This is a genomic window from Trinickia sp. HAY1-2D (assembly GCF_056754935.1).
Window position 1 is genome coordinate 2785669 of sequence record NZ_JBPGWX010000002.1, and the last position, 56585, is coordinate 2842253.

The following is a 56585-nucleotide window of genomic DNA, read 5'->3' on the forward strand; positions in this document are numbered from 1 at the left end:
CATACCGCCGGCTTGGCTGTTCGCTACCGCATCGATGGCGTCTTGGTCCCATCCGCCACATTCGCTGGTGCGGAGCTGGCGGAGCAGGCAATTTCGCGTCTAAAGGTACTGGCCGAGTTGGACATCGCGGAGCGTAGGGTCCCTCAAGATGGAAGCTTTCGCGTCACTGCTCAAGGTCGGGAAATCGATCTGCGTGTTTCGATCATGCCCAGTGTCCACGGCGAAGACGCCGTCATCCGGATTTTGGACAAGCGCGCCATGATCGAGGCGCATGGCACGCTGAGCCTTCGCGCGCTTGGTTTCGACGATCCAACCTTGGAAACACTGCGGTTACTTGCCGATGCACCCCACGGCATGCTGCTGGTGACGGGCCCCACCGGATCTGGCAAAACCACCACGCTTTACGCCGTTATCTCGGAGACACACACCGGTCAGGACAAAATCATCACCGTCGAAGATCCTGTCGAGTATCAATTGCCAGGCGTCCTTCAAATCCCAGTCAACGATAAAAAAGGACTCACCTTCGCCCGTGGCCTGCGGTCTATTCTCAGACACGATCCAGATAGGATCATGGTCGGCGAGATTCGCGATCCGGAGACTGCTGAAATCGCGGTGCAAGCCGCGCTCACCGGCCACCTTGTTCTCACAACGGTACATGCCAACAATGTATTCGACGTGTTTGGACGGTTCACGCACATGCGAATCGATCCCTACGCATTCGTGTCCGCTCTCAACGGCATCTGTGCACAGCGCCTCGTTCGGCTGAATTGCCCGCGCTGCTCGCATCCCGTGACGCCCGATGCTGATCAGTTGAAACGTGTAGGGCTTCGCGCAAGCGACACTAGCCAATATAACTTCCTGGCCGGCGCGGGTTGCGGCGATTGCCGAGGTACCGGCTACCGCGGGCGGAAGGCCATCGCCGAGGTTCTGGTGCTCAACGATGAACTCCGAGAAATGATCGTCGAAAAGGCACCCATCAGAAAGATCAAGGAAGCAGCGTGCGAGCAAGGGATGCGTTCGCTTCACCAAATCAGCCTTGAACTCGCAAAGCGCGGGTCGACAACGATCGAGGAGGTCAGACGTGTGGCACTGGTCGCGTAAGCCAACGCACGTAGCAATCGATCGGGATTGCGTGACGGTCTTCGAGACTAATGGAAAAGCGTCGTCTGCCCAGGCTATCCGATCGTATGCCGTCTGCGGCCTTCCGTCCGTGGCGGACGCAATTCATAGCTGCCTGAGCAGCATAAAGCCCGCAGCATCGTCTGTTCGCATCTTAGTCAGCGATTACTACGCTCGCTTCTGGATAGCTCAACCACCCGCGGAAGCGACCACAAAGTCAGACCTGTCGGCAAGTGCCAGGTGGCGTTTCGAAGACCTCTTTGGCGAGCCCCCACTCGTTTGGAACATCGAAGCTGATTGGAACGCCAGACGCCCGTTCATGGCTTGCGCACTGCCCAATTTACTTACAGATGCGATAGCTACGACGAGCGCGGCATGTCGCATCGGAGTTACCAGCTGCCTACCGCGTTTCATTGCTGAATGGAACACTCATCATCGACGACTTCGCAAATACGACAGTGTCTGGCTTGCTGTACTAGCCGATTCGACGGTAACCATCGCACTTGTGCGCGGGAAAGAAATCGCTCAGATTCAACAGGTTCGATGCCTCCCGACCAATGGCGTCGATCTCGATGCGCTGACAGCCTCGCTTCGCGGGATGGCCCTTCAGGCTGAGCATGCCTGCCCAAGTACCGTCATGCTGTGCGGCGACGTGCCCGAACAATGGCACGAAGCGCAGAACAAGGAATACCGGTTCGAACTTGCCGTTCATACCGCACTGGCATCGCGAATCGGCGGACTTGCCATCATCGAACAGTTCCGCGAGCAGGCGCAATGAGACCAATGACCATCGAATTCTCTTCCTCAATGGTTCGATGGAGCCGAAGGTTGCGCCCTTGGGCGATATGCCTTGCTGTGTTTGGTGTGGCGCTCGGATCGTGGGCCGTAACGAAAGTCGAGCGGATTCAACAGCAAATCACGGCCATTCAAGCTCGAACCAATGCACTCGACACAGCGACGTCATCTCATAGGGAAGCCCATCGTCCCCTGCCCGCGCCGCCAGATGCACAGGTGCAAGCCGTCAATCGCGCGATCCGCCGGCTAAACCTTCCTTGGTGGGCTCTGTTCGCCTCGCTGCAGCGATCCACAACTCCGAAGGTTGCGCTATTGGCGCTCGAACCGGATGCCTCCACGTCCACTCTGAAAGGCGAAGCTGAGGCGGCCGATCCCACCGCGATGCTCAACTACATCGAAACGCTGCGGCATGACAGTTTTTTTTCCACCGTCACGCTCACGCACCACGAAGTAGATACCAACGATCCGAATACTCCGCTTCGCTTCAAATTCGAGGCCGCATGGAGGGCTGCGCAATGAAGCGGTTCTATTTGAGCTGCGTCCTCTGGGCCAGCGTCTTATCGATAGGTGAGTGGATCGCATGCGCGGTCTTCCTTATAGGCCTGTCGCTTGCAGCCATTGCGCTTCCGTGGGTATATCGAGAGCGAGGCCTACAGGAAAATCGGTTGGTGGCGGCTCACAATGCTTACCGGTTGGCAGCAGCGCCACCCTCTCGAAACATCGATTCGCAAAAAGACCGATTAGATCAGTTCTATGCGACGCTCACGCCGTCCGAGCGATTGGAGCAGTCCGTGGCACAGTTGTTCGATGTTGCAAGCCGTAGCGGCGTCGCTCTTCAAAAAGCGGACTACCGACTCATCGTCGAGACGGACGGAAAGTACCAAGCCTATCAAATCGATCTACCCGTCAAAGCGAGCTATGCGTCGATCGTCACCTTCAGCCGACAGACGCTCGCGGCATTGCCATTTGCCTCGCTTGACGCTATCCGGTTCCGGCGCGACAAGGTTAGCAACGGTCAGCTAGAGGCTTCGTTGCGTCTGACTCTTTTCGTTACCGCATCCGGGTCGACGGCACGTTCAAATGGGTCCGCGGATGCGGCAATACGTGACGTCGCGTGGAGGCCACAATGAAGCTCCGGCACTTGCTTCTGGCTGGTGGGCTCGTTGGTTCGACACTCATCGCCGCATTTGGGAATCGGGACCGCACAGGGGAAGTGGTCTCGCCATCGCGCACGGACGCCGCTTCATTGGCGCCTGCATCGCACCACGAGACGCAGTCTCCGAGCGCCTCAATCGATGGCCTGACCCATACCGACGTTGCGCGAATAAAGAGTCGAGCCGATTTAGCAACCGGAGATAAGCACGATGCGGACCGTGAAAAGGTGCTCTTTGCGGTCCACTCGTGGGCACCGCCTGCACCGGCCTCATCCGTACAACAACAGCCCACCGCACCTCCTCTTCCGTTTTTGTATTTGGGCAAGGAGTTCGATGGGCGCGAGTGGCGGGTGTTCTTGGCTCGCCAGAGCGCCGTTTTCATCGTTAAGGCCGACGATGTGATCGAAGACACCTATCGGATCGCGAAGATATCGCCTCCGATCATGACCGTCCTCTACATACCGCTGAACGAATCTCAGCAGTTAAGCATCCAATGATGAAGCCGGCCATGATGTCGTTAAAGACCACACTACTTCACATCGTCATCGTGACAGTGCTCGCGGGATGCGCAGGCGATGGAGCCATGAGAAGCGCACATGAGCTGTTCGACGCCGGTAAAGTAGAGGAAAGTCTTGCAACGCTGGAGTCGGCGCAAAAAAAGCACCCGTCCGATCCGGTGTTGCGAATGACATACCTGCAATTCCGGGACCGGGCCATTGCGTCATGGCTGGTGTCTGCAAATGAAGCATTTCGCAAGGGCGACGAGACCCGCGCGCGCGAGTACTATCGTCGCATACTGAAGGTGGACCCAGAAAACGACCGGGCGAAAGCCGATCTCACTCGTCTCGAAGTGGAAGAGACTCACGCCGAATGGCTGGCCGAAGCCACCGGACTGGTCAAAAAGAATGACACCAACGGAGCCATTGCAGCCCTTAAAAGAATCCTCATCGAAGATCCGACAAACGTACAGGCTCGCGCCCTTCTGAAGTCGATCGGGGAGAAGATCGAGCAACCGGCCGTCAACACCCAACTCGACACAGCGCTGCGCAAGATGCTATCCATTGGCTTCAAAGATGCATCGTTGAGCCAAGTCTTCGAGGTCCTTTCGCGTACGTCCGGGGTCAACTTCGTCTTCGACAAGGATGTGCGAACGGATCAAAAGACCTCCGTTTTTCTCAACAACACGACCGTCAAAGAGGCCATCGATGTTGTGTTGATGACCAATCAGCTGGATAAACGCACACTTGATCGGAACACGATTCTTATCTATCCGAACACACCGGCGAAGCTCAAGGACTATAAATCGCTGACCGTGCGAACGTTCTTTCTCGCCCATGCCGATCCTGAGCTTGTCGCGAACACCTTGAAGACCATCGTGAAGACTCGCGACCTGATCGTCGACAAAAAAGAAAATGCCGTCATCATGCGCGACTCTCCCGAGGCCGTCTCGATAGCGGAGAAGCTGGTCCAACTTCAGGATTTGCCCGACCCCGAGGTCATGCTTGAGGTTGAAATCCTCGAGGTTTCCAGGGACCGTTTGTCGAGTCTCGGCATCAAATACCCCGATCAACTTACCCTCACTCCCTTGGGCAGCGGAAGCAGCAACACGGTGACGCTTGCTGATTTGGGCCGTCTGACGACGGCGGGCGTAAGCGCCACCGTGACGCCTCTTACGGCCAATGCGAGCTTGACGACGACCGACGCAAACGTGCTGGCCAATCCACGCATTCGCGTTCGCAGTAGAGAGGTTGCAAAGATTTTGATTGGAGACAAGGTTCCGAACATCACGTCCACTTCGACTGCGACCGGGTTCGTGTCGTCGAACGTCCAGTATCTCGATGTAGGTCTCAAGCTAGAGGTAACCCCGGTCATAACGGCAGATGCGGAAGTCGAGATCAAGATTAATCTGGAGGTGAGTAACATCACGAACCAGATTACGACGTCTCAGGGCACCATCGCCTATCAAATCGGTACGCGATCCGCGTCAACCGTTTTGCGCCTGAAGGACGGGGAGAACCAGGTTCTTGCAGGACTTATCAACGACAGCGATACGAATACTGCTAACAAGGTTCCCGGGTTGGGCCAGCTTCCGCTCCTTGGGCGTCTGTTCTCCAATCATCAGAGCGACTCGAAGAAGTCCGAAATCGTTCTTTCTATAACGCCTCATCTGATCCGCAACATCCCGAGCCCAGAGGCACGATTGCTCGCGTTCGACTCCGGCACGGAGTCGAACTCACGGACGCTCGATCGCAGCAATGCTGGCTCGACTACCGAGGCCGCGCCTGTACCTCCTGCAAGTGCGCCGCAGGCGGCGTCGGCGCCGCCTGCGGCTTACCCTGCCGCTCCGAACGGTTCGTCGACTCCCCAAGGCAGCGTGCCCGGCGGTAGCAACTCGGCTGCCAGCGGCACCTCGGCAAGCGACGCGACATCTCCTGCGACAGGATCAGCGCAAGCAACATGGCTTGCCCCAGGTCAAGCGAAAGTTGGCGAATCGTTCACCGTCCAATTGACGGTCAATTCGCCGCAACCTGTAGCGAGCCTTCCGTTGGCGATCGGATATGACTCAAAGAAACTGGAGGTGGTGAACGTAACAGAGGGCGACTTCCTTAAACAGTCCAACGTGCCCACAAAGTTTGAAGTCCGCCCGGATCCCGCGGCCGGCCAGATCTATGTGACCGACACGCTGGTCGGAACCGATCAGTCCGGTGGCACGGGGCCGACCGGCCAAGGCTCAATTCTGACTGCGACCTTCAAAACGCTCGCTCCGGCCAATCCTTCGTCCCTTTCGATCGTCTCCATGGCACCCGTTGGCCTCAACGGAACCACGATTCCGATCGTGCTGCCCCCGCCGCAAGCCATCGTTCTTGCGCCATGAAGAGATCACCCATGCAAAGAGGGCAAACAGGATTCACATTGATCGAGTTACTCGTGACACTCGCCGTACTTGCAGTCCTGGCAGGGATCGCCATGCCGGTGGCACAGGTCTCCTCCCAACGTGTGAAGGAAGGTGACCTGCGCACTGCACTGCGTGAGTTGCGAACTGCGATCGACGCTTATAAGCTTGCCGCCGAGCGCGGGCGTATCGCGAAAGCCGCCGATAGCACGGGATATCCGAAGAATCTCGGCATCCTTGTGGATGGAGTCGACGATGCGAAAGATCCCAAGAGAACGAAGATCTATTTCCTACGACGCATTCCACGGGACCCGTTTTGCACTGACGCGACTATTCCGGACGCGGACACATGGGGCAAACGAAGCTACGCGAGCGATGCGGCAGATCCGCAGGAGGGTGATGATGTCTACGACGTCTATTCGCGATCGCCGCGAATCGGGCTCAATGGAATCCCGTATCGCAGGTGGTAGCGGCCTGCGGAAGCTGCGCTCGGCGGTCCGACGAACCGGCGCATTCGAACGCGCCTTCACGTTGATCGAGCTGCTCGTCGTCATGGCGATCATAGCTACATTGTTGATGCTTTCAGCGCCGACCTACGTCAAAAGCATCGAGACGTCAAAGGAGGCTGCGCTTCACGAAAACTTGCGGATCATGCGAGGAACCATCGACAAGTTCTATGCCGACACCGGACGTTATCCGGACAGCTTGACCGAACTCGTCGACAAGAAATACCTTCGCGCGATTCCGAGCGACCCCGTGACAGAGTCGGCCACTGGGTGGGTTATCTTGCCCCCCGACAATCCCGATGACGGAAAGGTGTATGACGTGCGTAGCAGCGCATCCGGAAACGACAGGAATGGAACGAAATTCACGGACTACTAGCGGACGCCGCATACGGCGATCGGCGGGCTTCGCGTACCTTGCGTTGATGATCTCGGTTGCCATAATAAGTATGGCTTCTGCTGCCGTAGCCGCTTTCGGATCCGTTGCTCAGCGTCGATCAGCAGAAGATGAACTGCTGTTTGTCGGCGCACAATTTCGGGCGGCATTAAAAAGCTACTACGAGATGACGCCTGCCGGTGGCAACCCCTATCCGATCTCACTGCAAGCGTTACTGCGAGATCCACGCTATCCGAACGTGGTTCGTCATCTCCGAAAGATCTACACGGATCCGATTACGGGCCGGGCGGATTGGTTGCTGCTCGTCGCGCCTGGGGGAGAGATCATGGGTATAAGCAGTCGCTCGACTCGCCATCCAGTCAAGATCGCCCAATTTCCAGAGCCATTCGAAACGTTCACCGACAAAAAAAGCTACGCGGACTGGGTCTTTTATTACAGGATGCGCCCTATCGCGGCGCCACTCGCCGCTTCAGCAGCATCCGCTAGGTAGATACGCAGCTTCAGGGGCTTTCGCCAGAACGAGCGCCGCTCAGCCACTCGCCTCCCGCCTCACCCGTGCAACTTAAACTGCCCAACAAGCCGCTTGAGCGCCTTCGCTTGATCGTCGAGTGAGCGAGCCGCCGCGGTGGCCTCTTCCACGAGCGCCGCATTCTGCTGCGTGCCGGCATCCATCTGCGTGACCGCGCGGTTGATTTCCTCGATGCCCGAACTCTGCTCCGTGGACGCCGCGGAGATTTCGCCCATGATGTCGGTGACTCGCTTGACCGCCTTCACCACCTCATTCATCGTGCGACCGGCATCCTCGGCCAGCGTCGAACCGTTCTCCACGCGCTCGAGCGAGGTGTTGATCAGCGTCTTGATTTCCTTCGCCGCGGCGGCGCTGCGCTGCGCGAGCGAGCGCACCTCGCCCGCCACAACGGCAAACCCGCGCCCCTGCTCGCCCGCGCGCGCCGCTTCGACGGCTGCATTCAAAGCAAGGATGTTGGTCTGGAACGCGATGCCGTCGATCACGCCGGTGATGTCGCCGATATTTTTTGCGCTCGCATTGATCTCGCCCATCGTCGTGACGACGCGCGAAACGACCGACCCGCACGTCGACGCAATCTCCGAAGCGTTATTCGCCAGCGAGCTCGCCTGCTTTGCGTTATCGGCGTTTTGGCGCACGGTTGAAGTCAGCTGCTCCATGCTCGATGCGGTGCGCTCGAGCGAGACGGCCTGTTGCTCGGTGCGCTGCGACAGATCGAGATTACCCATCGAAATCTCGCCTGCCGCCGATGAAATAGCCTCGGCACTCGCCGCAATCTCGCCCACCGTCCCAGCAAGCCCGGTGCGCATTTCCGAGAGCGCGTAGAGCATGCTCGACGTGTCCTTCTTGCCGAGCGCGATCGGGTGCGAAAGATCGCCCGATGCGATCCGGCTCGCGATGTCCTTGGCATAGACCGGCTCACCGCCCAGCTGGCGCGTCAGGCGCCGCACGACCCACTCGCTGACGACGATGGCGACCCCGATCAGCGCGGCCGTCATCGCGGCCATCATGACGAAGGACGATTTGAAGATGAATGCCGACGCGTCGATCGTCGCTTTCGCCTGGGCGCCGCGCGCGGCGACGAGTGCATCGACGAGCTTTTCGAGCTTGCCCGTTTCCACGAGCAGCGAGACATCCTGCATGCCGACTTGCCAATTCATTTGCGACAGGTCGAGCGGCTGCGCCTTCATGAGCGTGACGAAATCGCGTAGATGCCCGGCCCAGGCCGATACCGCCGCTGCCAGCTTCGTTTGCTGCTCGAGCGCGGCCTTGTCACCGACATCGGTGTATTGCTTGAGCGTGCCGAGCTCGCCGTTGATCGCGACAAGGCCCCTGTCGATTTCGGCTCCGAGTTCGTCGCGTTCCTTGGCCGTCGTCGCCGTAAGCAGCATCTTTTGCGCGCGGCTCGAGCGCAGCATGTTGCCCCGCACCTCTTCCGCGGCCCGGCTGGCCACATGTCCCTGTTCGTAGATCGACCGGGAGGAGTCGTTCAAGCGGCTGATCTGCGCGAGGGCGAATATGCCGATCGCCAGCGTACCGGCGAGCAACACCGCGAATGCCAGTCGCAACAACATCTTGACCGACAGTCCGCTCAGACGCCCCTTTACGCCGACGCCGCGCGATCGGCCGTCCGCCACCGCATCATCGGGCACGAACTTCGCGCTCGCACGCAATCCCCGCGAAACCACCTTCATGCAACCCCCCTTCTGGATAACGCCCCACCTTGTGGGCGGGTTGGACGGCACATGCGGCCGCTACCGTTGGTCAACGGCATATTCGGCGGCCTTCTTGAGGCGGGAAGCACGAGTGAAAACCCGCATTCCGCACGCATTTTTTGCATGCGTCTCCCGCATGCCGGTGGGGTTATAACGTGTCAAAAAGCGCCGGAACAGGAAACCCGGCATGCTTTACGGGTAAGCCGACCACTGTCGCGGCGGATCATCGATATTCCGGCGCATCCGACGATGATGTCTCCTTGGCGACAAACAATGTCCGAGTTGTCTTTTTAAGACAACCTACACTTACGAAATCGGACCGGCACTGCTCGGCCCTCGTCCGGGTCGTGCTCGCGCCCGCGTCGCTCGACGAAGCGACGAATGCTTAACTCTTCTCAGGATGCCTGGCATGCAAAAAAACGCTCTCGCGGCGAATGCCGCGCCTAACATACCCGCCCCCACGGCTGCCGCCGGCGGTATACAGCGCACCGTTTATTCCGTTCTGGGGGCAATCAGCTTCTCGCACCTGCTGAACGACATGATTCAGTCGCTCGTTCTGGCGATTTATCCGATGCTCAAAGCGAACTTTTCGCTGTCGTTCGCGCAAGTCGGCCTCATCACGCTGACCTATCAGATCACGGCATCGCTGCTGCAACCGCTCGTCGGGATCTATACCGACAAGCGTCCGCAGCCGTACTCGCTGCCGGTCGGCATGGGGTTCACGTTGAGCGGGCTGCTCTTGATGTCCGTTGCCCCGAGCTTCGGTGTACTGCTCGTCGCGGCGGCGCTCGTCGGATGCGGTTCGTCCGTGTTCCACCCCGAGTCGTCGCGGGTGGCGCGCATGGCCTCGGGAGGCCGCTACGGGCTCGCGCAGTCGCTGTTTCAGGTGGGCGGCAACGCCGGTACCTCACTGGGCCCGCTGCTCGCCGCGCTCGTCATCATTCCTCACGGCCAACGCAGCATCGCCTGGTTTTCGGTTGCGGCGCTCGTCGCCATCGTCGTGCTCGCGCAAGTCGGCCGCTGGTACAACCGGCATCCGGCCACGAAGAAAAAGGCGCAGGTCCGCGCAGGCCACCCGTCACTCTCCAGGCAACGCGTCGCGCTCGCTATCGGCGTGCTGGTGCTGCTCGTGTTCTCGAAGTACTTCTACCTCGCGAGCATCAACAGCTACTTCACCTTTTATCTGATCGACAAGTTCCATCTGAGCGTGCAGGCCGCGCAGATCCATCTGTTCGTCTTCCTGGCGTCCGTCGCGGCGGGGACGATCGTGGGCGGCCCGATCGGCGATCGCGTCGGGCGCAAGTATGTGATCTGGGTGTCGATCCTTGGCGTCGCTCCGTTCACGCTGCTGCTGCCGTACGCGAATTTGTTCTGGACCAGCGTGCTGACCGTGCTCATCGGTCTCGTGCTCGCCTCGGCGTTCTCGGCCATTCTGGTCTACGCGCAGGAGCTGATCCCGGGCAACGTCGGGATGGTGGCCGGCTTGTTCTTCGGGTTCGCGTTCGGCCTCGGCGGGATCGGCGCAGCCGTGCTCGGCAAGCTGGCCGACGTGACGAGCATCGACTACGTCTACAAGGTCTGTTCGTTCCTGCCGCTGATCGGCATTCTCACCGTCTTGCTGCCCGACGTCGAACAAAAGCGGCAAGCTCGCGCCGCCTAGTCCAAGCACCTTGCTCCGCACATCGCGGGGCTCAATTCGTCCGAATTCTCGCCCCGCGCCGGGGGCGAAAACTGAAAACGACTACCTTGCGCCGTCGGGTCCACCGTTACCGCAAGGAGTCGTGAATGACCGTTATTCGACCCGCGCCGATTGGCGTCGAGGAAAACTCATGGTCCAGGCACCGGGCGTCGTGTTCACGGTCGCGGACGGCAAGCGCGCGAAACGCGCCGAGGCTTGGCTCGCTGAACGCGGATTGCGCGCCAAACCCATTGCAGACGGCGCCGCATACAAGATCGACAACGTCGCGGGCGTACAGGCACTCAACGTGGCAAATGCACTCTATGAGAGCAAGCTCGTGCGCCATGCGCAGCCGAATTGGATGATCGACATCGACCGGCAGTAGTCACGCAACGAATCGCTCGTGGAACTGGCGCTAGGCGCCCGCCGGCGCGGCAGCGTCCGCATAAGAGCGCAAGAAGCGTTGCAGCACGCCCGAAGAATAAGCGCCGGCGATATCGCTCAAGAATGTGGTGAACAACGCGGTTGCATGATCGTCGGCCGTGTCCGAAATCGTCCGCACGATCGCGTGCGGTACGTCATGTTCATAGCAGACCTGCGCTATGGCCGCACCTTCCATCTCGACGGCCATCGCCTCGGGCAATGCATGCGCCAGCGCGCGTACTTCAGTCGTGCTCGAGACGAACCTGTCACCGCTGATGATCAAGCCACGGTGCACTTGCGGCGCTGCAAACCCAAAGCGTTCGGCCAGCATTGCGCCTTCGTCGACAAGAAACCGCTGACAGGCGGTTGCAAGCAGGTCGGCCAGCAGCGCATCGGTGGGAAAGTGCGCGCGCTCGAGCAGCGGCACCTCATAGCGCGGGAAAAGCGGCGAAGCGTCGAGATCGTGCTGCAGCGAGGAATCGGCGACCACGATATCGCCCACTCGCACGCCGGGGCCGACGCCACCCGCGACGCCCGTGAAGATCATCGAATGGACACCGAAGACGTGAATCAGCGCGCTCGCGCTGGCGGCCGCCGCGACTTTACCGACCCGCGCAAGCGTGGTCACGCAGGGCACGCCGTACACGGTGCCTACGTGATAGTCGCGCCGGCCGAGCGTCACCGTGCGCGTCTCGCCTTCAGCGCGCATCGCTTCGACGAGATCGCCCAGCTCTTGTGGCAGCGCCGCCAGCACGCCCAGGCGGCGCACGGCCTGCTCGCCGCGGTGTGCGGCGCCGCTGCCGCTATCGTTGTACGTGCCCATCCGCACCCTCACTCGACCACTTGCAGTTTGGCGACGGCGAGTGCGAGCCACTTCTCCCCATGCCGCTTGAATCGGACGTGCGCGCGCGCATCCGCACCGCTGCCTTCGAGCGCGGTGATAGCGCCTTCGCCGAACTTCGTGTGAAACACCTGCTGGCCGACCCGGAAACCCGTATCGGCCGCGCGCTGTTCGTTCGCAAACGCAGGCAGCGGCGCCGCGGGCGCCTCGGCGGCGGCGTAACCGCCGTAGCGTTGTTGCTCGCGGCCGGGCCGCGCGAACCAATCGCGCCCCCAGGCGGCATTGTCGGATCGCCCGCCCCAGCGCGCGCCCGCTTCGGCCTTCGGCGTCAGCCACTTCAGCGTGGCCTGCGGCAACTCATCGAAAAACCGCGAACGCACGTTGTAGCGCGTCTGGCCGTGCAACATGCGGCTTTGCGCAAAAGAGAGGTACAGGCGCTCCTTCGCGCGTGTGATCGCCACGTACATGAGGCGGCGCTCCTCCTCGAGCCCGTCCGGGTCGATCGCACTGTTTTCATGCGGGAAAAGCCCTTCCTCGAGCCCCGAAATGAAGACAGCCGTGAATTCGAGTCCCTTCGCCGCGTGCACCGTCATCAGTTGCACGGCATCCTGGCCCGCCTGCGCCTGGGAATCGCCCGCTTCGAGCGACGCATGCGAAAGAAAGCCCGCGAGCGGCGTCATCGTGTCCGGGTTTTGCGCGGGCTCGCCCAGCCCCGGCGCGTCGAGTACGGTCACGCCCGCGTCGTCCGGATCGGGCGCAAGAGCCGGTGCGGCGGTAGCGCCCGGTGCGAGCGGTATCGAACGTGCGGGGGTATCGAGACCGTAGCCCTCCTCGCTCACGAACGCGGCAGCCGCGTTGACGAGCTCCTGCAAGTTCTCGAGCCTGTCCTGCCCCTCGCGCTCGCCCTCGTAGAAAGCCGCGAGACCGCTCCCGCGCACGACATGCTCGACCGTCTCCGGCAGGCTCATGCGCTCGGTTTCGGCGCGCATCTTCGCAATGAGATTCGCGAACGCGGCAAGGCTCGAACCGGCTTTTCCGGTCACGTAGGGAATGGCGGCCGCCATGGAACAGTTGTAAAGCCGCGCCGCGTCGGCTAGCTGCTCGATCGAGCGCGCGCCGATACCGCGTGTCGGAAAATTCACGACGCGTGTGAAGGCCGTATCGTCGTTTGGATTGTCGATGAGCCGCAGATACGCCAAGGCATGCTTGACCTCCTGCCGCTCGAAGAAGCGCAGCCCTCCGTAGACGCGGTATGCAACGCCGGCGTTGACGAGCGTATGCTCGATCGCGCGCGATTGTGCGTTGCTGCGATAAAGGATGGCCATTTCGCTGCGCGCGAGCCCGTTGTTCATGAGCGCGCGGATTTCCTCGACGATCCAGGCGGCCTCCTGCGTGTCCGTGGCCGCCTCGTAGACCCGTACGGGCTCGCCGTGGCCCGCATCGGTGCGCAGGTTCTTGCCGAGCCGGCGCGCATTGTTCGCGATCAGTTCGTTGGCGGCGTCGAGAATGTGCCCGTGCGAGCGGTAGTTCTGTTCGAGTTTGATCAGATGCCGCACGTTGAACTCGCGCTCGAAATCGCGCATGTTGCCAACGTTCGCCCCGCGAAACGCGTAGATGGACTGATCGTCGTCGCCGACAGCGAAAATGGCATTCGACTGTCCGGCCAGCATCTTGAGCCATGCGTACTGGAGCTTGTTCGTATCCTGGAATTCGTCGACGAGGATGTGGCGAAAGCGCGCCTGATAGTGCGCGCGCAGCGGCGCATTGTGCGCGAGCAACTCGTAGCAGCGCAGGAGCAGTTCGGGGAAGTCGACGACGCCTTCGCGCTGGCATTGTTGCTCGTAGGCGCGGTAGAGCTCGACGAACTTCAGGTTGAAGTTGTCGGTGGCATCCACCTGATCGGGCCGCAGCCCCTGTTCCTTCGCATTGTTGATGAAGTACTGCAGATTCTTCGGAGGATATTTTTCGTCGTCGACGTTCAAGCCCTTCATCAGCCGCTTGATCGCCGACAGCTGATCGGCCGTATCGAGAATCTGGAACGTGGCGGGCAGCGCCGCATCGCGATGATGGGCGCGCAGCATCCGATTGCACAGACCGTGAAACGTGCCGATCCACATGCCGCGCGTGTCGATCGGCAACAGCGCCGACAACCGCGCCATCATTTCACGCGCCGCCTTGTTCGTGAACGTGACGGCGAGCACCGTCGCAGGCGACGCGAGCCCCTGCTGGATCAGCCATGCGATCCGCGTAATGAGCACGCGCGTTTTGCCGCTACCGGCACCGGCCAGAATCAGCGCCGGTTCGTTCGGCAGCGTGACGGCCGCGAGTTGTTCGGGGTTCAGATTGGCAAGCAGATCGGGCATGGAGGGGGCGATAGACGAGGCACGGCGCCCATTATAGCCAGCGGGACTGCGCCGGCGCTCGCCTACGGGCGCATCGGGCCAAGGCGCTCGGCCCGCCGACGCGGCCGCCCGAACGTGCGACCCTTTATAATTCAACGTTTCGTACGGTCTTTTCATGCATCTTTCCGCGGATTTCCAACCATGAGCGACACCACGCTGGCGAAGAGTTTCGAGCCCCAGACGATCGAGGCCCAATGGGGGCCCGAATGGGAAAGACGCGGCTACGCCGCCCCGTCTTTCGAGCTGGGCCGGCCCAATTTCTCGATTCAGCTGCCGCCGCCGAACGTCACGGGCACCCTGCATATGGGGCACGCGTTCAACCAGACGATCATGGACGGTTTGACGCGCTATCACCGCATGCTCGGCGACAACACGCTCTGGCTGCCCGGCACGGACCACGCGGGCATCGCCACGCAAATCGTCGTCGAACGCCAGCTCGATCAGCAAGGCGTGTCGCGTCACGATCTCGGGCGCGAGCAGTTCGTCGAACGTGTCTGGGCCTGGAAGACGCAATCGGGCTCCACGATCACCCAGCAGGTGCGGCGCCTCGGCGCATCGATCGATTGGTCGCGCGAATATTTCACGATGGACGAAAAGATGTCGAAAGTGGTCTCCGACGTCTTCGTCCGGCTTTACGAGCAAGGTCTCATTTACCGCGGCAAGCGGCTCGTGAACTGGGACCCGGTGCTGATGACCGCGGTATCCGATCTCGAAGTGGCGAGCGAGGAGGAAAACGGCCATCTCTGGCATATCCGCTATCCGCTCGTCGACGGTAGCGGCCACCTCACCGTGGCCACGACGCGCCCCGAAACGATGCTCGGCGACGTTGCCCTGATGGTCCACCCTGACGATGAACGCTATGCGGCGCTGATCGGCAAGAAGGCAAAACTGCCGCTCACCGATCGGGAAATTCTGATCATCGCCGACGATTACGTGGACCGCGAGTTCGGTACGGGTGTCGTGAAAGTGACGCCCGCGCACGATTTCAACAACTATCAGGTAGGCCAGCGTCATGGGCTGCCGCAAGTCGAAATCCTCACGCTCGACGCGAAGATCAACGACAACGCACCCGCGGCCTATCGCGGTCTCGATCGTTTCGAAGCCCGAAAGCGCATCGTGGCCGATCTGGATCGGGCGGGCCTGCTCGAAGCGGTCAAGCCCCACAAGCTGATGGTGCCGCGCGGGGACCGTACCGGTGTCGTGCTGGAGCCGATGCTGACCGATCAGTGGTTCGTCGCGATGAGCAAGCCGGCGCCCGCCGGCACGTTCAACCCCGGCAAGTCGATCGCAGAAACGGCGCTCGATGTCGTGCGTCGCGGCGAGATCCGGTTCGTGCCCGAAAATTGGACCTCCACCTACTATCAGTGGCTCGAGAACATTCAGGACTGGTGCATTTCGCGCCAGCTCTGGTGGGGCCACCAGATTCCGGCCTGGTATGGCGAGAACGGTGAAGTGTTTGTCGCGCACAGCGAGGACGCGGCGCGCGCGCAAGCCGCGGAACATGGTTATAAGGGCGCGCTGAAGCGTGATGAAGACGTGCTCGACACCTGGTTTTCGTCGGCGCTCGTGCCGTTCTCGTCGCTGGGCTGGCCGAACGAGACGAAAGAGCTGCAGTGCTTCCTGCCCTCCTCGGTGCTCGTCACGGGCTTCGACATCATCTTTTTCTGGGTCGCGCGCATGATCATGATGACGACCCACTTCACCGGGCGCGTTCCGTTCGGGACCGTCTATGTTCACGGGCTCGTGCGCGACCACGAAGGCCAGAAGATGTCGAAGAGCAAGGGCAACACGCTCGACCCGATCGATATCGTCGACGGCATCGATCTGGAAACGCTGGTGTCCAAGCGTACGACCGGCCTCATGAACCCGAAACAGGCCGAATCGATCGAGAAAAAGACACGCAAGGAGTTTCCTAACGGCATTGCCGCGTTCGGCACCGATGCGCTGCGCTTCACGATGGCTTCCATGGCGACGCTCGGGCGCAACGTCAACTTCGACCTCGCGCGCTGCGAGGGCTATCGCAATTTTTGTAACAAATTGTGGAACGCGACGCGCTTCGTCCTGATGAACTGCGAAGGCCACGATTGCGGATTTTCGAAACCGAAGCCCTGCGCGCCTGGCGACTGCGCGGCCGGCGGCTACACCGATTTCTCGCAGGCGGACCGGTGGATCGTCTCGCTGCTGCAGCGAACCGAAGCCGAGGTGGAAAAGGGTTTCACGGATTACCGCTTCGACAACGTCGCGAACACGCTCTACAAGTTCGTCTGGGACGAGTATTGCGACTGGTACCTCGAACTGGCCAAGGTGCAGCTGCAAAACGGCACGCCGGCTCAGCAGCGCGCCACGCGCCGCACGCTGTTGCGTGTGCTCGAAACGGTGCTGCGGCTCGCGCACCCGATCATCCCGTTCATTACCGAGGCGCTATGGCAAAAGGTGGCACCGCTCACCGACAGCTACCCGCAGGACGCAGCCCCCGGTGCCGCGTCCGTCATGGTGCAGCCCTATCCGCGCGCGCGGGAGAGCAAGATCGACGAGGCGGCCGAGCGCTGGGCAGCCGATCTGAAGGCCGCCGTCGACGCCTGCCGCAATCTGCGCGGGGAAATGAACCTGTCGCCCGCGACGAAGGTGCCGCTGCTCGTGCACGGCGACGCCACCCGTTGGACGAGCTTTGCGGCCTATGCGCAGGCGCTCGCGCGCCTTTCCGAGGTGCGCATCATTCCGGACGAGGCCACGCTGGATCGCGAAGCGCACGGCGCGCCCACCGCGATCGCCGGGGGCGACCGGCTCGTTCTGAAGGTCGAAATCGACGTCGGGGCAGAGCGGGAGCGCCTTGGCAAGGAAATTGCTCGGCTTGACGCGGAAATTACCAAGTGCGCTGCGAAACTTGGCAACGAATCTTTTGTCGCAAAAGCACCGGCCGCGGTCGTGGAGCAGGAGCAAAAAAGGCTGTCACAATACAGGGACACCGTCGCCAAGCTGAGCGCGCAGCTGGCACGGCTGCCTGTATGACGCGTGCCGGACGAGTCGTTTCGACGAAGCCAATCGATAAAATCAGGGTAATGCCATGCTAAAAGTCACCAAGGCAGTCTTTCCCGTGGCCGGTCTCGGCACACGGTTTCTTCCCGCCACCAAGGCGAGCCCCAAGGAGATGCTGCCGATCGTCGACAAACCACTGATCCAGTATGCGGTGGAAGAAGCGATGTCAGCAGGCATCACCGAAATGATTTTCGTGACCGGACGCAGCAAGCGCGCGATCGAAGACCACTTCGATAAGTCCTATGAGATCGAAGCGGAGCTCGAGGCACGCGGCAAGGAGCGGCTGCTCGAACTCGTGCGCAGCATCAAGCCGAGCCATGTCGACTGCTTCTACGTGCGGCAGCCTGAGGCGCTCGGGTTGGGGCACGCGGTGCTGTGTGCCGAGAAGCTCGTCGGCGACAATCCGTTCGCCGTCATCCTCGCGGACGACCTGCTCTACGGGGTGCCGAGTGTCATGAAGCAGATGGTCGACGTGTTCGACCACTATCACAGCTCGGTCATCGGCGTTGAGGAGATTCCGCCGCAAGAGACGAAGTCTTACGGGATCGTCGATGGCAAGGAATGGGAAGACGCGATCATCAAGATGTCGGGCATCGTCGAGAAGCCGGCGCCTGATGTTGCGCCGTCGAATCTCGGCGTGGTTGGCCGGTATGTCCTGAAACCCCGCATTTTCGAGCATCTGCGTTCGATCAAGCCCGGTACCGGCGGTGAGATTCAGCTCACCGATGCGATTCAGTCGTTGCTCTCGGACGAGCAGGTGCTTGCGTACAAGTATCACGGCACGCGTTTCGATTGCGGCAGCAAGCTCGGGTACCTGAAGGCAACGGTGGAGTTCGCGCTGCGCCATCCGGAAGTGGCGGAGGAGTTCGAGCATTATCTGCGCACGCGCTCGCCGGTGATGGATAGCTAGGATTGGTGTGCGGGCGGCGCGAGTGACGCACTCGCCGCCGTTCGCAACTGGTTGAGGGCGTGCTGCGGTTGGATTGAAAGCGATCGTCGTTCAGTGCGGTGGGGTCGCTGGCACGAGCCCGTACCTGGACATGACCTCGATAAGTTTCTCGCGGTCGGGCGGGCCGCCGGCATTGACGATTGCTCCGACATCACGAAAATACTGAGCGCCAATGTCGGGAGTCAGAACGATCAACGCGCGGGCAATGCCATCATGTGGATTGCTGAAGTGATGGACCGATCCCCGTGCGGTAAACATCCATTCTCCCGGTGTCAGGTCTCGGACTGCTCCATCGACCGAGTACCGAAGCGTGCCTTCCAGCACATAGACGCATTCTTCGTTATGTGTATGGCTGTGTGGCGGGGGAACCTGCGCGTTAGGGGGCACGGTCAACTCGAAAACACCCATCCCGCCTGTCGCAGTTCCATCTATCAGGTATTGGATCCTCAATTGACCCACGTGGATTGATTCGCGTGTCGCCGCGCCGCTGAGAGTCATTGTCAAACTCCTCGAGATTACGGATTCTTATCGATCCGTCGACGTTGTAGGCGAGGGACGCAGCGCTTGCGGCGCGTCCGGCGACCTGTAGGACACACTCCGTTTAGCTCGGATTATGCGCCTCTCATATGCGCCCAAACACGGATTTACACCCGGCGCAAGCGAGACGCCTCCCTTGCCTCTTCCGGTTCGGCTTGGCGGCGTGCTTGGCACCCTGTTCAGAGGCCGCGCCCACAGGTATCCGGAGCCGAATCGAAGCTTTCGTTTCCGGGGAGGACCGGGAGTCAGTCGCCGAAACATTGGAGCCACCGGTTGTTGGGGGCGTGCGTTGGCGGAATTGACAACAGCTCGGACTGTTGGCATAGTTGCCAACATGAAAGCTCGACTGATCCATCGCGACCCAATGGCTTTCGATGACGGCGCGATCGTTGAAATGGTTGTTTGGGAAGTACCGACCCCGGTCGCGGGAAGTTCGCATCGCTACAAGTATCGTCTGTTCTATGGATATGCCGGCAATCGTGTCGTCGGATACGACAATGAGCGGCCAAAAGGCGACCATCGGCACGTCGATGGTGTAGAAGAGCCATTTCGATTCACCACCCCCGAAGAGTTGATCCGGGAGTTCATCGAGGAAGTCACGCGCAGGAGGGCACTATGAAAACTGCCACCATTCGCATTCGCCGGCATACGGCCACGGCGCTCGCGGAAATGGGCGAGCGTTTTGTCAAGGCTTGGCATGAAGGCAGCTCTGACACTGATACATTCGAATTCGAATCGCCCAAAGCTTTGTTCACCGTGCTGACGCCAAAGCGTTGGGAGCTGATCGAGCGGCTACAAGCACTGGGCGAAGTCAGTTTGCGCGCAGTCGCGCGGAGCTTGGCGCGTGACGTGAAGCGGGTTCACGAAGATGCCGCCGTGTTGCTCGAGTGGGGGCTGATCGAGCGCACGCCGAACGGCAAACTCCACGTGCCCTACGACAAGATTCATACCGAATTCGATCTGCTCGCGGCCGCCTGAGGCGCGATTCGAACAAAGCATTTGAGCGCTACCGCGAGATGCAATGCGCATTTTCGGCCGATCGACGCGCAGAGCAACTTCGTGCCGCTTTCTCCGATCTGCCGATGCGGTAAGCCACCCCTCAACTCGGCGCCGCCTGGCATAGTTGCGAAAAGCGGCACCGCGAGCCACGCCGCTCAACGGCGACGCATCAAAAACACAAATGTCTTATCCTGCGCCGAACTTTCGACGATCTCATTACCCGTCTGCTTGGCGAACGCCGCAAAATCGCACTGCGAGCCCGGATCGGTCACGCAACAGCCCGTCGCGTGCCTCGGACGAGCAGGTGCTCGATTACACGCTCGCGTCGCCCGCCTCCACGTGCGGCACCCTGGTCCGCCCCCAATGTGCCATCGCCGGTTCCGTTGTAAGCCGTTGGACGCACGCGGATTAACTGCCAAGACAAACCTGTCTGCGCCGTTAACCTCGAAACGCGGATACGCCTCATTTTTTTGCGTTCCTGTTGAAAGGGAATTACACAAGCCGTACCATGTCACCCTCTTTTACGTCGATTACAAGCCAGCGCCTCGCTTCATCGCAACTATCTGGCGGCGTTACTTAAAAGGACGGGTCATGGCACTGGGAGCTGCCGAACAAACAGGCCTCGAAAAATGGAAGGCAACGTTAAACAAAGCGCCAAGCGACAAAAAATGGGGCGAATACGACTGTGAAATCCGTGTCGCGGTCAATGAAATAAATACCCATCTCGCCCGATCCGCTGGCTACGTGCCGCTGGACTGGCAGCTGATCAAGGCCATGGTCTGGACAGAAACGGGGGCCGAGCATCCCCAGTGGAAAATCAAGCCCATGCAAATCGGCGTGCCCGGTGACCCAGGCTTGGCATCGCTCCTATCCGGCAAAGAAGGCGGCGAATTAATCCTGCCGCCCTCTTGGAAAGGGCGATTAAACATCGGCTCGTGCACGACTATCCCGAGCTATAACATCCGCGCCGGTATCGGCTACCTCTTGATGCGCATGGCCGTTTTCGATTACCGCAGCGTCCCGGGATTGGATACGAAGGTCTACGAGATCAAAATCAGCCGGGCGATAGTCTGGATAAAATCGCCAAAGCCAGCGGTACGACCGTCGAATCGCTGAAAAAACTCAATCCCAGCGCCGCTGGCCCACTTCGTCCCGGACACCTGATCAAATACCGCAAGGCGTCTGTCGAGCGTGTGATTGCAGGATGGAGAGTCATCTCGACAAGCTCGATTGCCCTACGGTACAACGGCGGCGGTGACCCGAACTGTGCAAAGAAACTCGACTATGCATTAAATCTCGTCCGAAAGGCAAAGGCTGCAGTATGCGCACAATGAGGGTTCTCACCGCTTTCTTCTTTTCCTACTCACTGCTTACTAGCATGTCCGCCCATGCAGCGTCCCCACAGAACGAGCGCACAATCCGCGAGCAATGCAGCGACGCTTCCGAAGCGGGGATGCACGACTGTCTCGAAAAAAAAGCGCGCGAAAGCGAAACGGCCCTTAAAGACGCCGAGCGCAAAACCAACGACGCCCTCGGCAAATGGGATGAAGACGCCAAGTACGTCAGCTCGGCAAAAACGAAGTTGCAACTGTCGAACAAGGCATTCGAGCGCTACCGAGAGGCGCAATGCGCAGTTTCGGCATCATTGGGTGGCGGCGCCATCGGTCACGCCTCCGACATGAGGCGCTTGGCATGTCTGACGGAACTGAACGATCGACGCGCAGAGCAACTTCGTGCCGCTTTCTCCGATCTGCCGATGCGGTAAGCCACCCTCAACTCGGCGCCGCCTGGCATAGTTGCGAAAAGCGGCGCCGCGAGCCGCCCCGCTCAACGACGACGCATCAAAAACACAAATGTCTTATCCTGCGCCGAACTTTCGACGATCTCATTACCCGTCTGCTTGGCGAACGCCGCAAAATCGCGCTGCGAGCCCGGATCTGTCGCCAGCACCTTGAGAATCTGTCCGCTCTGCATGTCGGCCAGCGCCTTTTTCGCGCGCAGAATCGGCAGCGGACAATTGAGCCCGCGCGCGTCGACTTCCTTATGAATTTCCATCGGTGATCGGCCTTCGTCGTGAACGGCCCGGCCACGTCAGCCGTGACCAGTTGAATCGAGCAACGTAAACGTCGAATTTTACCGCAGCGCACCGCGCGACGCTTGCGTCACAGCTTCTCCCCACCACGGCAGATCGCCGCTGCTCCAACTGCGTGCACGGAACTGTACGGCGCCGAGAGCGGCGCCATCGGGCCGCTCGGGAGGCACAACGACTACGCCGACCGGGCGCTCGGAATCGGTCGTCCCCGCAACGAGCACCTTGTTGCCGACATGGTGTGCCCGGCCGATCGCCATCGCGACGTTGGTGAGCGCGCTACCCGCGCCCATATCGCCCAGGCGCGCCGCCGTATTGAAGGTTTGCTTGCGGTAATCGAAGGCTGCAAGCATTTCGGTCAACGAACGGCCAAGCGTGCCAAGCCGCGCTGCAGCGGCATCGCTACCCGCCCCGGCGTCATGGATCACGTAATCGATATTTGCTACTTCGCTATGCGCATAGGCAGCCGCCATCGCCACGGTATCTCGCCATGCTTCGACAGCCCGCACCGCACCTGGCCTCGGAACGTAGTTCTTGATACTCCCAGTGACCGCCCTGCCGATCCATGCAAGCGGCTCGCACTGCGCCTCGTAACGTGGCCCCGCAAGCACCAGCAACGCCATATTCTCGCTGGACTGTTTGCCTTTCGACGGGCGATCCGGAGCGTCCCAGTTCATCACCCACACGCTCTTGTCCGGATTCTCCTGTAGATAGTCCATCGCCGCATTCAGCGAGGCGAAGCCGGCATTCGCGCCGCCGCGCGTCAAATTCACGCGCGGCCACACCTGAGCCCCGCGGCCGTCCAGCGGCGCACTCTCACGAGCGAATTCACGGACGAGCCGCCCGCGCACATACTCTTGGACTTCAGCGGGATCGAGCCGATAAGCTGGGATGGCGTATTCCACGCGTATATCCGCCCCTGGACCGAAGCCGTCAAAGTGCCCGCGGGCGAGCAGCCCGAACATTTCATCGATATAGCTTTGATGGGTTCGATGGAACGTTTCGCTATCCCCGTTTTGACCTGCGACTGTCAGCGCAGGTCGCATGGCGCCAGGTTTCATCGCGCTCGTTCCCGGCCAATCACAAACCTGATCCGACTTTATCAAGCCCAGTGTCCAGAGAATTCGCCATTCGGTCGGATAATCGCGTCGACACAGTGGATTGAGCCAAATAACGCCGACCACCTGGGCCATGTCCAACGCCCCGCGCTCCTCCCCCGCGGACGCGGGTTTCGAGTCGTTGCGCACCTCGTCTCGAGCGCTATCGAAACCCGTCAGCGCGAAGCAAGCCACGAAAACGTAGAAGCTCACCGTCAGCGGCAAAATCAGAAATCTCCTTATCAGGTCGTCCGTCGTCAAATAGCCTATCTCGACGCCGCTCATTCTCACGAGCGGAAAAACACAAATGCCGAACGAGAGCGCCGTCAATGCCGCCGTCCAACCAACCTTGTTGCCATTCACCAGGATCACTCGATTCACAGCAACCTCCGGTCTATAAAAAGATGCCCTTATCCGATTATCTGGATTTCGCAGGGCGATAAGCCGCGGCACGACCCACAGGCCACGCCATACGGTGGAATGTTCGCCGCACGAAAAAATGAGCGCGCCCCATCCTCGACATAAGCCGATTAGCATTCCTAATTATCGAGATGGAAAATGACGTGTGATGCGAAAACAACTGCGGCAGAACTGAGCGATAAACTACCGACGGAAAAGATCGGCGAAATCGATGCGCGGGTTTCTCGGACGAACGCCCGAAAGAGCAAGACGGGCCTGCTCAACAGGCCCGTCGCAAGGGATCGGTTCCACGCAGTGGCGAGCGATATGCCACTGCGCCACAGCTATAGCGCGACAGGTTGTCCGCTTTCGAGCGCCCGACGCAGCGCCTGTCCGATACGCGTCGCTTCGAGCGCGTCGGCAAGCGAGGCTCCGGACGCCACACCGTCGCCCGGGCCACCGGACGCAACCGATGCGACCGACGCGACCGACGCGACAAAAGCCTGCGCCTCGCACAAAAACGCCTCTTCGAAACGATCGAAGAACGTCGGCGTGCATTCATTTCGCACACCGCGTTCATCGTAGATCTCGACGCGATTGGCGCGCGGATTCTGACCGATGGTGAGCGCACCCGACGTACCGATGACCTCGCTGTGCGTATCGTTTCCATGCGCCATCGTGCGCGAAGCATAAAAAACCGCAAGCCGGCCGCCCTCGAATTCGACGACCCCCACGCCGTTATCGACATCGCCGCACTCGCGCAAACCCTCGTGCAGCGCGATCGTCCCCGTCGCATAAGCACGCGTGGCGCGCGCGTTGCCGAAGAACCAACGCGCGATATCGATATCGTGCACGGTGCAATCGAGAAAGATCCCGCCCGAGGTGGGCGCGAAGCGGACGAAGAACCCTTCCGGATCGTTCTTGTCCGTCGTCTGAGAGCGGATCATGAACGGCCGCCCTATCTGGCCCGCCGCCACTTTGTCGTATGCATCGCGGTAGCTGGGATCGAAGCGGCGCATGAACCCGATCGTCGCAATGAGCGACGGATGCTCGCGCGCCACGGCCAGCACGCGCTCGCACTCGGCCACATCGAGCGACAACGGCTTCTCGCAAAACACATGCTTGCCCGCTCGCAGCGCGGCCACGATCTGCTCGGCGTGCAGCGACGAAGGCGTCACGAGCCACACTGCATCGATTTCGCTGTCGGCAAGGAGGGCTGCGTAATCGGCATGAAGCCGCGGCCCGGGCAGCGCCTCGCGCGCCCAAGCGCGCTCCGCCTCGACGGGACTGCAAACGGCTGTCAGTACCGCTCCCGGAACCCGGTAGGCCAGATTCATTGCGTGCCGGGCGCCGAGGCGGCCAAGCCCTGCTACGCCGATCCTGATCGGCGCGTGATTGGCAATAGTCGTCATCTCCACACTCCACCCGGTTCGATCAAGCCGCCGTTTCGTCGATGCGCACCGCGCGCCCTTCGCGCCACGAACGCGTCGCCGCCTCGGCCAGCTCGAGCGCCTTCACGCCGTCGGCAATCGTCGTGCGTACGGCTGTGCCGCGCGTCACCGCATCGAAAAAATGGGCAATTTCGTTCGCGTACGCGGTACGGTAGCGCTCGAGAAAAAACGCCTCGGGAACGTCGGTCGATACGGCCCGCGCGCTGAATGCCGTCACCTCCGTCGGCCGTACATTGCCCGCCTGCAGCATGCCGCCGCTGCCGAGCACTTCGAAACGCTGATCGTAGCCATAGGCCGCCCGCCGTGTCGTATTGATCTGGCAAAGCCGCCCACCCTTCGTGCGGATCGTGACCGCGGTCGAATCCGCATCCCCCGCCTGCTCGATCGCCGGATCGGTCAGGCAGCTGCCCGTCGCATGCAGCGTCTCGGCTTCATCGCCGAGTATCCAGCGGAAAATGTCGAAGTCGTGAATGAGCATGTCCTTGAAGATGCCGCCCGAGCGCTTGATGTATTCGACGGGCGGTGCGCCCGGATCCCGGCTCGTCACGACGAGCATCTCGGGCGTCCCGATTTCCCCCGCATCGAGCCGCGCCTTGACGGCCGCGAACGTCGGATCGAAGCGGCGCTGAAACCCGATCATGCAAACCACGCCGGCACGCTCGACCGCTTGCGCGCAGGCACGCGCGCGTTCGAGCGCGAGATCGACGGGCTTTTCGCAAAACACATGTTTGCCCTGCGCGGCCGAGCGCTCGATCAGATCCGCGTGCGTGTCCGTGCTCGAGCAGATGACCGTCGCACCGATCGAGCGGTCGCCGAGCGCGACATCGGCCTCGACGACTTCCGCACCATGCTCGCGCGCCGATGCATCGGCCGCTTCACGGTTCACATCGACCACATACTTGAGCCGAACACCCGGCTGCCGCGCGAGGTTGCCTGCGTGAATGCGGCCAATGCGGCCGGCCCCGAACACGGCGACGTTCATGGTGCCGTGGGTCTTGTCAGTCATCGTATCCTCCAGTGTCTTTGGATTCTTCAACTTTGAGTTCGAGCCTGTAGGCCAGCGCGACGAAAAGCGCCTGACACAGGCAGATCGTGCTTGTCAGCGCGCGAAATGCAAACGCGCTGCCTTCCTTCACAAACAGTTGCGCGCTCGCATACCGTGCGAGCGGAGACAGGCGGCTATCGGTAATGACGAGCGTTTGCGCCTGGTGATGATGCGCGACGCGCAGGCAATACTGCGTTTCGCGACCATAGGGTTCGAAGCTGATGGCGACGACGACGTCGCCCTTTTTCACGCTGCGGATCTGCTCCCGGTACATACCGCCGAAGCCGGAAACCAGATGCACGCGCTTGGCTGTGTGCTGGAGCGCATAGACGATGTAGCTCGCCACGGCGAAAGAGCGGCGCACGCCCACCACGTAGATGTTTTCCGCGCGTTCAAGCATCGTCACGGCCGCGTCGAACTGCTCGTCGTCGAGCGAGGCATCGAGCTCGTCCAATCCGTTGCGGCAGGCCGTGATGAATTCGCGCGCCATCGTCCGGCCCGACAGGCGTCCCGGCTTGTCGTCGATCAGCTTGCGGATCCGCTGCTTGTAGGTCTGCCCCGAAGGGTTGTGGCCCGTGTAGGCCTGCTTGAACACTTCCTGCAGATCGGAAAACCCGGAAAACCCGAAGCGCTGCGCGAAACGGACGACGGCCGACGGGTGCACGCCGCAACTCGCCGCAATGTCGCTCGTGCGGTCCACCATGACACTCGAGCGGTGCTGCTCGAGATACGTGGCCACGCTTTTCAGTTGCCGCGGCAGCGAGTCGTACGCATCCGCGACACGCTGCATCAACTCTTCGACGCTCGGAAGCTGATCTGTGCTGTCTTCCTGCATGACTGATGTCCCCTCTGTTCTCCCGCACTGCACAACACTTACCGCAGCAGGCGATGGATGCGGATTATAGGCGTTGGCCTGTCGAAATGGAATGAATTTTCCATTTCTCACATGGATGAAATTTTCTTTGCAATCTCGCGCAAGTTCGCCTACTCTTTTCCCTGAGCGATATGGCCGGGTTCTGCGCCGCGCTCGTCACAACATAACTTCGAACAGGTGGAGACAAATGAGACAAGGCAACCGCAAGGCCGCTTTGAAGACGATCGCGGCAACGCTCGCATCGGGGCTCGCCATCGCATTCACGGCGTTCGCCGCGCCGGCCGCCCAGGCGGCCGATGCGAAATTCGTGCTGATCAGCCACGCGCCCGATTCCGATTCCTGGTGGAACACGATCAAGAATGCGATCAAGCAGGCCGACGAGGACTTCAACGTTCAGACCGATTACCGCAATCCGCCCAACGGCGACTTGTCGGACATGGCGCGTCTCATCGAGCAGGCCGCGGCACGCAACTATGACGGCGTCATTGCGACAATCGCCGATTACGACGTGCTGAAGGGTTCGATCAAGAAGGTGACGGACAAGCACATCCCGCTCGTGACGATCAACTCGGGCACGGAACAGCAGAGCAAGGAACTGGGCGCGATCATGCATATCGGCCAGCCCGAATACGCGGCAGGTCATGCCGCCGGCCTGAAGGCGAAGGCGGCGGGCGTCAAGTCGTTCCTCTGCGTCAATCACTACGCAACGAACCCTGCCTCGTTCGAGCGCTGCCGCGGTTTTGCCGAGGCGCTCGGCGTCAATTTCAAGACCTCGACGCTCGATGCGGGCACCGATCCGACGGGCATTCAGACGAAGGTTCAGGCATACCTGCGCAACCATCCGGACACCGGCGGCGTGCTCGCGCTCGGCCCCAATTCGGCTGAGCCGACGATCAAGGCACTGCAGCAAATGGGCAAGGCCGGGAAGATCTGGTTCGCGACGTTCGACTTCTCGCAAGATATCGCAAACGGTATCAAGGACGGCACGATCCAGTTCGCGATCGACCAGCAGCCCTACTTGCAAGGCTATATCCCGGTTGCCGTGCTGGCCATCGTAAAGAAGGACCACACGACCGATCCGGTCAAGATCGAGAAGATCTTGCAAAGCAACGAGAAGTTCAAGAAGCGTCTGGCCGACTATGGTCTGGACCCCGTCTATGAGGCGACCACGATCCGCTCCGGCCCCGGCTTCATCACCAAGGAGAACGTCGATAAGGTCGTCAAGTTCGCGGGCCAGTACCGCTGAACGCAGCCGCGCTTAGCCCAGGCGTATAAGCGCGGCTCGACCTCCGATTCCACTTTTCTTGCGCGGCACGAACGGGCTTGGCCCGGGGATGCCTGGCCCGGTTCGCCCGCGCGATTCAGCTTGGAGACATTCGATGAGCGTCACCGATCAAATCCACGGCAACCCGAGCCACCCCGAGCAGCCGGGTTCCTCCCCAAGCGCCGCTTCCGCGGCGGCCGCCGACGAACGCGTGCGCCGCGAGTCGTGGTTCAAACATCTGCTCAACCGTCCCGAATTCGCCGCGCTCGCCGGCACGGTCATGGTGTTTCTCGTCTTCGCGCTCGGCGCGCGCGATTCGGGCATGTTCAACCTCGACGGCATCATGAACTGGTCGCAGGTTGCCGCCTATCTCGGCATCCTGTCCGTCGGCGCATGTCTGCTCATGATCGCCGGCGAGTTCGATCTGTCGATCGGTTCGATGATCGGGTTCGCGGGCATGATGGTCGCCCTGCCGACGATGTACTTCCATTGGCCGATCGAACTCTCGATTCTGTTCGCCTTCGTGGGCTCGATGGCGCTCGGCGCGCTCAATGGCTATCTCGTCATGCGCACGAGGCTGCCGTCGTTCATCGTCACGCTTGCTTTTCTCTTCATTCTGCGCGGCCTGACGCTCGCGCTGTCCGTCATGTTCGCGGATCGAACGATCATCTCGGGCGTCGGCGACGTGGCCACCCACAGCGCAATCGCGCATACGCTCTTTCAGGGCGTCGCGTTCCACGATTTTTTCCGCTGGCTCGCGCATATCGGAATCGTGCGGTTGCTCGATAACGGCGAGCCGCTCGTGCCCGGCGTGCCGAAGGTAATCGTCTGGTGGATCGCGCTCGCCGCCGTCGGCGCCTTCACGCTTGCCAAGACTCGCTTCGGCAACTGGATTTTCGCCGTCGGCGGCGACGCCAACGCGGCCAAGAATGTCGGCGTGCCCGTTCGGCGCGTCAAGATTCGGCTTTTCGTGCTGACCGCGTTCTGCTCGTGCCTCTTTGCTGTGCTGCAAGTCTGCGACATCGGTTCGGCCGCGGCCGACCGCGGCCTGCAAAAGGAGTTCGAGGCCATCATCGCCGCGGTGATCGGCGGCACGCTGCTCACGGGCGGCTATGGCTCCGTCGTCGGCGCGTCGTTCGGCGCACTCATCTTCGGTGTCGTGCAGATCGGCATCAGCTACACGAATATCGATTCGGACTGGTTCCGCGTATTCCTCGGCCTGATGCTGCTTTTCGCCGTGCTCTTCAATCACTACGTCCGCAGCCGCGTCGCGACGTCGCGCTAAGCGCGAACTCCGAACGACAGGAGACTGAACCATGTCTACCCTCGAACACCCCACGACGAACGACGACGATTTCATCCTCGCGCTCGAAAACGTGAGCCGCTACTTCGGCAATGTCATTGCACTCAAGGATGTCACGATCAAGCTGCGGCGCGGCGAGGTCCACTGCCTGCTCGGCGACAACGGCGCCGGCAAGTCGACGCTCATCAAGACGCTCGCGGGCGTGCATGCGCCGAGCGAAGGCACTTATCGCGTCGACGGCAAACCCGTGCATTTCGGTTCGCCGAAAGACGCGCTCGACCTGGGCATCGCGACCGTCTATCAGGATCTCGCGCTCGTGCCGCTCATGTCCGTTGCGCGCAATTTCTTCATGGGCCGCGAGCCGCAGAAAAAGCTTTTCGGGCTCGTGAACGTCATGGATATCGAAACGGCGGCGCAGACGGCTCATGACAAACTGGCCGAAATGGGCATCCATGTGCGCGATGCGAACCAGCCGATCGGCACGATGTCGGGCGGCGAGCGCCAGTGCCTCGCCATCGCACGCGCCATTCATTTCGGCGCGCGTGTCCTGATCCTCGACGAGCCGACCGCGGCGCTCGGCGTCAAGCAAAGCTTCAATGTCCTCAGGCTGATTCACAAGGCACGCGAGCGCGGCATTTCCGTTATCTTCATCACTCACAACGTCCATCACGCCTATCCGATCGGCGACTCGTTCACGCTGCTCAATCGAGGCCGCTCGATGGGCACGTTCACGAAGGAAACGATCAGCAAGGAAGCCGTTCTCGACATGATGGCGGGCGGCGCCGAGATGCAAAAGATGATCGCCGAACTCGATGGCGCCACGATCTGACACGCCCTTTCACAACGATCCCGAACTTTCCATGGCAGCGAACCAACCTACCCTCGCCACGGCCACGCCGAGTCGCTTCGCGCCGGGCCGCACCCGCGACATCATCTGCCTCGGCCGGCTCGCGGTCGATCTCTACGCTCAACAAATCGGCGCGCGACTGGAAGACGTGTCGAGCTTCGCCAAATATCTCGGCGGCTCCTCGGCCAACATTGCCTTCGGCTGCGCCCGGCTCGGCCTCGCCTCGGCGATGCTCGCACGCGTCGGCAACGACCATATGGGCCGTTTTCTGACCGAAACGCTCGCGCTCGAAGGCTGCGACGTCAGCCACACGCGCGTCGACACGGATCGGCTCACCGCGCTCGTGCTGCTCGGCCTGAAGGACCGCGATACGTTTCCGCTCATCTTTTATCGCGAAAACTGCGCCGATATGGCGATCGACGAAAGCGACTTCGACGAGGCATTCATCGCGTCGAGCAAGGCGCTCCTGATCACGGGCACGCATTTCTCGACCGAGCGCGTCAATCGCGCGAGCCGCCGCGCGCTCGATTACGCGCGCCGCAATCAAGTCCGCACGGTGCTCGATATCGACTATCGGCCGGTGCTTTGGGGCCTCACGGGTAAAGCGGACGGAGAAACGCGCTTCATCGCGAACGAGAGCGTGACCGCGCACTTGCAGCGCATCCTGCCGCTTTTCGATCTCGTCATCGGCACGGAGGAGGAGTTCCGCATCGCCGGGGGCAAGCATGAACTCGTCGATGCGCTGGCGATGGTGCGCGCGGTCACGAGCGCCACGCTGGTCGTCAAGCGCGGGCCGCTCGGCTGCACGATCGTCGATGGGGCCGTGCCCGCATCGATCGACGATGCGCCGACTTATCGCGGTGTAGAAGTAGAAGTCCTCAACGTGCTCGGCGCCGGGGATGCGTTCGCCTCGGGCTTTCTGTCCGAGTGGCTACGCGACGCGCCGTTCGAGCGCTGCGCGCAGACCGCCAACATCTGCGGTGCGCTCGTGGTGGCGCGCCACGCGTGCGCCCCGGCGATGCCCACGCCAGCCGAGCTCGCCTACTTCCGCGAAGCCGCCGCGCAGGACCCGGCCCGCATGCGTCGCCCCGATCGCGATGCCGCCCTCTCGCGGCTGCATCGCGTCAGCGTCAAGCGCACGCCGCGCGATGAAGTCCTGGGCTTTGCCTTCGATCATCGGAATCAGTTCTTCGAGCTGGCGCAGCAAACCGGTGCCGACGAGACGCGCATCGCCGCGCTCAAGCAGCTTTTCGTGCAAGCCGTCGCGCTCACCGAGAAAAGCCTCACGCTCGAGGGACGCATCGGCGTGCTCATCGACGATCGCTACGGGCAGGATGCGCTGAACGCGGCAACGGGCCGCGGCTGGTGGATCGGTCGTCCGGTCGAGCTGCCGGGGTCGCTCCCGCTAGTCTTCGAGCACGGCCGTTCCATCGGCACGACGCTCGCAAGCTGGCCGCGCGAGCACGTCGTCAAATGCCTCGTCCAGTATCACCCCGACGCGCCGATCGACGAACGCGTCGAGCAGGAAGCGCAGCTGCGCGCGCTTTATGACGCGGTTCAGGCCAGCGGACACGAGCTGTTGCTCGAAGTCATCCCGCCGAAGCGCACCGCGCTGCCCGACGCGCCCGACACGGTCTACCGCGCGCTCAAGCGTCTCTACAACCTAGGCATTCAACCCGAATGGTGGAAGCTCGCGCCGATGACGGCCGTGCAATGGCAAGCGATCGACGCGCTCATCGCCGAGCGCGACCCTTACTGCCGCGGTGTCGTGCTGCTCGGCTTGTCGGCTGGCGTCGAGCAGTTGGCGGAGGGCTTTCGCGCCGCCGCCGCGTCGACGGCCTGCAAGGGCTTCACGGTCGGACGCACGATTTTCCATGAGCCGAGTCGTGCCTGGCTCGCAGGGGAGATCGGCGACGACGCCCTGATCGCGAACGTACGCGAAAGATTCGAAACATTGATCGGCGCATGGCGCGCGGCGCGCGCGAATGCCACGCCGCATGCGTCGACCGCAAACTCGGAGGCCGCGTGATGAATGCACCCGAAAACGCTCCCGAGCCGAACCTCGCTCGGCACGCCGGTACGGGCGCTACCGTCCGTCTCACCGCCGCGCAGGCACTCGTCAGGTTTCTCGCTGCCCAGCGCGTGTCGATCGACACCGACGACGGCCAGACCGAGACCGTGCCGCTTTTCGGCGGCGTGTTCGCCATCTTCGGCCACGGCAATGTAGCCGGCATCGGCGAGGCGCTCTATCAGCACCGCGAAGTAATGCCCACCTATCGCGCGCACAACGAGCAAGCGATGGCGCATGCGGCCATCGCCTATGCGAAAGCGCATTTTCGCCGCCGCATGATGGCCGTGACGACCTCGATCGGACCGGGCGCGACGAATCTCGTCACGGCGGCGGCGCTCGCTCATGTCAATCGATTGCCCGTCCTGCTGCTGCCCGGCGATATCTTCGTCTCGCGCGCACCGGACCCGGTGCTGCAGCAGGTCGAGGACTTCCACGACGGCGGCGTCTCCGCCAATGACACGCTCAAACCGGTATCGCGATACTTCGATCGCATCGTCCATCCGGCGCAACTGCTGACCGCGCTGCCGCGTGCGCTGCGCGTGCTGACCGACGCCGCGCTGTGCGGCCCCGTCACGCTCGCGATGCCGCAAGACGTCCAGGCGATGGCATACGATTTCCCGGTCGATTTCTTCGCGACGCGGCTGGTCACGTTCCACTCGCCTGCCCCGAGCGCCGCGGAACTGGATGCCGCGCTCGCAGCCTTGCAACGCGCCACGAACCCGATCATCGTCGCCGGCGGCGGCGTGCTCTACAGCCGCGGTGCCGCCATCGCGCTCGCGGCGCTGGCCGAACGGCACGGCATCCCGGTTGCGGAGACGCAAGCCGGCAAAAGCACGCTGCCTTGGGATCATCCGCTCAATGTCGGTGCGATCGGCGTCACGGGCTCGAGCGCCGCCAACGCGCTCGCGCACGAAGCCGATTGCGTGCTGGCCATCGGCACGCGCCTGCAGGACTTCACGACGGGCTCGAACACGCTCTTCACGCAAGCCGAAGTGGTCTGTGTCAACGCGAATATGTTCGATGGGATCAAGCATCGCGCGGCGCCGGTCATCGCCGACGCCTGCGCGGCAATCGACGCACTCGCGGCTTGTCTCGGATCATGGCGGGCGAGCACGGCCTGGACCGAACGCGCACGCCAACTGGCCGGCCAATGGTGCGACACGGTTACGCAGCGCACCCATGCGGAGCCGGTACCGGGCAAACTGCCGTACGACGCCGACGTCATCGGCGCTGTCCAGCGCTCGTCCACCCGCTCGGCAGCCGAGGATATCGCGGTATGCGCGGCGGGAACGCTGCCCGCCGAATTGCATAAGCTTTGGCGGGCCGCACGCCCGGGCGGCTATCACGTCGAGTATGGCTATTCGTGCATGGGCTACGAAATCGCCGGTGGCCTCGGGGTGAAGCTGGCCAGGCCGCAACGCGAAGTGATCGTTCTCGTGGGCGATGGCAGCTATCTGATGATGAACAGTGAGATCGCCACGTCCGTGATGCTGGGGGCCAAGCTCATCGTCGTCGTGCTCGACAATCGCGGCTACGGCTGCATCAACCGGCTGCAGCAAGCCTGCGGCGGCGCGCCGTTCAACAACCTGCTCGACGATTGCCTGCAAGGCCCGCTGGGCGCACCTGCGATCGACTTCGCCGCTCACGCGCGGTCGCTGGGCGCACATGCCGAACACGCGGCCGACGTGGCCGGCCTCGAAGCGGCGCTCGCGCGCGCGCGTGCGGCCGATCGGACGACGGTGCTCGTCATCGACACCGATCCCGCCCGCACGACCGACGATGGGGGCTGGTGGTGGGAAGTCGCCGTGCCGGCCGTATCGGAGCGCGAGGCGGTACGCGCAGCGCGCGCCGACTACGAAGCACAGCTCGCGGCACGCGCTAAAAGTTGATTTGCGACGGGCGGCAGCCAGGCGCAAAGACAGATTACACATCGAGGATCAGCATGAGTGCTTTCGAAGTCCGCATTGGCATCAATCCGCTGTCGTGGATGAACGACGACCTCCCCTCGCTGGGGGGCGAAACGCCGCTCGAAGTCGCCCTGACGGAAGGCCGGCAGATCGGCTACGAGGGGTTCGAACTCGGCAACAAATTTCCGCGCGAACCGCAGGCCCTGAAGGCACTGCTTGCGCAATACGACCTCTCGCTCGTCTCGGGGTGGTATTCGGGCCGGCTCGCGCAACGCAGCGCGGAAGAAGAAATTGCCGCCGTCGGACCGCACCTCGAACTGCTCGCGAAAAACGGCGCGACGGTGATGGTCTATGGCGAAGTCGCCGACACGATCCAAGGCTCGCCGCTACCGCTTTTTCAGCGGCCGCGGTTCTTCACCGAGGCGCAATGGAGCACATACGCCGAACGGCTCGAGCGCTTCGCGCGTTACACCCTTTCGCAAGGCGTGCGCGTCGCTTATCACCATCACATGGGGGCCTACGTCGAAACGCCGGCCGATGTCGATGAACTGATGAAGCGCACGACCGATGCCGTCGGCTTGCTGCTCGACACGGGCCATATCACGTTCGCGGGAGGCGACCCGCTCGCGCTGCTGGAACGGTACGCCGCGCGCGTTTGCCATGTGCACTGCAAGGATGTCCGCCCCGATGTCGTCAAGCTCGCCCGCAATCGCGACTGGAGCTTCCTCGAAGCGGTCATCAACGGCGCGTTCACGGTGCCGGGAGATGGCGCGGTTGATTTCGCGTCGGTGATCGGCAAGCTCAGGGAGATCGGCTATCGCGGCTGGCTCGTCGTCGAAGCCGAGCAGGATCCCGTCATCGCGCCCAGCTACGCGTACGCCGAGAAAGGGTACCGGACGCTGCGCGCGCTCGTCGATGCGCCATCGTTCGCACCGAACGCCCCCACTACCAGGGAGATCGCCTGATGAGCCTGCTCGTGAAAGCCCAACGCGAGGGCTCGACGATCGCACGCGTAACCCCCGAATCGGCCGGCTGGCGTTATGTCGGCTTTGCCGCCCACAGATTGAGCGAGGGCGAGGCACTCGACGTTCATGAAGCGGCGCGCGAAGTCTGCATCGTCGTGCTGAGCGGCACCGTAACGATCGAGGCCGACGGTCAGCGGTTCTCGAGCATCGGTACGCGCTCCAGTGTTTTCGAGGACACCTCCCCCTACGCGCTGTACCTCCCGCCCGGCAAACGCGCGACGGTGCGCGCCGAACGCAGCGCGGAAATCGGCGTCGCAAGCGCGCCGGGTACGGGCCGCTACCCCATGCGTTTGATCGAGCCGTCGCAGATGAAGCGTTCCGTTCGCGGCAAAGGACTCAATACGCGCTATGTTTGCGACATCCTGCCGCAAACCGAGCCCGCCGAATCACTGCTCGTCGTCGAAGTGCGCACGCCGGGCGGGCACGCATCGAGCTATCCGCCGCACAAGCATGATGCCGACAACATTCCGCTCGAAAGTTCGCTCGAAGAGACGTATTACCATCGGCTCGATCCGCCGCAAGGGTTCGCGTTCCAGCGCGTCTATACGGACAGCCGCGATATCGACGAATCGATGGCAGTCGAAAATCACGATGTCGTGATGGTGCCGCGCGGCTATCATCCTGTCGTCGTGCCGTACGGATACGACTCCTACTACCTCAACGTCATGGCCGGGCCGCAGCGCGTCTGGCACTTCAAGAACGATCCCGCGCACGAGTGGATCATGACGCGCGACGTTTGAGAAGGTCCGGCATTGTTTCAACGCCGAGTGCACACGCTGATGCATCGCCAGACGATCGCCGCGCCGCTACAGGTGACGGCGCGGCGATACGCGCGACGGGTGGAGGCTCAAAAGACCCGCGAGCGATTTTCCGCGGATGCCTGCGGCTCGACGTCGACGAATTCCATCCTCATCGAGAGCGGTCCCTCACTCGTGGTCGAATAACGGACCGCGGGCGCGTTGAGGACGCTCTCGTCCGTTATGCCGAGCCATCCCGTTTCCTGCTCTCGGCCAATAGTGGTCTGGTAGCCGCCGGCCGAGCCATAGTCGACGTCGAGCCCGTCGGCAACGATCAGTCCCACTGCGTGGGCGTCGATCTCGCCGCTGTCTTCGGCCGGCACGAAAAGCTCGGCCGAGCGCCCCGGCGGCAACCGGTAGGGCTTCGCCTTCGGGCGACCATCAAGTATCAGAACCTGGTCGTCCCAGTTCGGGTCGCCGGAAATGAAAATGTCGCGGCTCGATTGGTTGCTCACTCGTACGATGGCATCGCTCATGGTTCGACTCTCCTTTGGAAGCGCCGAACCTCAAAACGAGAACGGCGGTGCTTCGCTACGAAACAGCGCGCATTGATTGGCCGTCTGTGCGAATCCGTTCATCGGTGGCGGATAAGGTTCGCCTGCCACGAATCTGCTACCGCTTTGCGCGATCGATTCATAAACGAGCGTCGGCTCGGGGAACTCGGGACTACTGACCGTATTGATTGGATAAGCCATTGCGTGCTCTCCTCGGACTGGACTGACGCCACTGCACGCGGGCTCCGGGCTGAAGCCGCATCTGCAGAAGCGGGATGATCCTATCCGCGCCAGTATCGGACCGGGCTCGCCGCGCACCGACTATCGGACGCTCGGAAGCACGAGGCGCGTCATCGCAATCGAGACCGGTTATCTCGAAGTAAAAGCAGCGAAAGCGGCCGTCGACTCACTGTCCAACCGCGATCCATTCATCGACGATATGCGAGCCCAGCGCTTGCATCGGGCCGTCGAATACGAGGCGCCCATGCCCCATGACGGCAACGCGTCGGGCAATGTCTCGCGCGATGGTGAAGCGCTGCTCGATCAGCAGCACCGCGCCGCCCTCCTCGCCAAGTTCGCACAGGCAGCGCAGCACGTCGGCCACTGCCTGCGGCGCCAGACCTTCGGTAGGTTCGTCGACGATCATGAGGCGCGGCTCGCCAAGCCATGCCCGCGCGAGCGCCAGCATCTGCTGCTCGCCGCCCGAGAGCCTGCCCGCTTGCGTGCGGCGCCGGGCCGCGAGCATCGGAAACCGGTCATAGGCGCGCTCGAGCACGGCGCGTATCGCCTGTCGCCGTTTGCCGGGTTTGACGCCGAGCTGCAGATTCTCATCGACGGAGAGTTCGGCAAAGACATCGCGCCGTTCGGCCACATAACCGATCCCGCGGCGAGCGATCTCGCAGGTCGGTTGCGCGATCAGTTCGTCACCGTCGAAGCAAACCGATCCCTCACGCGCGACCAGCCCGACCAGCGCTTTCGCGAACGTCGATCGGCCCGCGCCGTTGCGTCCGACGAGCGCCACGATTTCACCGGCGTCGATGGACAGATCTACGTCGCGAAGCACCTGCATTTCGCCGTAAAAAGCGCGCAACCCGCGCACGGTGAGCAGCGTGCTCATGAGATTGGCCTGTCGCCGAGATAAGCGGCACGCACGCGCGCATCGGCACGAATCTCGTCCGGCGTCCCGCTCGCCACGATGCGCCCCTGCACGAGCACCGAGATGCGATCGGCCAGGCCGAACACGGCCTCCATATCGTGCTCGATCATGAGGAGGGTTTTGCCTGCGCTCGCCGTGCGCAACAGCGCAATGGCTCGGCGCGCTTCCTCGCGGTTCAAGCCGGCAGTCGGCTCGTCGACGAGCAGCGTCGTCGCGCCGCTCGCCAGCGCGATACCGAGATCGAGCGCGCGCGCGTCGCCATAGCTGAGCGCCGCCGCAGGCGCATCGGCATGGCCGCACAACGCGAGCGCGTCGAGCACTTCCCACGCACGCCGGTCGACCTCGCGCGAGCCGGCAAGATAGCGCCGCCAACCCAGCGAGCGGGCGCTGCCGCAGCGCACCGCGCAGCGCAGGTTTTCGAGCACGGTCATCCGCTCGAACACAGTCGTCGTCTGAAAGCTCCGCGCAAGGCCCCGTCGCGCGATCGCGTGCGCCGCGAGCCCGGTGATATCGGTACCGTCGAGCACGACGCGCCCTCTGTGCGGGCGGCGGATGCCGGCAATGACGTCGAATAGCGTCGACTTGCCCGCACCGTTCGGCCCGATCAGCGCGTGGCGCTCCCCGGCCTCGATCGAAAGATCGATACCGCGCAACACCTCGGTCGCGCCGAAGCGCTGCTCGATGCCTGTCAGCGCGAGCGCCGCGCGCATCATGACCGCGCGCCTCGATGCACCGCCGCGCCGTGCCCGCTCGTTCGCGCGCGCCGCGCATGAAGCGCCGCGATCGCACCGACGCACGCGAGCGCGGCCACGACCGCCCAGGTCATCGGCGAGGCCGCATCGAACCGGTACGCTCCGACGTGCCATTGCCCTCCCGCATCGGCTGCGAATTGACGCGCATAGAGCGTCTCGACAGCGAGCACGCAAGCTGCGAGCGCAGCCAGCCACGCCACGGCACTCGAGAGCGCCGCGCGCACCATGGCGAGCCGCTCGGACCGGCCGAGCGTGGGGAGCCGCCCGATCGCCGCGAAGCCATGGCCCACGATACCGACGATACCGTTGGGTGCGCGCATCACGATCGCCACGAAAATAAGCCCGAGATAGAGCGGCCATGCGCGCGTCACCGACGCCAGCCCGACGCTGAAGCCGGTCAGCACGGCCGCGCCGAGCACCGGTCCGAAAAACGACGCGCTGCCGCCCATCACCGTTGCGATCAGCACGTCGCCCGAGCGGGCCATACTCAGGCCTTCGGACGATGCGACTTCGATGTCGACGAGGGTCAGCGTTCCCGCCACGCCCGCAAAAAACGCGGAGACGACGACCATTGCATAGCGAACACGGCGTGGGTCGGTACCGAGTGCGGACACGCGCCGTTCGTTGTCCCGCACCGCGTTGGCCAGCCGGGCGAACGGTGTGCGCACCAGCGCCGCCATCGCTGCGCAGGCCAGCATGCACCATGCCGCTACCACCGCGTAAGCTTCGCGCGCCGGTCCGAACGTCCAGTGGCCCCAGGCCGGTCCGGCCGCACGATCGATGACAACGCCGGCGGCGTCGCCGAAACCGGTCGGCGCCGCCCAGACGACAGCGAGCGCCAGCTCGCCGATCCCGAGCGTGATCATGGCAAACGCGGTGCCGGCCCGGCGTGTCGCGATGAAGCCGAATGGCACGGCCAGTGCGGCACCGGCCATGCCGCCGACGAGCGGCAGGTAGGGCAAGGCAATTCCGTAACGGTTGAAGGCCTGCGCGGCCACGAATGCCGCGAGCCCTGAATAGGCCGCGTGACCAAACGAGAGCAAGCCCGTCTCACCGAGCAGCAGGTTGTAGGACAGCGCGAGGACGATCATCGCCGCGGTTTGCGCGAGATAGGCAAGGAGCCCTCGATACTCGGCCGTGAGCGCCAGCGGCGCGGCGAAAATCGCGACCAGCACGACCCACGGGGCAAGAGCGCGTAGGGCGCGCGATGCGCGACGCTGCAGGGCACTCATCGGCTCATGCGGCATCGCCGCGCGTTCCGGCGATCCCTCGCGGGCGGCATACGAGCATCGCCACGAGCAGCAGGTACGGCACGAGCGGCGCAAGCTGGGCGAGCGTCAGCGCCCCCCACCGTGAAGGCAAAGCGAGCCCGGCCGCGTCGGCGAGCGCGGCGAGCCGCCACGGGCTGGCAGCCGCGAAAGTCTGAAGACAACCGATCAGGACAGAGGCCGCGAGGGCGCCGCCGATCGAGCCGAGCCCCCCAACGATGACGACGACGAAGACGATCGATCCCATCGACTCGGCCATCCCCGGCTCGACGACGAAAAGCGGCGCACCGACGACGCCGGCCAGCGCCGCGAGGCCCGTGCCCAGTGCAAAAACGAGCGTGCCGATACGCGGCACATCGTGGCCCAGTGCTTCCACGGCCTGCCGCGCGCCAAGCGCGGCACGCAGGACGAGGCCGGTCCGCGAAAGATGCAGGACGGCGTAAAGGAGCGCGAGCATGACGAGCGCCGTCGCCATCACGAAGGCGCGATAGCGCGGGAAAGCGGCCGAGTCGAATACGAACAACGGCGCATCGAGTACCGCGGGCACCGGGGCCGCGAGCGTGCCGGGTCCCCAAATGAATTTGACGGCTTCCCCAAGAAGATAGGCGAGCCCGAACGTCAGCAGCAATTCGTGCAACGCGCCTTGCGCGCGCACGTGACGCAGCAATAGCCGCTCGACGAGCGCACCGGCCGCGCCCACGACGGCGGGTGCCGCAACGATCGCAACCCAGAAGCTCCAATGGGCACCGATTGCCGCGCCGACATACGCGCCGAGCATGTAAAAGCTTGCATGCGCGACGTTGAGGACGCCGAGAAAACTGAAGATCAGCGTCAAGCCCGACGAAAGCATGAAAAGCAGTAGCCCGTAGCTGATGCCGTTCATGGCATCGACGATGAATGTGCTCATGATGCCGCGGACGTCACTGCCCCGGCCTGTCCACGAACTCGAACGGCAGGCCCCGCCGGCGCATCCATTCGGCCAGGGCCTGACCGGTCCCCGCACGCCATGGACGCAGCTTCGCGGGCTCGACGAGCCGATATTCGAGCAGCTCCGGCGACAGCGAAATCGTTCCGTGGGCCTGCACGTGATACGCGATGATGAGCTCGTTCTTTCGAATGAATTCATAGACGCCGATCAGTTCGGTCGTCTCGGCATGCAGCGACGTTTCTTCGCGCACTTCCCGCGCAATTCCGGCTTCAGGCGTCTCGCCGTTTTCGAGAAAACCAGTGATCAAGGCGAACACGCCCTCCGCCCACGCGGCATTGCGGGCGAGCAGAATTTTGCCTTCGTACTCGACGATTGCCGCGACGACAGGCACCGGGTTGTGCCAGTGAACGAACCCGCAGTCCCCATCGGGACAGACGCGACGCGTGCGGCCACCCTCCTCGGCAGCATCGTCGCGCTCCACGAGCGGCTTCGTGCAATGTGGGCAGTATCGATAATCGCTGGAAACGTTCATGAGTGGCGCGGAATGTGGCTGGCCGGCCAGGGCCGGAACGCGCACATTCTAACGGCTTTGCTTTTGGCGCGCGGCGCCCCTGCTCCACATCGCCAATACCGCGAGCCCCACGGCGCCGGCAACGAGCAGGCCGGCAGCCAGCCAAAGCGCCGGCGAGAACGAGCCGACGCGCGCCGCAATCGGCGCGGCCACGAGCGGCCCGACGATCTGCCCGAGGCCGTAGGCCGCCGTCGCATAACCCATCAGTCCCGCGGCGCGCTCCCCCTTCAGCCGGCGCGCCTCGCGCATCGCAAAAAGCGTGATGGCGGTGAACGGGAATCCGATCAGGATGCTGCCGAGCGCAAAGCCCGCGACATTCGGAAACACTATGCCGAGCGCGATACCGGCCGCTTGCAGCAGATAACAGGCGGCGAGCAGACTCCGGTTGTCCCACGCGGGCGGCACCCGCGCGGCGAGCAGCGCGCCCGGAATCAATGCGGCGCCGAACATCGGCCAGAACAGGTCGGGCCACGCCGAGCCGGGCAACGCGTGACGGGCGATAACGGGCAAAAACGTCGCGGTGATGATGTAGCCGAAGCCCGGCAACCCATAGAGCAGCACGAGCCACGCGCCTTGCGCACGGGCGCGCGGCTCGGATGGAACATGCGCATCGGCCGACCCGCTCGCAGCCGGTGCCGCGCCTGCCTTCGCCGAGGAGGCGTGGGCCGCGCCGTCGTCGGCAAACGTGCGCCAGATCGGAACCGCGAACACGGCGCAGAGCACCCCGAAACCGATCCACCCGGCCGCCGCCCCATAGCGGGCAAGGAGGCCCGCAAAAAGCCCCGTGACGACAATGCCGATGCCCGGCCCCGTATAGATCAGCCCGCCCCACGCGTGCGCACCGCGCCGCGCCAGGCGCGCCAGCCCCCACTGCGAGGCGAACACGAACGTCCAGGCGCTCACCGCCCCGGCCGCGAAACGAATCGCTGCCCAGACCCAGAACGCTTCGACGAGTCCCATGGCGCACGTGAGAACGACGGTCGCCGCGAGCCCCGCGCGGACCACCCGCCCCGGCTCGACGCGCAGCGCCGCGCAAGTGAGCGCACCGACGAAATAGCCGGCGTAATTCGCCGATGCCAACCAGCCGCCTCCGCGCAGATCGAGCGCGCCGCCGTGCAGCATCAGCGGTAAAAGAGGCGTGAAAGCGAAACGTCCCACCCCCAACGCGACAGCCAGGACGACCATACAGGCGAGCGCCACCCGCGCGGGGCTGGGCTGAGCGGCAACCGACGGAGTGTAGGTTCGTGGCACGGAATGGCTCATGGCGATAGGGGTGGCGCGCGGCGGTTCGGACAGGAAAATCATAGCTTGACCGTTCGTTCTCGAAAAATGAATAATTACGAACGCAATCATCTTCGAGAGAGAACCATGGATCTCGCTGCGCTGACCGTCTTTCGCGCGGTCGTCCGGGAAAACGGCGTCACGCGCGCCGCGATGAAGCTCAACCGCGTGCAGTCGAACGTCACGACGCGGGTCAAGCAATTGGAGGCGGAGCTCGGCACACCGCTGTTCGTGCGCGATGGGCGCAGGCTCGTCCTGACGCCGGCCGGCGAAACGCTGCTGCCGTACGCCGAACGGTTGCTCGCGCTGGCCGACGAAGCGCGTCAGGCGCTCGTCGACGATAAGCCTCGGGGGCGATTGTCGCTGGGTACGATGGAAAGCACCGCGGCAACGCGGCTGCCGAGCTTGCTCGCGAGCTATCACCAGCGGTGGCCCGACGTAGCGCTCGAACTGACGACGGCCACGACGGGCTGTCTGCACGAACGGCTCGTGAAATTCGAAATCGATGCGGCATTGATGGCGCGGCCACCCGAGCCGGGCATGCTCGACGAATCGCTCGACAGCGTCCCCGTCTTTCAGGAGTCGCTCGTCATGCTGACGGCGCGCGGCCATCGGCCGATTCGGCAAGCGTCCGATATCGCGCTGTCGACACTCGTCGCGTTCGAGCGCGGCTGCTCGTATCGCGAATATATCGAGCGATGGTACGCCGGGCATGGCATTCGCCCGGCCCGCGTGCTCGAGCTCGGCTCATATCATGCGATCGTGGCCTGCGTGGCCGCGGGCGCGGGTGTGGCCGTCGCCCCACGCTCGGTTCTCGAACTGCTGCCGCGCGGTGCGGACGACGTGGCGGTCCATGCGCTCGACGAACTGGACGCGATCGACACGCTGCTCGTCTGGCGCCGAGGGCAGTGCTCGGCGGCGCTCAAGGCGCTGCGCGAGCTGCTGCTCGCCGCGCGATCGAGCGCCGCGGCGATCAAAGCTGAGCGCGCACCCACCCGGTAACGGCGGCCAGCGCGGCGGGCAGCCCAGCGGGCTCGGTACCGCCGGCCTGCGCCATGTCGGGGCGGCCGCCGCCCTTGCCGCCGACTTGCTGGGCAACGAAGTTGACGAGCTCGCCGGCCTTCACCTTCTTGCTCGCCTCCGGCGTCACACCTGCGATGAGGCTGACCTTGCCGCCGTCGACGGCTGCAAGCACGACGGCTGCGTGCTTGAGCTTGTCCTTGAGCTTGTCCACGGTCTCGCGAAGCGTTTTGACGTCGGCGCCGTCGAGCGTGGCGGCGAGAACCTGCACGCCGGCGACATCGACGGCCTTCGCCACCAGTTCGTCGCCCTGGCTCGACGCGAGCTTGGACTTCAGCGCCGCGAGTTCCTTCTCGAGCGATTTGACCTGCTCCTGCACTTGCCCGATGCGCTGCGTGAGCTCCGAAGGCTGCGCCTTGAGCGCCGCGGCCGCGGCAGCCAACTGCGCCTCGAGCGTCTGCGTGTAGCGCACGGCGTTGTCGCCCGTCAGCGCCTCGACGCGGCGAACACCCGCCGCGACGCCGGTCTCCGCGACGATCTTGAAGAAACCGATATCGCCTGTGCGATGCACGTGCGTACCGCCGCAAAGCTCGCGCGAAAAACCGAGATCGAGCACCCGCACCTCGTCACCGTATTTTTCGCCGAAGAGCGCCATGGCGCCGCCCTTCACCGCTTCGTCGAACGGCATGACGCGTACGACGCCGGGCGCGTTGGCGAGAATTTCCGCATTGACGATGTCTTCGACGCGGCGGATTTGGTCGTCCGTCAACGGCGCGTTATGAACGAAGTCGAAACGCGTTTTGTCGGGATCGACGAGGGAGCCTTTTTGCTGCACGTGCGCGCCGAGCACTTCACGCAACGCCTTGTGCATCAGGTGCGTCGCCGAATGGTTGCGCGCGGTGCGTGCGCGGCGGATCGCGTCGATCTCGGCCTTGACGACGTCGCCCACCTTCAGGGTGCCCTGCTCGAGCGTGCCATGATGGCCGATCACGTCGGCCTGGACCTTGAGCGTATCGAGCACCGCGAAGCGCACGCTGGCGTTGGCAATGACGCCCGTATCGCCCACTTGACCGCCCGATTCCGCATAAAACGGCGTGTGATCGAGCACGACGACGGCCTGCTGCCCAGGGGCGACCTGCGTGACGGCCGAGCCGTCGACATAGAGCGCGACGACTTTGGCGTCGTCGAAGATCTGTTCCTCGTAGCCGTGGAACGTCGTCTTGGCGCCCGAGTATTCGAGACCTTGCGCCATCTTGAACTTGCCGGCCGCGCGAGCCTGCTCCCGCTGGCGCGACATCGCTTCGTCGAACGCGGGTTCGTCCACCGTCACGTCGCGCTCGCGGCAGACATCGGCCGTCAGATCGAGCGGAAAGCCATAGGTATCGTGGAGCTTGAAAGCGACTTCGCCATCGAGCGTCTTCCCGCCCCTGGACGCGAGATCGGCCAGCGCCGACTCGAGGATCGACATGCCGTGCTCGATCGTCTCGAAAAAGCGCTCTTCTTCCTGGCGCAGGACGTCCGTCACGCGTGCTTGCGCATCGGCGAGCTCGGGATACGCGGCTCCCATCTCTTTGACGAGATCGGCTACGAGCTTGTGGAAGAACGGCCGCTTGCAGCCGAGCTTGTAGCCATGGCGGATGGCGCGGCGCACGATCCGGCGCAGCACGTAGCCGCGGCCCTCGTTGCCCGGAATCACGCCGTCGACGATCAGGAACGAACACGCGCGGATATGGTCGGCGACGACCTTCAGCGAATTGTTGCCGAGCTCGCTCACGCCGGTTTCGCGCGCGGCGGCCTTGATCAGTGCCTCGAAGAGGTCGATTTCATAGTTGCTGTGGACGTGCTGCAGCACCGCCGCAATGCGTTCGAGGCCCATGCCCGTGTCGACACAGGGCTTGGGCAGCGGCGTCATGTTGCCTTGAGCGTCGCGGTTGAACTGCATGAACACGAGGTTCCATATCTCGATGTAGCGGTCGCCGTCTTCCTCGGGCGATCCGGGCGGGCCGCCCCAGACTTCGGGACCATGATCGTAGAAGATCTCCGAGCAGGGGCCGCACGGGCCCGTGTCCGCCATCTGCCAGAAGTTGTCCGAGGCGTAGCGGGCGCCCTTGTTGTCGCCGATGCGGATGATGCGCTCGCGCGGCACGCCGAGCTCATCGGCCCAGATGCCGTAGGCCTCGTCGTCCTCCTGATAGACCGTGACCCAGAGTTTGTCCTTCGGCAGCCGGTAGACTTCGGTCAGGAGTTCCCAGGCGTAACGGATTGCGTCGCGCTTGAAATAGTCGCCAAACGAGAAATTGCCGAGCATCTCGAAGAACGTGTGGTGCCGCGCCGTGTAGCCGACGTTTTCGAGGTCGTTGTGCTTGCCGCCCGCGCGCACGCTGCGCTGTGCCGTCGTGGCGCGCGTGTAGGGACGCGACTCGGCGCCGAGAAACACGTCTTTGAATTGCACCATGCCCGAATTGGTGAAGAGCAGCGTCGGGTCGTTGCCCGGCACGAGGCTCGACGAGCGGACGATCGTGTGGCCCTTCGATTCGAAGAACTTGAGGAATTTCTCGCGGATTTCGGCGGCTTTCATAAGGGACTGGGGACGTTCTCGATTGGAAACCCGGCGCCCACGCTTGCCGCGGGCGGGCGATTTCGCCTAAACGACCAATTATACGGAAATGTCGCCGGATTGCCCTTGCCAAGGGATGGCGGCGCAGTGCGGCTCGAGTCCGCGACGCCACGAAGCGCGGAACAAAGGCAGTCTGGGCCCGACGCCAAAAACCGCTTAACATGCCAACGACGCCGGCGGCTCATGCCGGCTGCCGATCCAAGGAGACATCGACCGACATGGGAGCGCTCAGTCATATCCGCGTGCTCGACCTCACCCGCGTGCTCGCCGGCCCTTGGTGCGCGCAGACGCTTGCCGATCTCGGCGCCGATGTCATCAAAATCGAACGTCCCGGCACAGGTGACGACACGCGCCACTGGGGCCCGCCCTATCTGAAAACACCCGACGGCACCGATACGCGCGAGGCAGCCTATTACCTGTGCGCAAATCGCAACAAGCGCTCGGTTACGGTCGACATAGCGACGCCCGATGGGCAGAGAATCGTTCGGGACCTCGCGGCGCAAAGCGACGTCGTACTCGAAAACTACAAGGTGGGGCAGCTCGCCAAGTACGGACTCGACTACGCCGCGCTCGCGCAGGTCAAACCGGACCTCATCTATTGCTCGGTGACGGGCTTCGGCCAGACCGGCCCACTCGCCGAACGCGCCGGCTACGACTTCATCGTCCAAGGCATGGGCGGCTTCATGAGCGTGACGGGCGAGCGCGACAGCCTGCCCGGCGGCGGGCCGCAAAAAGCCGGCGTGGCCATCGCCGACCTGATGACAGGGATGTATACGACGGTCGCCGTGCTCGCCGCGCTGGCGCATCGCGAGCGAACAGGCATCGGCCAATACATCGACATGGCGCTGCTCGATGTGCAAGTCGCGATGCTCGCGAATATGGGCTCGAACTATCTGACGAGCGGCCTGCCTCCGCAGCGCTGGGGCAATGCACATCAGAACATCGTGCCTTATCAGGCATTCCAAACGAGCGACGGATGGATCATCCTCGCGGTGGGCAACGATGCGCAATTCCGCAAGTTCGTGCAAGTGGGCGGCCGCCCGGAACTCGCCGACGACGCGCGTTTCGCAACGAACCCCGAGCGCGTGCGGCACCGCGAGACGCTCGTGCCGATCGTCGCCGACATCGTGAAGGCCCGCGGCAAGCGCGAGTGGATCGAATTGCTCGAAGCCGCCGGCGTGCCATGCGGGCCGATCAACGATCTCGCCGAGGTGTTCGACAACGAGCAAGTCCAAGCGCGCGGCATGCGGGTGAACGTGCCGCACCCGAGCGGCGCACAGGCCGCGCTCGTGCGCAATCCGATCGTGATGAGCGAGACACCGCCCCAAGTGCGAACCGCCCCGCCGATGCTGGGCGAACACACCGAGGAAGTACTGCGCGGCATCCTGGGCTACGACGACGCGGCGATCGCCGATTTGCGCGCACGCGCGGTCATCTGAGCGGCGCGCGGCGCGAGGCGACAGCGCCCGGCTTCACATGCCCCGGGGCGATCAGCTTTCGAGCGATGCGAGCCATGCCAGGCCTTCGGGCCAGTCGCCCAGCCCGCTTTCCGCGTTGATATGGCCGCGCGGACCGATGTCGATGAAGCGGCTACCCCATGCCTTCGCGCAGCGCTCGGCGAAGGGGACGCCGCCATACGGATCGTCGCTGCTCGCCACGACGATCGCCGGAAACGGCAACGGCTCCATCGGCACATGCCCGTAGCCGCTCGCATCGGCCGGAAATTCAGCCCCGTGCGGATCGGGCACGGCCACCAGCAACGCTCCCGCCACCTTCGCCGCACTGCCGCCGTAGTGACGCGCCGCCCAAACCACGGCGGTCGAACAACCGAGGCTGTGCGCCGCGAGCAGGACGGGCTGCGGGCCAGCTGCTGAAACGGCGCGATCCAACGCGCCGCACCAATCGTCGCAGACCGGATGGTCCCAATCGGGCATGGCCACGCGCACGAACGTCCGATCGAGCGCCTCCCAGCGCGTTTGCCAGTGTCCGGGGCCCGAATTGGCATAACCGGGCAGAACCAAGGTTTGCTTCGCATTCATGATCGGATGAACCCCTGCTTGAGCGCGTGTCGAGTCGAAGGCGCGTTTCGGCCGCCGCCGCGTAGTATAAGCGGGGAGCGATGACGAACGAGGAGCCGGATCGCTTCGCCATTTCGCGCGTCGAACGCTGAGCCACGCGACCGGCCGCCGGCCCGCCGGGAACCGCTCAGGTAGAATGATCGGAACCCGCGCGGGCACGGCCCGCCTATTTTGCCGATTCTCATTTTCCGCATGAACAACGAACGCAACGATGCGACGGCCGCTGTGCCGTCCAACTTCATTCGCAACATCATCGACGAAGACAATCGCACCGCGAAATGGGGCGGGCGCGTCGAAACGCGCTTTCCCCCGAACCGAACGGTTATCTGCATATCGGCCACGCGAAGAGCATCTGCCTGAACTTCGGTATCGCCCGCGATTACGGCGGCGTTTGTCATCTGCGCCTTGACGACACCAATCCCGAAAAAGAGAGCGTCGAATACGTCGACTCCATCGTCGATGCCGTGCACTGGCTCGGCTTCGATTGGGAAAAAGACGGCCAAACGCATCGCTACTACGCGAGCGACTACTACGGCAAGCTCTATGAGTTCGCCGAACTGTTGATCACGCGCGGCAAGGCTTATGTCGATAGCCAGTCGGCCGAGGAGATGCGCCACGGGCGCGGCACGCTGACGGAGCCGGGCACGCCCTCCCCTTATCGCGAGCGCTCGCCGCAAGAGAGCCTCGATCTTTTCCGCCGCATGAAAGCGGGCGAGTTCCAGGAAGGCGAACACGTCCTGCGCGCGAAGATCGACATGAGCTCGCCGAACCTGAACATGCGCGACCCGGTGCTCTATCGCATCCGCTTCGCGCATCATTACCGCACGGCCGATCAGTGGTGCATCTATCCGATGTACGACTACACGCACTGCATCTCGGACGCGCTCGAAAACATCACGCATTCGCTTTGCACGCTCGAATTCGAGGATCATCGTCCGCTTTACGACTGGATACTCGACGAGCTGGCCGACGCGGGCGTATTCACGCGCCCTTTACCGCAGCAAATCGAATTTTCGCGGCTCAACCTGACGTACGCCATTACGAGCAAACGCAAGCTGTTGCAACTCGTGACCGAAGGACATGTCGACGGCTGGGACGATCCGCGCATGCCGACGATCGTCGGTGTGCGCCGCCGCGGCTTCACGCCCGAGAGCATTCGGCTTTTTTGCGACCGCATCGGCGTGACGAAGGTCGATTCATGGATCGACATGAGCGTGTTCGAAGGCGCGCTGCGCGACGATCTCGACGATAAAGCGCCGCGCACCGCGGCCGTGCTCGATCCGCTCAAGCTCGTGATCGACAACTTCCCCGCCGATCTGTCGGAGCCGTGCACCGCGCCGGTCCACCCGCACCACCCGGAGCGCGGCGAGCGCACGTTCCCGATCTCGCGCGAGCTTTGGATCGAGCGCGAGGACTTCGTGGAGAACCCACCGAAGGGATATTTCCGTCTCTTTCCGGGCAACAAGGTACGTCTGCGCTACGGCTACGTGATCGAGTGCACGGGTGCGGAAAAAGACGATCAAGGCAATATCGTCGCCGTGCACTGCAATTACTTCCCGGACAGCAAGTCCGGCACGCAAGGCGCCAACCAGTACAAGGTCAAGGGCAATATCCACTGGGTCAGCGCAAAGCATGCGGTTGCGACGGAGGTTCGGCTTTACGATCGCCTGTTCAAGGAAGCGCAGCCTGATGCGGGCGGCCGCAATTTCCTCGAGGCGCTGAACCCCGATTCGAAACGCGTCGTGAACGCCTACCTCGAACCCGGCGCCGAGACGATGCAACCCGAAGATCGTTGCCAGTTCGAACGTCATGGCTATTTCGTCGCCGATCGCCATGACTCGAAACCGGGCAAGCCCGTCTTCAACCGGATCGTCGGACTGCGCGACAGCTGGGGCAAGCCAGCCTGACGAGATGAGCCCCGGTGGCGCAGGGGCTGTCAGCCGTATCGGCTGCCCGACGCGAATTACAACGTCCTATGCAATTCGGTCAGTGAAAGCGCCGTTTCGAAGAGCCGCGTCAGGCTGCGGCTCGCGAAGCGCCCCACATCCATCGGCGCCACCCAACGGAACGCATCCATCTCCGGAATCATCGAGCCGTCCTTGCGGCTAGGAAAAAGCGACGTGCAATTGCAGCGCGCGAGATCGATTTCTCCTTCTTCAGCGCGCGCCGCAAAAAGATGCAGATCCTTGTCCCGCCGATAAACAAAGCGCCCGAGGTCCTTCAGACGCTCGGGCGCAAACTCGATGCTGGTCTCCTCGCGCAATTCGCGCAGCGCCGTATCGATCGGCGCCTCCCCCGTTTCGCCTTGTCCTTTTGGAATGTCCCAATGCGTCGTATCCGTCGCATGGGCAAGCAATACATATCCGCGCCGGTCGAGCACAACGACACCGCACGATACGCTGCGTTCGCTCATCGGCTAGTGGCCTGCCAACCCCAGCCGGCCCGGCTCACGTCGTCGCAGCCCGACCGACGGCGGCCTTGGGTGCAGGCTCGAGCACGAGCCGATAGATCGCGCCGCCCACCGCGCCACCCACGAGCGGCACGACCCAGAAAAACCAAAGCTGACCGAGTGCCCAACCACCCTCGAACAGGGCCACGCCGGTGCTGCGGGCCGAATTGACCGATGTGTTGGTCACGGGAATGCTGATCAGGTGGATCAACGTCAACGCAAGGCCGATCGCGATCGGCGCAAAACCGGCCGGGGCCCGCTTGTCCGTTGCGCCGAGGATGATCAGCACAAAAAACGCCGTCAGCACGAACTCGGTCATCGCCGCCGCCGTCGCGGAATAGCCACCGGGCGAATGTGCTCCGTAGCCGTTGGACGCGAATCCGCCCGCCATGTCGAACCCCGGCTTGCCGGTCGCAATGCAATAAAGCACGCCGCCCGCAGCAATCGCGCCGAGCACCTGCGCGACGATATAAGGTCCCACCTCGTATGCGGGAAAGCGCCCGCCGGCGCACAGTCCCACCGTCACAGCCGGATTGAAATGGGCACCCGAGATGTGGCCTACAGCGTAAGCCATCGTCAGCACGGTGAGTCCGAACGCCAATGCCACGCCGGCAAAACCGATCCCCAACTGCGGGTACGCGGCAGCGAGAACGGCGCTGCCGCAGCCGCCCAACACCAGCCAGAAGGTACCGAGGAATTCCGCCGCAAGCCGCTTCGTCATGTGTCGCTCTCGATAGGTCATGAGGTATGACGATCCTAGGCCAGGCATTGCAACAACTCAAGCCGTACGAGGCCGCCGGCAGCCGATTTGACGAAATTTCATAATTTGTGGGATTTGGCCACGTGTAACCGCGTTACGCGACTCGATGTACGCGCTCATTCGGCCGGCGTCGCTTCGTAGCCGTCGGTCAACGTCCGCAAGAACGCGATGACATCGCGAATCTCGCGCTCGTCGAGCGCCGCCTTGCCGCCGCGCTGTCGATCGAAAGGGGGCTCGGTATTGATGTTGGCCCAGTACCGCTTCGGCAGATCGTCGAATTTGCCGACGCGACCGCTGACGACCGGATAGAACCGCTCGGGGTGCGTGTCGCGCTCGGCATAAAAGCGCAAGACCTCCTCGAGCGACCGATAGATGCCGTTATGAAAAAAGGTTTGCCGCGTGGCGACGTTGCGTAGCGTCGGCGTCCGGAACAGCCCACAGAATTCGTCGCGCCCGGACAAGTCCGTGCGCCAAGGCCCGCATGCGCCCAGATCGAAGAACCGAGGGTCGCGATTCGCCGCGAGTGCGCGGTTGCGCGGCACGCCGAGTGCGATCAGGCCAAAGTCGGTAAAAAGGGGCGGCGAGCCGTCTTTGGCTCGCTGGCTCGGATGGCAGCTCGCGCAGTTGCCTTTGCGTTCGTCGTTGAATAGTTGCAGGCCGCGCAACTCCGCCTCGCTCAACGCGGCACGGCCGGCAAGATAAGCGTCGTACTTGCTCGTGTAGGGGGAGAACACCGACGGCTTTTCCTCGAATACGGCGAGCGCGTCCAACACCGCATCGAACGTAGCGTGATCGTCGTCGAGCACGCGCGCGCCGAATGCCGCGCGAAACGTCTCGGCGTAAGGTGCCGCACGCACGGCCGCGGCGACCCGTGCCGGCGTGCTGCCCATTTCGAATGGCGACAGCAGCGGAACGGCCGCCTGCGCGCGATGCGTGTCCACACGGCCATCCCATGTCAAGCCGCCCGTCGGGCCCGCGTCGACGCTCTCGTCGCCTTCGTCGTCGGAGTCGTGATAGTGCTCGCTGAAAGCGGGCACCCATTGCGAGTACATCAATGTCGGCACCGCGCGATAGCCGGGTTGGCGCAGATCCGTCCCCCCAGTTGAACAGATAAGGCATTGGGCGGCCCGAACGCTTGCGCGGGGCTATGGCACGACGCACAGGCGAGCTTGCCCGAGCCCGATAGCGACGGGTCGAAAAAAGCTTCTCGCCCAGTGCAGTCTTCGTGCGAATCGACGCATACACGTTCGCACGCGTCGCACCGCTTCCGATGCCGAGCTCGGCCGCTTCGCCCGGCCGCGGCCCCCGCTCGGGGCGCGTACAGGCAGCAAGGGGCGCGATCGCGCAAACCGCGCTTGCAATGGCCAAGGCGCTTCGCAGGCGCCGCCCGATGGCGGACACGCGTTCGCCGGCCACACGCGTCACCGCGCTCGCGCACGCGCGTGCGTTGAACTCCACGTCCAACCTCCCGTTTCGACGTCAGGAAAAAGACACGTTATCGCGATAAACTGCGGCGACCCGCGCGGGCTGCACCGGCGCACCGATAGATGCCATGCGGCATGAAACGCTCGATCCGAAGGAGAACAAGCGATGCGCAAGAATACGAGAAAATACCTCGCTGCGGCTACCATTGCCGCCATCGTCGCGTTGGGCGGTTGCGCCAATGGCACGCTGGACGAACGGCAAGACTTGTCGAGCGTGCGCAATATCGTCGTCATCTATGCGGAAAACCGCAGCTTCGACAACCTTTACGGCAGCTTCCCGGGTGCCGACGGTCTGCAAAACATCTCGGCCGCGAACGCCCGCCAGCTCGATCGCGACGGCAAGCCGTTACCGACCTTGCCGCCCATCTGGAACGGCCTCACGCAACGCGGGGTCATACCGGCGGTGACGCAATCGGCAACGCGCGATCTGCCGAACGCGCCGTTCGCCATTGACGACCCGAACGGCTTCAACACCTCGCGCCGCGTCGCCACGCGCGATCTCTGGCATCGTTTCTACGAAAACCAGATGCAGATCGACGGCGGCAAGAACGACATGTTTGCCGCCTGGGCCGATTCCGGCGGTCTCACGATGGGCCACTACGCGGCCGATACCTCGACACTACCGCTCTGGAAGATCGCCCAGCAATATACGCTTGCCGATCATTTCTTCATGAGCGCATTCGGCGGCTCGTTCCTGAATCACCAGTGGCTCGCGTGTGCTTGCACGCCGGTGTACCCGAACGCCGACAAGAGTCCGGCGGCGCACCTCGTTTCGGCGGTCGAGCCCGACGGCGTCACGCTCAAGGTGGCGGCCAACTCGCCCAGTTCGGCGATAGCCGGGCCACCGAAGTTCGTCAACTCGAACAACCTGACGCCGGATTTCTACGCCGTGAATACGATGCAGCCGGCCTACCAGCCGAGCGGCAACGCACCGGCGGCCGGCGGCGATCCGCGCTTCGCCGATCCCGCCAATCCGACGACGCTGCCGCCGCAAACGCAACGGCATATCGGCGACGCACTCAACGACGCCGGCGTTTCCTGGGCCTGGTACGGCGGTGCCTGGAATGCCGCGCTCGAAGCGACGAATCGGGGCGACGTCATTTACGGCCCGGCCCGGTCGGCCCCCAACTTCCAGCCGCATCATCAACCGTTCAACTATTTTGCCGACATGGCGCCCGGCACGGAGAATCGCGCGCGACACCTGCTCGATGGTGGCGTCAATGGAAGCAAGTTCATCGAGACGATCGACAACGGCAAGTTGCCCCAAGTGGCGTTTTACAAGCCGCAAGGCAACCTCAACGAGCACCCCGGCTATGCGGACGTCGAATCGGGCGATCGCCATATTGCCGATGTCATCGCCCATCTGCAAAAGAGTCCGCAGTGGCAGCACATGGTCGTGATCGTGACGTATGACGAGAACGGCGGCTTCTGGGATCACGCGGCCCCGCCGAAAGGCGACCGCTTCGGCCCCGCGACCCGGATTCCCGCGATCATCGTTTCGCCGTTCGCGAAAAAGAACTACGTCGATCACACGCAATACGATACGACTTCGATCCTGCGCTTCATCACGCGCCGCTTCGCGCTCAAAGAGCTGCCCGGCCTCAAGACCCGCAATGAAGCGCTCGTCGCGCACGGCAATATGCCGATGGGCGATTTGACGAACGCGCTCGACCTCGACGGCGATCGATGATCCGATAATCCGTGCGGCCGGCAAATCGGCTCAGGACGGCGCGCCGGCCGCGCTGTCCGACATTTCCCCCGTCGCACGGGAAATCGCGGTCTGCAACTCGAAGAGCGCCTCATGCGGCGGCTCGCCGTTTTCCAGGCAAGCTTCGAGGCGCGTTGCCGCCTGAGCGACGGCTTGCAGATGAAACCACGCGGCGGTACCGACGATGCGATGCACGATCTCCTTCGCGCGCACGGTGTCTTGCTCCAGCGATAGTCCCAACAAGGCCGAAAGCTCGCTGACGAGCGTGCGCTGCAGCTTTTCCCACAGATCCGTATGCCGCTCGGAGGGAATGCCCGCCTTCTCCAATTCGACGATGGGCGGCGCCACGATGCCGTGCTGCTGGAGCAGCGTGCGCAAAGCGTCGATGCCGACCGGCTTCACGAATACGTCGTCGGCACCCGCGGTGAAGCAAGCCTCGCGCTGCTGCGGCATCGCATTCGCCGTCAGTGCGACCAGCGGCATGCGGCGCCGCCCCAGCTTGCGCTCGAGTTCGCGAATGTGCCGGATCAGCGCGACACCGTCCATTCCCGGCATCATGCAATCGGTGATCACCATCGCGTAGGCCTGGCGTTCGACCATCCTCAGCGCCTGCGCGCCATCGACAGCCGTGTGGCACTCGGCGATGCGCAGCGTCACGATCTGACGCTTGAGCACTTCGCGGTTGATCTCCTGATCCTCGACGACCAATATTTGCAACGGCCCCGTCGCTGCCGCAGCCGGATCGGCCGTCGTACGATGCGACGCGGTGTCGCGGCACGGCGCGCGTACCGCGGGATCGATCCGCAGCGGCAAATCGATGGCGATCGTCGTGCCGCGGCCGAGTTCGCTGGTCAGCGCAATGGTGCCGCCCATCGATTCGATCAACCGCTTGCAGATCACGAGCCCAAGTCCGGTGCCAGGCGGTCGGCTCGCGCTCAACGAGCGCGCCTGCGCGAACGGCGCGAAAAGGCGCGCCTGGTCCTCCTGCGCGATACCGATGCCCGTATCGGCCACCTCGATCACGACATGCTCGACTCCGTTTTCACGCAGACGCAGCTTGACCGACAACGAAACGAAGCCATAGTCCGTGAACTTCGACGCATTGCCCAGCAGATTCAGCAGCACCTGTCCGAGGCGCTGAGCGTCGCCGAGATATCGCGGCGCAAGGTCCCGGGCGACTTCGACCGCAAAACGCAACCCTTTGCGTTCGAGTTCCGGCGCGGCGATACCGGCTGTACGTTGCGCCACGTCGGCCAGCGAAAACGGCTGACATTCGAGCGTCAGCTCCCCGTTCTCGCTCTTCGCGAAATCGAGAACGTCGTTGAGAATGCGCAACAGAATTTCAGCCGCGTTGCGCGCCATGTCGACGAGATGCTGGTCGTCGGGCGGCAGCCTGCCGTGATCGAGCAACTGCAAAATGCCGACGACACCGCTCATCGGTGTCCGGATCTCATGGCTCACGGTGGCAAGGAAGACATCGCGCGCCCGGGATGCCTCCTCTGCATCGTGCTTCGCATCGATCAGTGCGGTCTGCGTCTCCTTGGTTTCGGTGATGTCGCGAACGTACCCGCTCCAGACGATTTCCCCGCGCGCGTGAAACTGGGGTGCCGCTTCGAGTTCGACCCACGTCGGGCGAGGTGCGTTAAGCGACAGCGCGAGCTCGGCGCGCACCGTTTCGAGCGAACGTGTCGAATGCAGGAAACGATGCATCAACCGGAATCGCGCCTGCGCGTCGAGCGCAACCAAAAAGCGCTTGAAGAGTTCGTCCGCCCTGGCAGCTCGCGGGTTGAGCCAATCGTAGGCGCGGCGATTCACGAAGACGAGCGTGAACGGGACGGCAGCGGCATGCTTGGTCCGTACGAACCGCAGTTGAAACACGATCG

General features: G+C 63.0%; 49 protein-coding genes and 3 pseudogenes (2 of these 52 only partly in view). 28 read left to right on the forward strand and 24 right to left on the reverse strand.

The features are described from left to right. The 9 genes from ACR9ZC_RS20090 to ACR9ZC_RS20130 all read left to right on the forward strand — a co-directional run. A protein-coding gene (locus ACR9ZC_RS20090; RefSeq protein ID WP_481581646.1) for a GspE/PulE family protein crosses the window boundary here: on the forward strand, positions 1 to 1101 show its 3' portion. It extends 585 nt beyond the left edge of the window; 1101 of the gene's 1686 nt are visible here — the last part of the coding sequence; the start codon falls outside the window, past its left edge; the stop codon is at positions 1099 to 1101. Between the two features lie 337 nt (positions 1102 to 1438). After that, positions 1439 to 1897 (forward strand): hypothetical protein, encoded by a 459-nt coding sequence (locus ACR9ZC_RS20095; protein WP_481581647.1) that lies wholly within the window; start codon positions 1439 to 1441, stop codon positions 1895 to 1897. A gap of 5 nt (positions 1898 to 1902) precedes the next feature. Then, entirely contained in the window at positions 1903 to 2433 is a 531-nt protein-coding gene (locus ACR9ZC_RS20100; protein ID WP_481581648.1) for a hypothetical protein, read from the forward strand. Next, a complete protein-coding gene (locus tag ACR9ZC_RS20105) occupies positions 2430 to 3044 on the forward strand; it encodes a hypothetical protein (protein WP_481581649.1) in 615 nt (204 codons plus the stop codon). Before ACR9ZC_RS20100 ends, ACR9ZC_RS20105 begins: the two co-directional genes overlap by 4 nt. Continuing rightward, a complete protein-coding gene (locus ACR9ZC_RS20110) occupies positions 3041 to 3565 on the forward strand; it encodes a hypothetical protein (protein WP_481581650.1) in 525 nt (174 codons plus the stop codon). The genes ACR9ZC_RS20105 and ACR9ZC_RS20110 overlap by 4 nt, the downstream gene beginning before the upstream one ends. Further along, a complete protein-coding gene (locus tag ACR9ZC_RS20115; RefSeq protein ID WP_481581651.1) occupies positions 3562 to 5943 on the forward strand; it encodes a cohesin domain-containing protein in 2382 nt (793 codons plus the stop codon). The genes ACR9ZC_RS20110 and ACR9ZC_RS20115 overlap by 4 nt, the downstream gene beginning before the upstream one ends. Beyond that, complete coding sequence (locus ACR9ZC_RS20120) at positions 5940 to 6431, forward strand: type II secretion system protein (protein ID WP_481581652.1); 492 nt, start codon at positions 5940 to 5942, stop codon at positions 6429 to 6431. The genes ACR9ZC_RS20115 and ACR9ZC_RS20120 overlap by 4 nt, the downstream gene beginning before the upstream one ends. Next, entirely contained in the window at positions 6406 to 6843 is a 438-nt protein-coding gene (locus ACR9ZC_RS20125) for a competence type IV pilus major pilin ComGC (RefSeq protein ID WP_481582721.1), read from the forward strand. Before ACR9ZC_RS20120 ends, ACR9ZC_RS20125 begins: the two co-directional genes overlap by 26 nt. A 70-nt stretch (positions 6844 to 6913) precedes the next feature. After that, positions 6914 to 7351 (forward strand): type II secretion system protein, encoded by a 438-nt coding sequence (locus ACR9ZC_RS20130; protein WP_481581653.1) that lies wholly within the window; start codon positions 6914 to 6916, stop codon positions 7349 to 7351. Between the two features lie 59 nt (positions 7352 to 7410). Here ACR9ZC_RS20130 and ACR9ZC_RS20135 read toward each other — a convergent pair whose 3' ends face one another. After that, positions 7411 to 9081: a methyl-accepting chemotaxis protein gene (locus ACR9ZC_RS20135; RefSeq protein ID WP_481581654.1), complete on the reverse strand. Its 1671-nt coding sequence runs from the start codon at positions 9079 to 9081 to the stop codon at positions 7411 to 7413. 430 nt (positions 9082 to 9511) lie between these two features. Here ACR9ZC_RS20135 and ACR9ZC_RS20140 point away from each other — a divergent pair, with 430 nt between their 5' ends. Together ACR9ZC_RS20140 and ACR9ZC_RS20145 are read left to right on the forward strand one after the other, a co-directional pair. Continuing rightward, entirely contained in the window at positions 9512 to 10762 is a 1251-nt protein-coding gene (locus ACR9ZC_RS20140; protein WP_440563116.1) for an MFS transporter, read from the forward strand. Between the two features lie 169 nt (positions 10763 to 10931). Continuing rightward, positions 10932 to 11165 (forward strand): hypothetical protein, encoded by a 234-nt coding sequence (locus ACR9ZC_RS20145; protein ID WP_481581655.1) that lies wholly within the window; start codon positions 10932 to 10934, stop codon positions 11163 to 11165. 30 nt (positions 11166 to 11195) lie between these two features. Here ACR9ZC_RS20145 and ACR9ZC_RS20150 read toward each other — a convergent pair whose 3' ends face one another. Together ACR9ZC_RS20150 and ACR9ZC_RS20155 are read right to left on the reverse strand one after the other, a co-directional pair. After that, positions 11196 to 12026 carry a 5'-methylthioadenosine/adenosylhomocysteine nucleosidase gene (locus ACR9ZC_RS20150; protein ID WP_481581656.1) on the reverse strand — a complete coding sequence of 277 codons (831 nt, stop codon included), beginning with the start codon at positions 12024 to 12026 and terminating at the stop codon, positions 11196 to 11198. An 8-nt stretch (positions 12027 to 12034) separates the two neighbouring features. Further along, positions 12035 to 14407: a UvrD-helicase domain-containing protein gene (locus ACR9ZC_RS20155; protein WP_481581657.1), complete on the reverse strand. Its 2373-nt coding sequence runs from the start codon at positions 14405 to 14407 to the stop codon at positions 12035 to 12037. A gap of 180 nt (positions 14408 to 14587) precedes the next feature. Between ACR9ZC_RS20155 and ACR9ZC_RS20160 the strand changes: the two genes are divergently transcribed. Together ACR9ZC_RS20160 and galU are read left to right on the forward strand one after the other, a co-directional pair. Then, positions 14588 to 17455, forward strand: a complete 2868-nt coding sequence (locus tag ACR9ZC_RS20160; protein ID WP_481581658.1) for a valine--tRNA ligase — start codon at positions 14588 to 14590, stop codon at positions 17453 to 17455. A gap of 55 nt (positions 17456 to 17510) precedes the next feature. Beyond that, positions 17511 to 18392, forward strand: a complete 882-nt coding sequence (gene galU, locus ACR9ZC_RS20165; protein WP_331566048.1) for a UTP--glucose-1-phosphate uridylyltransferase GalU — start codon at positions 17511 to 17513, stop codon at positions 18390 to 18392. A 90-nt stretch (positions 18393 to 18482) separates the two neighbouring features. Here galU and ACR9ZC_RS20170 read toward each other — a convergent pair whose 3' ends face one another. Beyond that, positions 18483 to 18929: a cupin domain-containing protein gene (locus tag ACR9ZC_RS20170; RefSeq protein WP_481581659.1), complete on the reverse strand. Its 447-nt coding sequence runs from the start codon at positions 18927 to 18929 to the stop codon at positions 18483 to 18485. Positions 18930 to 19302: 373 nt separating this feature from the next. Here ACR9ZC_RS20170 and ACR9ZC_RS20175 point away from each other — a divergent pair, with 373 nt between their 5' ends. After that, positions 19303 to 19587 carry a toxin-antitoxin system TumE family protein gene (locus ACR9ZC_RS20175; RefSeq protein ID WP_481581660.1) on the forward strand — a complete coding sequence of 95 codons (285 nt, stop codon included), beginning with the start codon at positions 19303 to 19305 and terminating at the stop codon, positions 19585 to 19587. Next, positions 19584 to 19946, forward strand: a complete 363-nt coding sequence (locus ACR9ZC_RS20180) for an HVO_A0114 family putative DNA-binding protein (RefSeq protein ID WP_481581661.1) — start codon at positions 19584 to 19586, stop codon at positions 19944 to 19946. Before ACR9ZC_RS20175 ends, ACR9ZC_RS20180 begins: the two co-directional genes overlap by 4 nt. Positions 19947 to 20122: 176 nt before the next feature. On the opposite strand, the pseudogene ACR9ZC_RS20185 reads toward ACR9ZC_RS20180, so the two are convergent. Continuing rightward, positions 20123 to 20236: pseudogene (locus ACR9ZC_RS20185) on the reverse strand (sulfurtransferase TusA family protein); the annotation flags it as partial. Between the two features lie 322 nt (positions 20237 to 20558). On the opposite strand from ACR9ZC_RS20185, the gene ACR9ZC_RS20190 reads away from it, so the two are divergent. Beyond that, entirely contained in the window at positions 20559 to 21083 is a 525-nt protein-coding gene (locus ACR9ZC_RS20190; protein ID WP_481581662.1) for a hypothetical protein, read from the forward strand. Between the two features lie 214 nt (positions 21084 to 21297). Further along, entirely contained in the window at positions 21298 to 21732 is a 435-nt protein-coding gene (locus ACR9ZC_RS20195; protein WP_481581663.1) for a lysozyme inhibitor LprI family protein, read from the forward strand. A 62-nt stretch (positions 21733 to 21794) separates the two neighbouring features. Here ACR9ZC_RS20195 and ACR9ZC_RS20200 read toward each other — a convergent pair whose 3' ends face one another. From ACR9ZC_RS20200 to ACR9ZC_RS20220, 5 genes are all read right to left on the reverse strand, one after another. Beyond that, a complete protein-coding gene (locus tag ACR9ZC_RS20200) occupies positions 21795 to 22022 on the reverse strand; it encodes a sulfurtransferase TusA family protein (protein ID WP_173254743.1) in 228 nt (75 codons plus the stop codon). A gap of 78 nt (positions 22023 to 22100) precedes the next feature. Continuing rightward, entirely contained in the window at positions 22101 to 23534 is a 1434-nt protein-coding gene (locus ACR9ZC_RS20205) for a virulence factor (protein WP_481581664.1), read from the reverse strand. A 362-nt stretch (positions 23535 to 23896) separates the two neighbouring features. Then, complete coding sequence (locus ACR9ZC_RS20210; RefSeq protein ID WP_481581665.1) at positions 23897 to 24964, reverse strand: Gfo/Idh/MocA family oxidoreductase; 1068 nt, start codon at positions 24962 to 24964, stop codon at positions 23897 to 23899. A gap of 22 nt (positions 24965 to 24986) precedes the next feature. Then, positions 24987 to 26009: an inositol 2-dehydrogenase gene (gene iolG, locus ACR9ZC_RS20215; RefSeq protein WP_481581666.1), complete on the reverse strand. Its 1023-nt coding sequence runs from the start codon at positions 26007 to 26009 to the stop codon at positions 24987 to 24989. Beyond that, positions 26002 to 26883, reverse strand: coding sequence for a MurR/RpiR family transcriptional regulator (locus ACR9ZC_RS20220; RefSeq protein ID WP_331566058.1), 882 nt, complete (start codon positions 26881 to 26883; stop codon positions 26002 to 26004). Before ACR9ZC_RS20220 ends, iolG begins: the two co-directional genes overlap by 8 nt. 226 nt (positions 26884 to 27109) lie before the next feature. Here ACR9ZC_RS20220 and ACR9ZC_RS20225 point away from each other — a divergent pair, with 226 nt between their 5' ends. From ACR9ZC_RS20225 to iolB, 7 genes are all read left to right on the forward strand, one after another. Next, complete coding sequence (locus ACR9ZC_RS20225; RefSeq protein WP_331566060.1) at positions 27110 to 28168, forward strand: sugar ABC transporter substrate-binding protein; 1059 nt, start codon at positions 27110 to 27112, stop codon at positions 28166 to 28168. 133 nt (positions 28169 to 28301) lie between these two features. Continuing rightward, positions 28302 to 29471 carry an ABC transporter permease gene (locus ACR9ZC_RS20230; RefSeq protein WP_481581667.1) on the forward strand — a complete coding sequence of 390 codons (1170 nt, stop codon included), beginning with the start codon at positions 28302 to 28304 and terminating at the stop codon, positions 29469 to 29471. A 31-nt stretch (positions 29472 to 29502) separates the two neighbouring features. After that, positions 29503 to 30318 (forward strand): ATP-binding cassette domain-containing protein, encoded by an 816-nt coding sequence (locus tag ACR9ZC_RS20235; RefSeq protein WP_481581668.1) that lies wholly within the window; start codon positions 29503 to 29505, stop codon positions 30316 to 30318. Between the two features lie 31 nt (positions 30319 to 30349). After that, positions 30350 to 32365, forward strand: a complete 2016-nt coding sequence (locus tag ACR9ZC_RS20240; RefSeq protein ID WP_481581669.1) for a bifunctional 5-dehydro-2-deoxygluconokinase/5-dehydro-2-deoxyphosphogluconate aldolase — start codon at positions 30350 to 30352, stop codon at positions 32363 to 32365. Next, the gene (gene iolD, locus ACR9ZC_RS20245) at positions 32365 to 34296 is read left to right on the forward strand and encodes a 3D-(3,5/4)-trihydroxycyclohexane-1,2-dione acylhydrolase (decyclizing) (protein WP_481581670.1); all 1932 of its coding nucleotides are present in this window, start codon (positions 32365 to 32367) and stop codon (positions 34294 to 34296) included. Before ACR9ZC_RS20240 ends, iolD begins: the two co-directional genes overlap by 1 nt. Before the next feature lie 53 nt (positions 34297 to 34349). Beyond that, entirely contained in the window at positions 34350 to 35279 is a 930-nt protein-coding gene (gene iolE, locus ACR9ZC_RS20250; RefSeq protein WP_440560721.1) for a myo-inosose-2 dehydratase, read from the forward strand. Beyond that, the gene (iolB, locus tag ACR9ZC_RS20255; RefSeq protein ID WP_481581671.1) at positions 35279 to 36079 is read left to right on the forward strand and encodes a 5-deoxy-glucuronate isomerase; all 801 of its coding nucleotides are present in this window, start codon (positions 35279 to 35281) and stop codon (positions 36077 to 36079) included. Before iolE ends, iolB begins: the two co-directional genes overlap by 1 nt. A 107-nt stretch (positions 36080 to 36186) precedes the next feature. Here iolB and ACR9ZC_RS20260 read toward each other — a convergent pair whose 3' ends face one another. The 8 genes from ACR9ZC_RS20260 to ACR9ZC_RS20295 form a co-directional block, all read right to left on the reverse strand. Continuing rightward, a complete protein-coding gene (locus ACR9ZC_RS20260) occupies positions 36187 to 36612 on the reverse strand; it encodes a hypothetical protein (protein ID WP_481581672.1) in 426 nt (141 codons plus the stop codon). 30 nt (positions 36613 to 36642) lie between these two features. Continuing rightward, positions 36643 to 36831 (reverse strand): hypothetical protein, encoded by a 189-nt coding sequence (locus ACR9ZC_RS20265; protein ID WP_481581673.1) that lies wholly within the window; start codon positions 36829 to 36831, stop codon positions 36643 to 36645. Between the two features lie 205 nt (positions 36832 to 37036). Beyond that, entirely contained in the window at positions 37037 to 37747 is a 711-nt protein-coding gene (locus ACR9ZC_RS20270) for an ABC transporter ATP-binding protein (RefSeq protein ID WP_481581674.1), read from the reverse strand. After that, entirely contained in the window at positions 37744 to 38496 is a 753-nt protein-coding gene (locus tag ACR9ZC_RS20275; protein WP_481582722.1) for an ABC transporter ATP-binding protein, read from the reverse strand. The genes ACR9ZC_RS20270 and ACR9ZC_RS20275 overlap by 4 nt, the downstream gene beginning before the upstream one ends. Continuing rightward, positions 38496 to 39770, reverse strand: coding sequence for a branched-chain amino acid ABC transporter permease (locus ACR9ZC_RS20280; protein ID WP_481581675.1), 1275 nt, complete (start codon positions 39768 to 39770; stop codon positions 38496 to 38498). Before ACR9ZC_RS20280 ends, ACR9ZC_RS20275 begins: the two co-directional genes overlap by 1 nt. Positions 39771 to 39774: 4 nt before the next feature. After that, on the reverse strand, positions 39775 to 40713 hold the full coding sequence (locus ACR9ZC_RS20285) for a branched-chain amino acid ABC transporter permease (RefSeq protein WP_331566082.1): 939 nt from the start codon (positions 40711 to 40713) through the stop codon (positions 39775 to 39777). Between the two features lie 13 nt (positions 40714 to 40726). Then, positions 40727 to 41266 carry an NUDIX domain-containing protein gene (locus ACR9ZC_RS20290; RefSeq protein ID WP_173254774.1) on the reverse strand — a complete coding sequence of 180 codons (540 nt, stop codon included), beginning with the start codon at positions 41264 to 41266 and terminating at the stop codon, positions 40727 to 40729. Positions 41267 to 41314: 48 nt separating this feature from the next. Then, entirely contained in the window at positions 41315 to 42568 is a 1254-nt protein-coding gene (locus tag ACR9ZC_RS20295) for a YbfB/YjiJ family MFS transporter (RefSeq protein ID WP_481582723.1), read from the reverse strand. A 105-nt stretch (positions 42569 to 42673) separates the two neighbouring features. On the opposite strand from ACR9ZC_RS20295, the gene ACR9ZC_RS20300 reads away from it, so the two are divergent. Next, on the forward strand, positions 42674 to 43588 hold the full coding sequence (locus ACR9ZC_RS20300; RefSeq protein WP_481581676.1) for a LysR family transcriptional regulator: 915 nt from the start codon (positions 42674 to 42676) through the stop codon (positions 43586 to 43588). Here ACR9ZC_RS20300 and alaS read toward each other — a convergent pair. Continuing rightward, positions 43560 to 46184, reverse strand: a complete 2625-nt coding sequence (alaS, locus tag ACR9ZC_RS20305) for an alanine--tRNA ligase (RefSeq protein ID WP_481581677.1) — start codon at positions 46182 to 46184, stop codon at positions 43560 to 43562. The two genes, ACR9ZC_RS20300 and alaS, sit on opposite strands and share 29 nt — an antisense overlap. Positions 46185 to 46441: 257 nt before the next feature. Here alaS and ACR9ZC_RS20310 point away from each other — a divergent pair, with 257 nt between their 5' ends. Further along, complete coding sequence (locus tag ACR9ZC_RS20310; protein WP_481581678.1) at positions 46442 to 47662, forward strand: CaiB/BaiF CoA transferase family protein; 1221 nt, start codon at positions 46442 to 46444, stop codon at positions 47660 to 47662. Positions 47663 to 47713: 51 nt separating this feature from the next. Here ACR9ZC_RS20310 and ACR9ZC_RS20315 read toward each other — a convergent pair whose 3' ends face one another. Next, positions 47714 to 48262 carry an RBBP9/YdeN family alpha/beta hydrolase gene (locus ACR9ZC_RS20315; protein WP_481581679.1) on the reverse strand — a complete coding sequence of 183 codons (549 nt, stop codon included), beginning with the start codon at positions 48260 to 48262 and terminating at the stop codon, positions 47714 to 47716. A gap of 231 nt (positions 48263 to 48493) precedes the next feature. On the opposite strand from ACR9ZC_RS20315, the pseudogene ACR9ZC_RS20320 reads away from it, so the two are divergent. After that, positions 48494 to 50208: pseudogene (locus ACR9ZC_RS20320) on the forward strand (glutamine--tRNA ligase/YqeY domain fusion protein). A gap of 56 nt (positions 50209 to 50264) precedes the next feature. Here the strand turns inward: ACR9ZC_RS20320 and ACR9ZC_RS20325 are convergent. The 3 genes and pseudogenes from ACR9ZC_RS20325 to ACR9ZC_RS20335 all read right to left on the reverse strand — a co-directional run bounded on the left by ACR9ZC_RS20325 (position 50265) and on the right by ACR9ZC_RS20335 (position 52935). Continuing rightward, on the reverse strand, positions 50265 to 50714 hold the full coding sequence (locus tag ACR9ZC_RS20325; protein ID WP_481581680.1) for an NUDIX hydrolase: 450 nt from the start codon (positions 50712 to 50714) through the stop codon (positions 50265 to 50267). A 34-nt stretch (positions 50715 to 50748) separates the two neighbouring features. Then, positions 50749 to 51471: an aquaporin Z gene (gene aqpZ / locus ACR9ZC_RS20330; RefSeq protein ID WP_481581681.1), complete on the reverse strand. Its 723-nt coding sequence runs from the start codon at positions 51469 to 51471 to the stop codon at positions 50749 to 50751. A gap of 155 nt (positions 51472 to 51626) precedes the next feature. After that, positions 51627 to 52935, reverse strand: a pseudogene (locus ACR9ZC_RS20335) (cytochrome-c peroxidase). Between the two features lie 165 nt (positions 52936 to 53100). On the opposite strand from ACR9ZC_RS20335, the gene ACR9ZC_RS20340 reads away from it, so the two are divergent. Beyond that, positions 53101 to 54684, forward strand: coding sequence for an acid phosphatase (locus ACR9ZC_RS20340; protein WP_481581682.1), 1584 nt, complete (start codon positions 53101 to 53103; stop codon positions 54682 to 54684). Positions 54685 to 54714: 30 nt separating this feature from the next. Here the strand turns inward: ACR9ZC_RS20340 and ACR9ZC_RS20345 are convergent, their stop codons facing one another. Continuing rightward, positions 54715 to 56585 carry the 3' portion of an ATP-binding protein gene (locus ACR9ZC_RS20345; protein WP_481581683.1) on the reverse strand. The gene runs 1033 nt beyond the window's last position, so the window shows 1871 of its 2904 coding nt (coding positions 1034-2904); its start codon lies off the right edge, out of view; the stop codon is at positions 54715 to 54717.

Bases quoted from the DNA above. Each gene is read 5' to 3' on its own strand.
- ACR9ZC_RS20105 (WP_481581649.1), top strand. From the start codon at position 2,430: ATGAAGCGGTTCTATTTGAGCTGCGTCCTCTGGGCCAGCGTCTTATCG.
- ACR9ZC_RS20210 (WP_481581665.1), bottom strand. From the start codon at position 24,964: ATGACGACTATTGCCAATCACGCGCCGATCAGGATCGGCGTAGCAGGG.
- ACR9ZC_RS20150 (WP_481581656.1), bottom strand. From the start codon at position 12,026: ATGGGCACGTACAACGATAGCGGCAGCGGCGCCGCACACCGCGGCGAG.
- ACR9ZC_RS20160 (WP_481581658.1), top strand. From the start codon at position 14,588: ATGAGCGACACCACGCTGGCGAAGAGTTTCGAGCCCCAGACGATCGAG.
- ACR9ZC_RS20290 (WP_173254774.1), bottom strand. From the start codon at position 41,266: ATGAACGTTTCCAGCGATTATCGATACTGCCCACATTGCACGAAGCCG.
- ACR9ZC_RS20195 (WP_481581663.1), top strand. From the start codon at position 21,298: ATGAGGGTTCTCACCGCTTTCTTCTTTTCCTACTCACTGCTTACTAGC.
- ACR9ZC_RS20095 (WP_481581647.1), top strand. From the start codon at position 1,439: ATGGCTTGCGCACTGCCCAATTTACTTACAGATGCGATAGCTACGACG.
- ACR9ZC_RS20170 (WP_481581659.1), bottom strand. From the start codon at position 18,929: ATGACTCTCAGCGGCGCGGCGACACGCGAATCAATCCACGTGGGTCAA.
- ACR9ZC_RS20325 (WP_481581680.1), bottom strand. From the start codon at position 50,714: ATGAGCGAACGCAGCGTATCGTGCGGTGTCGTTGTGCTCGACCGGCGC.
- galU (WP_331566048.1), top strand. From the start codon at position 17,511: ATGCTAAAAGTCACCAAGGCAGTCTTTCCCGTGGCCGGTCTCGGCACA.
- ACR9ZC_RS20295 (WP_481582723.1), bottom strand. From the start codon at position 42,568: ATGAGCCATTCCGTGCCACGAACCTACACTCCGTCGGTTGCCGCTCAG.
- ACR9ZC_RS20200 (WP_173254743.1), bottom strand. From the start codon at position 22,022: ATGGAAATTCATAAGGAAGTCGACGCGCGCGGGCTCAATTGTCCGCTG.
- ACR9ZC_RS20190 (WP_481581662.1), top strand. From the start codon at position 20,559: ATGGCACTGGGAGCTGCCGAACAAACAGGCCTCGAAAAATGGAAGGCA.
- ACR9ZC_RS20145 (WP_481581655.1), top strand. From the start codon at position 10,932: ATGGTCCAGGCACCGGGCGTCGTGTTCACGGTCGCGGACGGCAAGCGC.
- ACR9ZC_RS20340 (WP_481581682.1), top strand. From the start codon at position 53,101: ATGCGCAAGAATACGAGAAAATACCTCGCTGCGGCTACCATTGCCGCC.
- ACR9ZC_RS20115 (WP_481581651.1), top strand. From the start codon at position 3,562: ATGATGAAGCCGGCCATGATGTCGTTAAAGACCACACTACTTCACATC.
- ACR9ZC_RS20270 (WP_481581674.1), bottom strand. From the start codon at position 37,747: ATGAGCACGCTGCTCACCGTGCGCGGGTTGCGCGCTTTTTACGGCGAA.
- ACR9ZC_RS20135 (WP_481581654.1), bottom strand. From the start codon at position 9,081: ATGAAGGTGGTTTCGCGGGGATTGCGTGCGAGCGCGAAGTTCGTGCCC.
- ACR9ZC_RS20140 (WP_440563116.1), top strand. From the start codon at position 9,512: ATGCAAAAAAACGCTCTCGCGGCGAATGCCGCGCCTAACATACCCGCC.
- ACR9ZC_RS20285 (WP_331566082.1), bottom strand. From the start codon at position 40,713: ATGAGCACATTCATCGTCGATGCCATGAACGGCATCAGCTACGGGCTA.
- ACR9ZC_RS20265 (WP_481581673.1), bottom strand. From the start codon at position 36,831: ATGGCTTATCCAATCAATACGGTCAGTAGTCCCGAGTTCCCCGAGCCG.
- aqpZ (WP_481581681.1), bottom strand. From the start codon at position 51,471: ATGACGAAGCGGCTTGCGGCGGAATTCCTCGGTACCTTCTGGCTGGTG.
- iolB (WP_481581671.1), top strand. From the start codon at position 35,279: ATGAGCCTGCTCGTGAAAGCCCAACGCGAGGGCTCGACGATCGCACGC.
- ACR9ZC_RS20235 (WP_481581668.1), top strand. From the start codon at position 29,503: ATGTCTACCCTCGAACACCCCACGACGAACGACGACGATTTCATCCTC.
- ACR9ZC_RS20280 (WP_481581675.1), bottom strand. From the start codon at position 39,770: ATGAGTGCCCTGCAGCGTCGCGCATCGCGCGCCCTACGCGCTCTTGCC.
- ACR9ZC_RS20315 (WP_481581679.1), bottom strand. From the start codon at position 48,262: ATGAATGCGAAGCAAACCTTGGTTCTGCCCGGTTATGCCAATTCGGGC.
- alaS (WP_481581677.1), bottom strand. From the start codon at position 46,184: ATGAAAGCCGCCGAAATCCGCGAGAAATTCCTCAAGTTCTTCGAATCG.
- ACR9ZC_RS20275 (WP_481582722.1), bottom strand. From the start codon at position 38,496: ATGCGCGCGGCGCTCGCGCTGACAGGCATCGAGCAGCGCTTCGGCGCG.
- ACR9ZC_RS20220 (WP_331566058.1), bottom strand. From the start codon at position 26,883: ATGCAGGAAGACAGCACAGATCAGCTTCCGAGCGTCGAAGAGTTGATG.
- ACR9ZC_RS20300 (WP_481581676.1), top strand. From the start codon at position 42,674: ATGGATCTCGCTGCGCTGACCGTCTTTCGCGCGGTCGTCCGGGAAAAC.
- iolG (WP_481581666.1), bottom strand. From the start codon at position 26,009: ATGACTGACAAGACCCACGGCACCATGAACGTCGCCGTGTTCGGGGCC.
- ACR9ZC_RS20230 (WP_481581667.1), top strand. From the start codon at position 28,302: ATGAGCGTCACCGATCAAATCCACGGCAACCCGAGCCACCCCGAGCAG.
- ACR9ZC_RS20110 (WP_481581650.1), top strand. From the start codon at position 3,041: ATGAAGCTCCGGCACTTGCTTCTGGCTGGTGGGCTCGTTGGTTCGACA.
- iolD (WP_481581670.1), top strand. From the start codon at position 32,365: ATGAATGCACCCGAAAACGCTCCCGAGCCGAACCTCGCTCGGCACGCC.
- ACR9ZC_RS20310 (WP_481581678.1), top strand. From the start codon at position 46,442: ATGGGAGCGCTCAGTCATATCCGCGTGCTCGACCTCACCCGCGTGCTC.
- ACR9ZC_RS20175 (WP_481581660.1), top strand. From the start codon at position 19,303: ATGAAAGCTCGACTGATCCATCGCGACCCAATGGCTTTCGATGACGGC.
- ACR9ZC_RS20225 (WP_331566060.1), top strand. From the start codon at position 27,110: ATGAGACAAGGCAACCGCAAGGCCGCTTTGAAGACGATCGCGGCAACG.
- ACR9ZC_RS20155 (WP_481581657.1), bottom strand. From the start codon at position 14,407: ATGCCCGATCTGCTTGCCAATCTGAACCCCGAACAACTCGCGGCCGTC.
- ACR9ZC_RS20130 (WP_481581653.1), top strand. From the start codon at position 6,914: ATGGCTTCTGCTGCCGTAGCCGCTTTCGGATCCGTTGCTCAGCGTCGA.
- ACR9ZC_RS20125 (WP_481582721.1), top strand. From the start codon at position 6,406: ATGGAATCCCGTATCGCAGGTGGTAGCGGCCTGCGGAAGCTGCGCTCG.
- iolE (WP_440560721.1), top strand. From the start codon at position 34,350: ATGAGTGCTTTCGAAGTCCGCATTGGCATCAATCCGCTGTCGTGGATG.
- ACR9ZC_RS20100 (WP_481581648.1), top strand. From the start codon at position 1,903: ATGACCATCGAATTCTCTTCCTCAATGGTTCGATGGAGCCGAAGGTTG.
- ACR9ZC_RS20260 (WP_481581672.1), bottom strand. From the start codon at position 36,612: ATGAGCGATGCCATCGTACGAGTGAGCAACCAATCGAGCCGCGACATT.
- ACR9ZC_RS20240 (WP_481581669.1), top strand. From the start codon at position 30,350: ATGGCAGCGAACCAACCTACCCTCGCCACGGCCACGCCGAGTCGCTTC.
- ACR9ZC_RS20120 (WP_481581652.1), top strand. From the start codon at position 5,940: ATGAAGAGATCACCCATGCAAAGAGGGCAAACAGGATTCACATTGATC.
- ACR9ZC_RS20180 (WP_481581661.1), top strand. From the start codon at position 19,584: ATGAAAACTGCCACCATTCGCATTCGCCGGCATACGGCCACGGCGCTC.